Below are 53,916 nucleotides of genomic sequence, written 5' to 3'. Positions count from 1 at the left end.
CGGGCCGTCGTCGAGCGGCGCGCGCAGCAGCACCCCGGCGGCCCGGCGTCCCGTCGCGTCCACCACGTCCAGCCGCCAGCCCGCGATGTCGACGGTGTCGCCGACCGCGGGGATGCGGCCCAGCCGGGCCGCGACCAGCCCGGCGACCGTCTCGTACGGGCCCTCCGGCACCCGCAGGCCGAGGCGGGCGAGCCGGTCCACCCGGGCCGATCCGTCGGCCCGGTACAGCGCGCGGCCCCGCTCGTCGGTGCCGGCCGGATCCAGCTCGGGGATCTCGTGCGGATCGTGCTCGTCGCGCACCTCGCCGACGACCTCCTCGACGATGTCCTCCAGCGTGGCCACACCCGCCGTCCCGCCGTACTCGTCGATGACGACGGCCATCGTGCGACGCCCGGAGAGCCGGTCCAGGAGCCGGTCCACGGTCAGCGTCTCCGGGACGAGCAGCGGCTCGCGCATCAGCTCGGCGACCGGCACCCGCGGCCGGCGTTCGGCGGGCACCGCCAGCACGTCCTTCACGTGGGCCGTCCCCACCACCGTGTCGAGGCTGTCCCGGTAGACCGGGAACCGGGACAGGCCGGTCGCCCGCGTCGCGTTGGCCACGTCCTCGCAGGTCGCCCGCCAGTCCAGCGCGATGACCTGGACGCGCGGGGTCATCACGTTCTCCGCCGTCAGGTCGGCGAGGTTCAGGGTCCGCACGAACAGTTCGGCGGTGTCGGCCTCCAGGGCCCCCTCCTTGGCGGAGTGCCGGGCGAGCGCCGCCAGCTCCTGCGGTCCGCGCGCGGACGCCAGCTCCTCCGCGGGCTCCACGCCGAGGCGGCGCACGACGCGGTTGGCCGAGTTGTTCAGATGGGTGATGAAGGGCCGGAAGGCCGTGCTGAACCAGCGCTGCGGGCCGCCCACCCGCTTGGCCACGGCCAGCGGCGAGGAGATCGCCCAGTTCTTCGGCACCAGCTCGCCGACGATCATCAGGAAGACCGTGGACAGGGCCGTGCCCAGCACCAGCGCCACCGACGAGGCCGCCGAACGGGACATCCCGGCGTCCTCCAGCGGACCCGCGAGGAGCGCCGCGACCGACGGTTCGGCGAGCATGCCGACCACCAGGTTGGTGACCGTGATGCCGAGCTGCGCCCCGGACAGCTGGAACGTCAGGTTCCGTACGGCCTTCAACGCGCTCGCCGCGCCCCGCTCGCCGCGCGCGGCGGCCCGCTCCAGCTCACCGCGCTCGACGGTGGTCAGCGAGAACTCGGCCGCGACGAACGCGCCGCACGCGAGCGAGAGCAGGATCGCCACCAGCAGCAGGAGCAGTTCGGTCATCGGGTCACCTCGGCTCCATGATCGGACAGGACGTGGAGGTTCGCGCGATGTCGTGCGCCGGGACACTCGCTCATGCGCCGGTGCTCACTGCCTTTCAGTCGGTGAGGGGCTTGACCCAGCGTCGCCACTGCTCCTGGGGCGCGTACCCGGCCGCTCGCCACGCATGCTGCGCCCGCTCGTTGCGCACCAGCACCATCGCGTCGGCGCGCCGCCCGCCGAGCCGTACGAACCGCTCCTGAGCGGCGTCCAGCAGGGCCGAGCCGATCCCCTGGCGGCGGTGGCCGGGGTGCACCGCCAGCCGGTACAGATGGCAGCGCCAGCCGTCGAATCCGGCGATCACGGTGCCCACCAGTGCGCCGCCGCGCTCGGCCAGGATCAGCGCGTCGGGGTCGCGGGCGACCAGGCGCTCCACACCCTCCCGGTCGTCGCTGATACTCGTCCCCTCCGCGGCCGCCTTCCAGAAGGCCAGCACGGCGTCCAGGTCCTCGGGCCCGGCGGCCCGCATCCGAAGATCACTCATGCCGTGATCCCACCACGCGCGCCGGAGCGCCGGACGCGAATTCCGGCATGCGGACGGCACGCGGACCCTCAGGCGTCGCGCAGTGCCCGCATCACCGGGGCGAAGGCCTCCATGTACGGCTCCAGCACCGTCAGGTACGTGAACCCGTACCGCTCGCGCTGCGCCCGTACCTGCGCGGTGATCTCCTCCAGGGTGCCCAGCAGCACGATGGGCAGTTCCAGCGCCTGGCCGGCGGTCAGGTGCGGCACGTGCTCCAGCAGGGGGCGGAGGGCGGCCTCGCGGTCCTCGGTGACGACCACCATCTGGATGAGCAGGTTCCGTTCCGCCGGTTCCCGGCGGCCCGCCGCCAGCTCCCCGTAGCGGGCGACGCGCTCGTCCAGCTCCTCGGCCGTGAGGGGCGCGAGCTGCCCCGTCGCGCTCCCCGGCACGGAGCGGCCGCCCGTGAATGCGGCGATGTCGGCGTGCCGGGCGGTCAGCTCCAGCATCCGGTCGCCGTTGGCGCCGATGAGCAACGGCACCCCGGGCCGCTGCACCGGCCGCGGCAGGTGCTCCTCGTCGCCGAGCAGCCGTTCCAGTTCCTCCACGGTGCGCCGCAGGTGATCCACGCGTTCGCGCGGCGAGCCGAACGGCAGCCCCGCCGCGTCGTGCTCCGTCCGCACGTAGCCGGTGCCGAGCCCCAGCTCCAGGCGCCCGCCCGTGAGGGCGTCCGTGGTCGCCACCTCCCGGGCCAGCAGCGCCGGGTTCCAGAAGCCCGCGTTGAGCACGAACGTGCCCACCCGGGGCCGCCCGGTGGCCCGGGCTGCCGCGACCAGCGCCGGGAACGGGGCCGGCATCCCGAGGTGGTCCGGCACCAGGATGACGTCGTAGCCCAGCTCCTCGGCCCGCCGGCACTTCTCGCTCCACTCCGCGGCCGGGGCGGAGACCGTCAGGTTGACACCGAAGCGGAACGGACGTGACATGAACCCTCCTCGCGCACAGGTGACTTCGGTCCCGACGAGTCAATCACCCGAGCGCCGCGGCCGCCGGTGCGCCGGCTGCCGCCCCTGCCCCTGCCGGCGTTCCGGCGCCGGCTTCGCGGTACGGCGAAGACCCGGAGGGCCCGGCTGGACGTGCGGGTGGACCAGGACACCGCCCGGGAACGGGCCGCGGCCCGGGGGGTGGGCGTCGACCGCTCCCTCGAGGAACCGGCCCGGCAGGACACCGGCGGGGCGGGCCGCGCCTTCGTGGAGGCCGCCGCCGACTTCATGCGGCAGTACGGGAAGGTCTTCGCGAAGGAGGCCGGCGAGCGCCGCCGCTGAGCCGTTGAACGATCCCACCGTCGACCTCGCCGGCTGCCGACGCCCGCCGAACAGCGCACCCCGGGAGACCCCCGGGTCACCGACCGGGGTGCTCTCGTCGCCGCCGTCGCCCGCCGCCGCGCCGAGACATGCGACGTCCCCGTCCACGACGGTCCGTACGCCCGCGCCGCCGCGCTGCTCCAGCTCCCGGTCCACGTCCCCGCGCCGGAGCGCTCCAACGCCCTGTCCGTCTCCGCGGTCGCCTGCGCCCGCCTGGTCGCCGGCGGCGTCGAGGCCGCCACCACGGCCGAGCGGGTACGGGACCCGGCCCTGCTGGTCAAGAGCGGCGAGGCGTCGGTCGACGACATCGCGCGGGAACCGCGCCGACGGAGCGTGTGACGTCCCCTAGGGCCTGTCGTCACCCTCGGGCGGTCGCCAGGCCGTGCCGAGGACGCAGTAGGACATCGGCAGGGCCGGCCCGTTCTCCGGCATCAGCGTCCGCCGGTACGGCCCCAGGGCGAACCCGGCCTCCCGCAGCGCGGCGACCGGGTCCCGGGACACGTGACAGCCGCCGGCCAGCGACGGCCACACCGTCCGGTCCAGCGCCCGCTGGGTGAAGGTCATCACCCGTCCGCCGCCCCGCCCGTGCTCGAAGAACCGCAGCTCGCCGCCGGGCCGCAGCACCCGCCGCAACTCCCCGAGCGCCCGCGGCACGTCCCGGACGCTGCACAGCACCAGCGACACGACGGCCGCGTCGAAGGCCTCGCTCTTGACCGGCAGCGCCTCCGCCGTACCCGGCGCCACGTCGACCGGCACCGGGGCGCGCAGCGCCGCGTCCACGGCCAGCCGCCGCAGGGAGCGCTCCGGTTCGATGGCGACGACCTCCGAGACGGTGCCCGGATAGTGCGCGAAGTTCAGGCCGTTGCCCGCACCGACCTCGATCACCCGCCCGGACACTCCGGCGAGCAGCCGCTCGCGCACCCGCGCCATGCCCATCCGGGTCTCGGCGCTCGTGCTGAACCGGGCGTAGTAGCGGGCGAAGAGCGGATGGCGCACGGCGTCCGGGGGCACTGCCCGGGAACGGTCGGATCGCAGCGGCATGGGACCTCCCTCACGAGGTGGTGCCTCACCGCGATTGTCCCCCGCCCGAGCACCGCGCACTCACCCGTCGGCGCCCCGTTCGCGCGCGGTGGTCCGGCCGGCGGTCGTTCAGGGGGCCTCCCGGAGACGGAACGCGTCCGCGTCCCAGGTGCCCTCCAGGCGGGGGGCCAGCCAGTGCGGCGCCGCCGACCGGAAGGCGGCCGGTGCGAGGGCGCCCGCCCCGGCGGGCAGGGCGCCGAGCAGCGGTGCCCCGGACACGTCCGGCAGGTCCACGAGGTTGCAGCGCGAGGCGAGGTCCGGTTCCGTGGGCCAGCTGCCGATCACCACGCCCGGCAACTCCAGCCCCCGCGCCGCGAGTTCGCGCGCCGTCAGCTCGGTCGTGTTCAGCGTGCCGAGTCCCGCCGACGCCACCACGACCACCGGTGCGCCGAGCAGGGCCGCGACGTCCGCCAGCGTTCCGCCCGCCTCGTCGAACCGGACGAGCAGCCCGCCCGCCCCCTCGACCAGCACCAGATCGTGCTCGGTGGCCAGTTCGGCCGCGGCCTTCGCCACCTCCCCGGGACGCACCGGCGTCCGCCCGGCCCGCCGCGCGGCGGTGGCGGGCGCCAGCGGTTCGGGGTAGCGGGCGACCTCGGCCGCCGTCACGGCGCCCGCCAGACGTGCGACCTCCTGGACGTCCCCGGGCTCGTCGGGCCGTACGCCGGTCTGGGCGGCCTTGAGCACGGCCACCGACCGGCCGGCCGCCAGCGCCGCCGCGGCGACGGCGGCGGTCGCGACCGTCTTGCCGACCTCGGTGCCCGTCCCGGTGATCACCAGTACCGGCATGTGTCATCCCTCCTTCGCCGCCGCGCGGACCGCGCGGGTGATGCGGGCGACGTCCGTGTCGCCGGTGATGTAGGGCGGCATGGTGTAGACCAGGTCGCGGAACGGGCGCAGCCAGACGCCCTCGCGCACGGCCGCCGCCGTGGCGGCCCGCATGTCGACCGGATGGTCGAGCTGGACGACGCCGATCGCGCCGAGCACCCGCACGTCCCGCACGCCCGGCAGGGCGGCGGCGGGGGCGAGCCCCTCGGTGAGGCCGGCCTCGATGCGTTTGACCTCCGCGCGCCAGTCGTGGCCGAGCAGCAGGCCGAGGGAGGCGCAGGCGACGGCGGCGGCGAGCGGGTTGCCCATGAAGGTGGGCCCGTGGGCGAGGACCGGCACCTCGCCCCGACAGATGCCGTCGGCGACGCGCGCGGTGCACAGGGTGGCCGCCATGGTCAGGTAGCCGCCGGTCAGCGCCTTGCCCACGCACATCACGTCCGGTGTCACCGCGGCGTGTTCGGCGGCGAACAGGGCGCCGGTGCGTCCGAAGCCGGTGGCGATCTCGTCGAACACCAGCAGCACGTCGTGCGTGTCGCAGGCCTCGCGCAGCACCCGCAGGTAGGCGGGGGAGTGGAACCGCATCCCGCCCGCGCCCTGCACCACCGGCTCGACGATCACCGCGGCCAGCTCGTCGGCGTGCCGCTCGATCATCGACGACAGGTGTGCGGCATAGGTGTCGTCGTATTCCGCGGGCGGGGCGTCGGCGAACAGCTGGCGGGGCAGGACGCCGCTCCACAGGTCGTGCATGCCGCCGTCGGGGTCGCACACGGACATGGGCTGCCAGGTGTCGCCGTGGTAGCCGCCGCGCCAGGTCAGCAGCCGCCGCTTGGCGGGGCGGCCCAGCGAGCGCCAGTACTGCAGGCACATCTTGACCGCGACCTCGACCGACACCGAGCCGGAGTCGGCGAGGAACACGTGCTCCAGCCCCTCGGGCGACATGTCGACCAGGAGCTTCGCCAGCCGCACGGCGGGCTCGTGGGTGAGGCCGCCGAACATGACGTGGCTCATGCGTCCGAGCTGGTCGCGCACGGCCTCGTTGAGGACCGGGTGGTTGTAGCCGTGGATCGCCGACCACCAGGACGACATCCCGTCGACCAGCTCCTGCGAGGTGCCGGCCAGGCGCAGCCGCACCCCGCTCGCCGACTCCACCACCAGCGGGTCCTGCCGGCCGGGCATCGGTCCGTACGGGTGCCAGACGTGCTGCCGGTCCAGGGCCAGCAGCGCGTCCACGGTCGGCGTGGGCTCAGGCATTGGGCGCCAGGTCCGTTCCCGCGCCGCGCCGGCGCACCGCGACCAGATCGGTGCGCGCCTCGCCCGCGGGGGCCACCGGCTCCGCGGCCGTCGCGGAACCGCACCCGCCCCCGGCCGGGACGGACCCACAGACGCTCCCCCCCTCGTGGGACCCGCAGCCACCGCCCTCGTGGGATCCGCAGCCGCCCCGGCCCGCCGCGCGGTGTTCGGGCAGGGTCACCCGGTCGGTGCCCTCCACCTCGAAGCCGGCGTCCGCGATCATCTCCAGGTCGGCCCTGCCCGCCTGGCCCTCGCTGGTGAGGTAGTCGCCCAGGAAGATGGAGTTGGCCAGGTGCAGGGCGAGCGGCTGCATCGTGCGCAGGTGCACCTCGCGGCCGCCGGCGATGCGCACCTCGACGTCGGGGCACACGAACCGGACCATCGCCAGGATCCGCAGGCACCGCTGGGGGGTGAGGTTCCACTCCTTGGCCAGCGGGGTGCCCTCGAACGGGATCAGGAAGTTGACCGGCACCGAGTCGGGGTCCAGCTCGCGCAGCGAGAAGACCACGTCGACGAGGTCCTCGTCGCTCTCGCCCATGCCCGCGATCAGCCCCGAGCAGGCGGACAGCCCGGCCGCGTGCGCCTTGGTGACCGTGTCCACCCGGTCGGCGTAGGTGTGGGTGGTGGTGATGTCCCCGTACACCGACTCCGAGGTGTTGAGGTTGTGGTTGTAGGCGTCGGCGCCCGCCGCGCGCAGCCGCTCCGCCTGGCCGTCGGAGAGCAGGCCCAGGCAGGCGCACACCTCGACGCCCTCGTTCTGGTCCTTGATGGTCTTGATCGTCTCGGAGACGCGGTCCACGTCCCGGTCGGTCGGACCGCGTCCGCTGGCCACCAGGCACACCCGCTTGGCGCCGCCGGCCACGCCCGCGGCGGCGGCCTCGGAGGCCTGGCCGGGTTTGAGCCAGGTGTACTTGAGGATCTCGGCCTTCGAGCCGAGCCGCTGCGAGCAGTAGGAGCAGTCCTCGGGGCACAGGCCCGACTTGAGGTTGACGAGGTAGTTGAGTTTCACCCGTCGGCCGAACCAGTGACGGCGCACCCTGCCGGCCGCGGCCACCACGTCGAGCAGGTCGTCGTCGGACGTGGCCAGGACGGCCAGCGCCTCCTCGCGGGTCGGCGTCTCGCGCCGAAGCCCCTTGTCCACCAGCGTGTTCAGCAGATCCATGAGAGCCGATCCTGTCCTACGGGGCCACCCGGGGCCAAGGAGAGTTCGCACAACAGTGACAGATCGCCGTGTGGGTATCGCCACACCTCGGACGAGCCGTCGTGCCGCTAGTGTCTGTCCACTGCCTACAAAATCCCCGGAGGGTGACTCATGGCGTTCGGCTGGATCGACGAGCAGGCCGGGGCACGCCGCCGGGCCGGGCTCGTACGGACGCTGCGGCCCCGTCCGGCCGACTCGCCGCTGCTGGACCTGGCGAGCAACGACTACCTCGGTCTCGCCCGGCATCCGGAGGTCGCCGAGGGGGCGGCGCGGGCCGCGCGTGCCTGGGGCGGCGGCGCGACCGGTTCCCGGCTCGTCACCGGAACGACCGAACTGCACACCGAACTCGAGCGCGAACTGGCCGCCTTCTGCGGCTTCGAGGCCGCCCTCGTCCTCTCCTCCGGCTACGCGGCCAACCTCGCCGCGGTCACCGCGCTGGCCCCGCACGGTTCCCTCGTCGTCTCCGACGCCGCCAACCACGCCTCGCTGATCGACGGCTGCCGTCTGGCCCGGGGCACGACCCAGGTGGTGGCGCACGCCGACCCGGACGCGGTGCGCAAGGCGCTGGCGGCGCACGACGGGCCCGCCGTCGCCGTCTCCGACACGGTCTTCTCGGTGGACGGCGACGCCGCGCCGCTGGCCGCCCTCGCCGAGGCGTGCCGGGAGCACGGCGCCGGGCTGGTCGTCGACGACGCCCACGGTTTCGGGGTCCTCGGCGAGGGCGGACGGGGCGCCCCGTCCGCGGCGGGGCTCGCGGGCGCCGACGACGTCGTCGTGACGCTCACGCTGTCCAAGTCGCTCGGCAGCCAGGGCGGTGCCGTGCTCGGCCCCGCCCGGGTGATCGACCACCTCGTCAACACGGCACGGTCCTTCATCTTCGACACGGGGCTCGCCCCCGCGGCGACGGGGGCGGCCCTCGCCGCTCTGCGCCTGTTGCGCCGTGAGCCCGAACGGGCGGCCCGGGCACGCGCGGTGGCGGCCGAGCTGCACGCACGCCTGACCGCCGCGGGTCTGGAGGCGGTACGTCCGGACGCCGCGGTGGTCTCGGTGCGCGCCCCTTCCCCGGAGGGGGCCGTCCGGTGGGCGGCCGACTGCCGTGCGGCCGGCCTGTCCGTGGGCTGCTTCCGTCCTCCGTCCGTGCCCGACGGCATCTCACGGCTCAGGCTGACCGCTCGTGCGGACCTCTCCGGGGAGCAGATCGAACGCGCTGTACGGGTGATCGGCGAAACGCGGCCATGAGTCGGCGTGGCACGGCCGTGCGTCGCGCGGCGCGGTCGGATCAGTGCGGCCGGCCGCGGCGGACCGCGGCCGTGAACGACGCCCAGCTCCCCGGGGAGAAGAGCAGCGCGGGCCCGGCCGGGTCCTTGGAGTCGCGCACGGCGAGCAGTCCGGCCCAGGGGCCGGCCGACGGCCGTGCCGTCTCCACGCAGTTGTTGGCCCCGGTGCTGTAGCTGCTGCGCAGCCACCGCACACCGTGCAGATCGGTACTCGCGGGGGTGTTCCGAGGAAGTGCGGACATGGTGCCTCCTTACGCGCCGGCCGCTGTCGCGGCGATGTAGTCCAACGAGTCGTCGGGCGAAAGGGCATGGAGCAGGAGGGCGTTGAAGGCCTCGGTGTAGGCCTCCAGGTCTTCTTTCCGCTCGAGATGGAGACTACTCGTCAAGTGGTCGAGAACAACCACGTCGAGATCGGAAGTGCTCGGAAAGGAGAAGATGACGAAAGGACCGGTGACGCCGATGTGCGCCCCGGCGGTGAAGGGGAGCACCTGGAGCCGGACGTGGGGCAGCCGCGCGGCCTCCACCAGCCGGGTCAGCTGCCGGGCCATCACCCCCGGCCCGCCCACCTCCCGGCGCAGCACCGCTTCGTCGAGGACCGCGTTCAGCTCCAGCGGCGGATCGGCCCGCAGCACGTCCTGCCGGGCCAGCCGGACCTCCACCAGCGTGTCCAGCCGCTCCTCCGGCAGCCCGTCCACCGCGGCCCGCGTGACCGCACGGGCGTACTCCGGCGTCTGCAGCAGCCCGGGCACGACGGTGGTCTCCAGGGTGCGCATCGCGCTCGCCTGCGACTCCAGGCTGATGAAGTCCCGGTACGTCGGCGGCAGCACCCCGCGGTAGGCATGCCACCAGTGGTGCCGGCCACCCGTGTCCTCGGAGCCCGCCAGCACCACCAGCAGCTCCCGCAGTTCCCGGTCGTCCACGCCGTAGGCGTCCAGCAGCAACCGCACATCGGCCGGTTTCGCCCCGCTCGTCCCGGTCTCGATCCGGCTGACCTTCGACTGGTGCCAGCCCACCAGCCGGGCCGCCTCGCCGCTGGTGATCCCCGCCGACGTGCGCAGGGCGCGCAGTTCCGCGCCCAGCTTTCGGCGGCGCACCACCGGACCGTGCTGCATGGGCCACTCCTTTACTCCCATCGAGGCGCGCGCATACGGTCTGTCGTCGCAGAGTTCACCGCTTCGAGCGACAGATATATGCATATCTTGGTGGATCGCCGCTCTGCGCCGGGTGATGGTGGCAGTCTGGCGACGAAGCACCAGTCCGGGACCGTACTCGAACCATCCGCTCCGTGTCGGACCGCGGTCTCGTGGGAAAGGGACGGCGTCGCCATGGCAGACCATCTGGAAGCATCCGTCACTCTGCCGAGCGATCCCGCCTCGGTGGCCGCCGCGCGCGCTTATGTGGTGGGCACCCTGGCGGAGTGGGGTCTGCCCGCGGACGCGGAGGTGTCCGAGACCGTCCGGCTCATCGTCTCCGAGCTGGCCACCAACGCGGTCCAGCACACGCTCGGGCAGTCGCCGACCTTCACGGTGGACCTCGTGCTCGACCGCGACGAACGGCTGTGCGTCGGCGTCACGGACAGCCACCCGCGTCTCCCCAAGCGCCTGCCCGCCGCCGTGCAGCAGGACAACGGCCGGGGAATGGTGATCATCCGCTGGCTGACGGCGGAGTACGGCGGCAGGCTGAGGGTGCGGCCCACGCGCGAGGGCGGCAAGACCGTCTCCGTCGAACTGCCCTGGAGGACACCGGGCCCGTCGGCGCCCGCCGAACCGGTCACGGTCGTGGGCCGTCCCCGGGGCGAGGCCGTGGAGCAGCGGAGGCCCCAGCGGTGAGGCCTGGACGGCACCCGGCGCGCGACGGGCGGCGAGCGCCGTGCCGTGCGGCTCCGCACCGCCTTCTCCCGGCCCCCGGCGGCCGGTTCCGCCGCCGGGCGCCGCTCGGGGGGCACGGAGCCCACCGGAGACGCGGGTCCGCCGGGCCAGGCGGGGGAGCAGCCACCACGGGCCGAGGCGGACCAGCGAGGCCGCCGCGCCGGCGGCCGCTTCGCCGATCCGGCCGGTGGACACGTCGACCACGAGCGTCACCGAGCCGGTGAACGCGAGCACCGCCGCGCCCGTGCCGGGCGCGGCGAGCCGCGAGGACACCCGCACGGCGCGCTCCTCGGCGCCATGCCCGAAGAAGGAGGGGGACGGCGCGTCAGGACGCCGTCACCGCCCCGGGCGGATCACTTCACCCGGCCGTACCAGACGCTGTTCGTCCAGATCTTCTGCAGCCGCACCACGTCCCCGGTCTTCGGGGCGTGCCAGATCTTGCCCTTCCCGGCGTAGATGCCGACGTGGTACACGCTCCGGCCCGAGTGGAAGAACACGAGGTCTCCGGCCCTGCGGCTCTTGGCGGAGATGTGGCGGGTCTTGTTGTACTGCTGCGCGGCGGTCCGCGGCAGCTTCTTGCCGGCCTTCTTGAACGAGTACAGCGTCAGCCCGGAGCAGTCGAACCGGTACGGTCCGGTGGCGCCCCACGCGTAGGGCGAGCCCTTCTTGGAGGCCGCGATCTTGAGGGCCTTCGACGCGTGGCTCGCCGCGGCGGCCTCGGAGGAGGCGCCGGGAACCACGAGGGAGCCGCCCACGGCGGCGATGGTCAGGGCCGAGGCCGTACCGGCACGGGCCATCAGCGACGGGACACGATTGAGCGCAGTCATGCGCAACCCTTCGTCAGCCGCCTGTGAAGGATGACCTGTCGGATTCGGGCTGGCGAAGTTGCCCGGCCGCACGAGTGCGGCTTCACCCCAAGGGCTGCTCGGCCCGGCGCCTGTCGTGAGACGTCCGTTCCGGCGACCCGTCGTGCTTGGGTCCTCCACTCCTGCCGATCCACTCCTGTCGACCGGTCGTCCGGGCGGCGGCAGGACTCGGCGTCCGCCCGGACCGCCCCACCGCTGTGGCGGGGGCTTGTCGTCAGTCATGGATCTTGTCTCACCGAAGTCGGAAAATCCCAACGGAACCGGGATGTTGTGTGGTTACTCACCTCTGGGCCGTCCGGGTGGACATGTCGATGTCCGCCTCTCCGCCGACTGTCGCGACGACCCCGGGACCAGCGGCGGAATGACAAATTCCGCCGTTCGGGCGTGCGGATCGCGCAAGTGCGGGGGACCGGAAATCCGTGGTGTTCCTACGCCGAAAGGGGGTACGTCGTTTGGCTGGTTTCGGCTCCGGCGCGGCGGTGGGTGCGCCGGGCGCGGCCACCGGGCCGCCTCGCGGGCGACGGTGGTGTCCGGGGGTTCGCGGGCATGCGGAAGCGCGCCGGCCGGGACCGGTAATCGATCGGTCAAACCGGTAATCAGTCAGTCAAAACCGTGTGACGGGGCGGAAACACTCCAGCCCTACTCTGTACCCCGTTCCACCTGCGGTTTTCTGACCGACGACGGCGCGTTCGGGTCCCTTCCTGTGTGTTACATCTAGAGCCGCCGCGGTGGACGCGGCAGCCGGACCGTCCGGTCCTGGCGCGAAGTTCTGTGAGGTGGTACGTGCAACTGACCCCGCACGAGCAGGAGAGACTGCTCATCCACGTGGCCGCGGACGTGGCCGAGAAGCGTCGCGCGCGCGGTGTGAAGCTCAACCATCCCGAGGTCGTCGCGCTGATCACCTCGCACATCCTCGAAGGCGCCCGCGACGGCCGTACGGTCAGCGAACTCATGGCCTCGGGCCGCAAGCTGATCCAGCGTCACGAGGTCATGGAGGGCATTCCCGAGATGATCCACGACGTGCAGGTCGAGGCGACCTTCCCCGACGGGACCAAGCTCGTCACCGTCCACGAACCGATCATCTGACGGGAACGACAGCCATGATTCCCGGAGAGATCCTCTTCGCCGACGAGCCGGTCGTCTTCAACGAGGGGTGCGAGACCACCCGCCTCACCGTGCTCAACACCGCCGACCGGCCCGTCCAGGTCGGCTCCCACTACCACTTCGCCGAGGCCAACCCCGGTCTCGACTTCGACCGCGCCGCGGCGCACGGCAAGCGGCTGGACATCGCCGCCGGCACCGCCGTCCGGTTCGAGCCCGGCATCCCGGTCGACGTGGAGCTGATCCCCCTCGCGGGTGCCCGCGTCGTCGTGGGTCTGCGCGGCGCGACCGGAGGTGCCCTCGATGCCTGAACTGTCCCGAGCCGCCTACGCCGACCTGTTCGGCCCGACCACCGGCGACCGCATCCGCCTGGCCGACACCGACCTCTTCGTCGAGATCGAGGAGGACCGCTCCGGCGGCCCCGGCCGCTCCGGCGACGAGTCGGTCTTCGGCGGCGGCAAGGTGCTGCGCGAGTCCATGGGCCAGTCGCGCGCCACCCGCGCCGAGGGCGCCCCCGACACCGTGATCACCGGCGCCGTGATCATCGACCACTGGGGCATCGTCAAGGCCGACATCGGCATCCGCGACGGCCGCATCACCGGCATCGGCAAGTCCGGCAACCCGGACACCATGGACGGCGTCCACCCGGAGCTCGTCATCGGCCCCGAGACGGAGATCATCGCGGGCAACGGCAAGATCGTCACCGCCGGCGGCATCGACACGCACGTCCACTTCATCGCGCCGGGCATCGTCGACGAGGCCCTCGCCTCCGGCGTCACCACCCTCATCGGCGGCGGCACGGGCCCGGCCGAGGGCAGCAAGGCGACCACGGTCACCCCCGGTTCGTGGCACCTCGCGCGGATGTACGCGGCCCTGGAGTCGAGCCCCGTCAACATCGGCTTCCTCGGCAAGGGCAGCACCATGTCCAAGGAGTCGATGCGCGACCAGCTGCGCGCCGGCATCCTCGGCTTCAAGATCCACGAGGACTGGGGCGCCACCCCCGCCGTGATCTCCGCCTGTCTGGACGTGTGCGAGGAGTCCGGCGTCCAGCTCGCCGTCCACACGGACACCCTGAACGAGGCCGGATTCGTCGGCGACACCTTCGACGCGGTCGCGGGACGCACCCTGCACGCCTTCCACGTCGAGGGCGCCGGCGGAGGCCACGCACCTGACATGATCACGGCGGTATCGCTGCCGAACATGCTGCCGGCGTCCACCAACCCGACCCGGCCGCACACCGTCAACACCGTCGAGGAACACCTCGACATGCTGATGGTCTGCCACCACCTCAACCCCGCCGTCCCCGAGGACCTGGCCTTCGCCGAGTCGCGCATCCGGCCGAGCACCATCGCGGCCGAGGACATCCTGCACGACATGGGGGCCATCTCCATCATGTCGTCGGACTCCCAGGCCATGGGACGCATCGGCGAGGTGATCCTGCGGACCTGGCAGACCGCGCACGTGATGAAGCGACGGCGCGGCTTCCTGCCCGGCGACACCCGCGCCGACAACCGGCGCGCGCGTCGCTATGTCGCCAAGTACACCATCAACCCCGCCGTCGCCCAGGGCATCGAGCACGAGGTCGGCTCCGTCGAGTCCGGCAAGCTCGCCGACCTGGTGCTCTGGGAGCCCGCGTTCTTCGGCGTGAAGCCCCAGGCCGTGCTCAAGGGCGGACAGATCGTCCACGCGCAGGTGGGCGACGCCAACGCCTCCATCCCCACCCCGCAGCCCGTCCTGCCGCGTCCGATGTACGGCGCCCTCGGCAGGGCGCCGGCCATGAACTCGCTGAACTTCGTGGCCGAGGCGGCGATCGAGGACGGGCTGCCGGAACGGCTCGGACTCGGGAAGGAGTTCGTCCCCATCCGCTCGACCCGCGGCCGCACCAAGGCCGACATGCGCGAGAACGACGTCCTGCCACGGGTCGAGGTCGCCGCGGACTCCTTCGCGGTGACCATCGACGGAGAGCTCGTCGAACCCGCACCGGCCACCGAACTGCCGCTCGCGCAGCGGTACTTCCTGTTCTGAGCGCCGTGATGAGCCGCGCAGCACTGCTCGTCCTGTCGGACGGCCGTTTCCCCGCCGGAGGGCACGCCCACTCCGGCGGGGCCGAGGCCGCCGTCAAGGCCGGACGCATCACCGACGCCGCGAGCCTGGAGGAGTTCTGCCGGGGGCGGCTGCACACGAGCGGAGCCGTGACGGCGTCCCTCGCGGCGGCCGCGGCCCTCGGCGTCGACCCCGGGGAACTCGACCGGGCCGCGGACGCCCGCACGCCGTCACCCGCCCTGCGGACGGTGGCGCGCAGACTCGGCCGGCAGCTCATGCGGGCCGCCCGCGCCACCTGGCCGGACCCCGGACTCGACGCGCTGGCCGGACGCTTCCCCAAGGGCGCCCACCAGCCCGTCGTCCTCGGTCTCGCCGTCCGCGCGGCCGGGCTCGGACCTCTGGACGCGGCGTACTGCTCCGCCTACGAGGGGGTGAGCGGACCGGCGACCGCGGTCGTCCGGCTGCTCGGCCTCGACCCGTTCGACGCCACCGCCGTCCTCGCGCGGCTGGCGCCCGAGGTGGACCGCGTGGCCCAGGACGCCGTGGAGGCGGCACACCGGGCCGTCGACGAGGGGGCGGACGCGCTGCCGGCGCGGTCCGCGCCGCTGCTCGAGATCGAGGCCCAGGCGCATGCCGCCTGGGCGGTGCGGTTGTTCGCCTCGTAGCGGTCGCCCGCCCCCGCCGCCCCTTTCCTTCCCGACCCCGGGGGGGCACCGCCCCCTGGGCCCCCGTCGGCCTGAACGGCCCCGTCCTCGAACGCCGGACGGGCCGACAGCGCCGGACCAGCTTCACAGGAGTCGCACCATGCACCTCGACCATCACCACGACGGCCCCGCCGCCGTGTCCGCCGACGCCCGCCGGCCCGACGGGACCCGCCGCGCGCTGCGCATCGGACTCGGCGGCCCCGTCGGCTCCGGCAAGACCGCCACCGTCGCCGCCCTCTGCCGCGCCCTGCGCGACGAACTCTCCCTCGCCGTCGTCACCAACGACATCTACACGCGCGAGGACGCCGAGTTCCTGCTGCGCGAGGCGGTGCTGCCGCCGGAGCGGATCAGCGCCGTCGAGACGGGCGCCTGCCCGCACACCGCGATCCGGGACGACATCTCCGCCAACCTCGAGGCCGTCGAGGACCTGGAGGACGAGGTCGGGCCGCTCGACCTGGTGCTCGTGGAGTCCGGTGGCGACAACCTCACCGCCACCTTCTCCCGGGGACTCGTCGACGCCCAGGTCTTCGTGATCGACGTGGCGGGCGGCGACGACATCCCGCGCAAGGGCGGCCCCGGTGTCTCCACCGCCGACCTGCTCATCGTCAACAAGACCGACCTCGCCCCGTACGTCGGCTCCGACCTCGCGCGGATGGCCGCCGACGCCAAGGCGCAGCGCGGCGAACTGCCCGTCGTCCTCCAGTCGCTCAGGAGCGAGGCCGGCGTGGGGGAGGTCGCCGACTGGGTGCGCGCCCGGCTCGCCGCGTGGACGGCGTGAGGGCGCCGGGCGGCGTCCGGGCGCGGGCGCGGATCCTCGCCCGCGGCGACGGACGCGGCGGCACCGGCCTGCCCGTGATGGAGGGCGAAGGGCCCCTCGCGGTGCGGCGGACCCGGGGGAGCGGGGCCGAGGCCCGGGTGATGCTGGTCGGCGCGATGAGCGGACCGCTCGGCGGCGACCACTTCACGGTGAGTGCCGAGGCGGTGCAGGGCGCCCGGCTGCGGGTCGGCTCCGCCGCCGCCACCCTCGCCCTGCCGGGCCAGGACAAGGAGGGGGCCCGCTACGACGTCCGGCTCGTCGTCGCCGACGACGCCGAACTGCACTGGCTGCCCGAGCAGTTGATCTCCGCCGACGGCAGTGACCTGCACGTGACCACCCGCGCCGACCTCGCGCCCACGGCCCGGCTCGTGCTGCGCGAGGAACAGGTGCTCGGGCGCTTTGGAGAGGAACCGGGACGGCTCACCAGCCGTCTTGCCGTACGGATCGCGGGCCGCCCCGTCCTCGACCAGGAACTGTCCTGCGGCCCCGGCGCCCCGGGCGGCTGGGACGGTCCCGCCGGACTGGCCGGTCACCGTGCCGTCGGCCAAGTCGTCGTCGTCCGGCCGTCCTTCGCGACCGCGCCGCCGGCCGCCCGCACGGTCGGGGAGGGCGCGGCCGTCATGCCGCTCGCCGGACCGGCCGTGCTGGTGACGGCCGTGGCGCCGGACGCGCTGCGGCTGCGGCGGCTGCTGGACGAGGCGCTGGCCTCCCTGGACTGAGCATCTCCGCCCCTCGGACACACCTATCCGTTTATCGGATTGGCAAAGAAGTGGTGTCGGCCCTGTTCTCAGGGAGTGCACAGCCGCGAGGATCCCCGTACTTGTCGACCCATGTACGGGGAGGGCCACTTGAGGAAGACCAGGCTGCACCGGAGAGCCGCGGCGTTCGGCTCGGCCGGAGCACTCGTCACCGCCACGCTGATAGCCGGCGCCGTCACGGCACCCGCGGCCAGCGCCAGCCCGGCCGCCGGCCGGGACCACGGGCAGGGCCAGGACCGCGAAGCCCGCGGCGCCGCCATCGCCGCGGCCCGCGCCGCGAAGGCCGGCATCGACTGGCAGGACTGCCCCGCCGACTGGAACCTGCCCAAGCCCATCCAGTGCGGCTACGTCACCGTGCCGCTCGACTACGCCAAGCCGTACGGCAAGCAGATCAAGCTCGCCGTCGACCGCATCGGCAACACCGGCACCGCGTCCGAGCGCCAGGGCGCGCTCGTCTACAACCCGGGCGGCCCCGGTGGCTCCGGCCTGCGCTTCCCGGCCCGCGTCACCGGCAAGAACGCGGTGTGGGCCGACACGGCCAAGGCCTACGACTTCGTGGGCTTCGACCCGCGCGGCGTCGGCAGGTCCGCGCCCATCTCCTGCGTCGACCCGCAGGAGTTCGTCAAGGCGCCCAAGATGGACCCGGTGCCCCGCTCCGAGGCCGACAAGCGCGCCCAGCGCAAGCTCGCCGCCGAGTACGCCGAGGGCTGCTTCGAGCGCAGCGGCGAGATGCTCCCGCACATGACCACGCCGAACACCGCGCGCGACCTGGACGTCATCCGCGCCGCCCTCGGCGAGAAGAAGCTCAACTTCCTCGGCGTCTCCTACGGCACCTACCTCGGCGCCGTCTACGGCACCCTCTTCCCGGACCACGTGCGCCGGATGGTCGTCGACAGCGTCGTCAACCCGTCGCGCGAGAAGATCTGGTACCAGGCCAACCTGGACCAGGACGTCGCCTTCGAGGGCCGCTGGAAGGACTGGCAGGACTGGGTCGCCAAGAACGACGCGACCTACCACCTCGGCGACACCCGCGCCGAGGTCCAGGAGCAGTGGCTCAAGCTGCGCGCCACCGCCGAGAAGGCGCCTCTCGGGGGCGTCGTCGGCCCGGCCGAGCTGATCTCCTTCTTCCAGAGCGCCCCGTACTACGACTCCGCGTGGGCCCCCACGGCGGCGGTCTTCAGCAAGTACGTGGCCGGCGACACCCAGGCCCTCGTCGACGCCGCCGCCCCGGACCTGTCCGACACCGTGGGCAACGCGTCCTCGGAGAACGGCAACGCCGTCTACACGGCGGTCGAGTGCGCGGACGCCAAGTGGCCCACCAACTGGCGCACCTGGGACCGCGACAACACCCGGCTGCACCGCGACCACCCGTTCATGACCTGGGCCAACGCGTGGATGAACCTGCCGTGCGCCACCTGGCCGGTCAAGCAGCAGACCCCGCTGAACGTGAAGACCGGCAAGGGACTTCCGCCCGTGCTGATCGTCCAGTCCGAGCGTGACGCGGCCACCCCGTACGAGGGCGCCGTCGAACTGCACCAGCGGTTCAAGGGCTCCCGCCTGATCACCGAGCGGGACGCCGGCTCCCACGGCGTCACCGGTCTGGTCAACCCGTGCGTCAACGAGCGGGTGGACGCCTACCTGCTCACCGGCAAGCTGGACGCCCGGGACGTGACCTGCGCCCCGCACGCCACGCCCAAGCCGTAGTCACCGCGGGGAGAGCCCGAGGGGGCGGCCGGTCCGACCGGTCGCCCCCTTCCCGTCTCCTCAGCCGGGCCGCGCGGCCAGCCAGGCGTCCTCCGCCGCGTAGTCGAAGAGTTCGCCGTAGTTCTGCGCCGTCTTCGGGAACGCCTCCCGCCAGTCCCGTCCGGCGAGGCGCTCCTCGAGGAAGGCGACCGTGTCGGGCAGGGTCTCGGCGTACCGGGCCACCGGGCGGTACCCCAACTGCCGCCCGGCCGCCGTCATGTCGCACACCACCGGCGCCGGAACCGACCACGGGGTGTCACCGACCCCGGGCGCGGGCGGCGGCCCGTCCACCAGCACGTCCTCGGCCCGCACGCCCATGGCCGCGTCGATCGCCGCCGCGATCTCCGCCACCGTCGGCGCGTCCGGATCGACCGCGTTGAGCACGCGGGTCCCCGGCCGCGGGGCGGCCAGCCGGACCAACTCGGCGATGTTGTGCACGCTCGCCGGGTGGAAGCGGCTCGCACCGCCGTACGCGAGCACGCGCCGGCGCCTGCCGTCCAGGTTGCGCTTGACGAAGTACAGCTCCCGCGGGGTCCGGCAGTGCGGCCCGTGGACCGCCCCCGCGCGCAGCACCGTGACCGGCAGCCGGTCGCCCGCGGCCAGCAGTTCGCGCTCCAGCGCCGCCTTGCGGGTGCTGTACGAGGTGTCGCCCGGCCGGACGGTGCGCTGCTCCTCGGTGAGCGGTACCGGGTACTCCGGGAAGCCGCCGGGCTCGGACTGCGTGTCGAAGTTCCGGCCCTTCGCGTCCTCGTAGACCGAGACGCTGGAGATCACCACCGCCGAGCCGACCCGCCCGGCGAGGGAGACCAGCTGCCGGGCGTGCCCGGCGCCGAAGGCCACCATGTCCACCAGGACGTCGCAGCCGTCGCCGACCGCCGCGGACAGCGCCGCGTCGTCCTCCCGGTCGGCACGCACCACCCGTACCTCCCCGGGCCAGTCCGCGTCGCGGCCGCCGCCGCGCGAGACGGCCGTCACCTCCCAGCCGTCGCGGGCCAGCGCCCCCACGGCCACCCGTCCGATCTGCCCCGTCGCCCCGATCACCACAGCTCGTGTCATACGGGGACCGTAGGCGCTCCGGCGCCCGCCGGGCACGCCCTTCTGCCGACGGCAGAGGCACTCCCTACCGGTGCGGCAGCCGGGGGAACCTGCGGTCCTTCGCCGTCCGCTCCGCCTCCTCGGCCTTGACGTCCGCCGCGTACCGGTCGACGTACTCCTGCTCGGACAGCGCCAGGACGGCATACATGATCTCGTCGGTGACGGCGCGCAGCACGGCCTTCTCGCCTTCCATCCCGGCGTAGCGGGAGAAGTCCAGCGGCTCGCCGAAACGGATCACCACGGGGTGCGCCTTCGGGATCTTCCGGCCGGGCGGCTGGGCCTCGAAGGTGCCGATCATCGCGCACGGCACGACCGGCACCCCGGCCCTGAGCGCCATCACCGCGACGCCGACCTTGCCCTTGTAGAGCCGGCCGTCGTGCGAGCGCGTGCCCTCCGGGTAGATGCCGAGCAGCTCGCCCCTGCCCAGCACGCCGAGCCCTTCGCGGATCGCGGCCTGCCCCGCCTCCTTGCCGGAGCGGTCCACCGGGATCTGTCCCGCGCTGCGGAAGAAGAAGGCGGTCAGCCGGCCCTTGAGGCCGGGGCCGGTGAAGTACTCGGCCTTGGCGAGGAAGGTGATACGGCGCCGGAGCACGGCGGGCATCAGGAAGTGGTCGGAGAACGACAGGTGGTTCCCGGCGATGATGGCCGCACCCGAGTCCGGCACGTGGTCCAGCCCCTCGATCCGGGGGCGGAAGACCAGCCGCAGCAGCGGGCCGAGCAGTACGTACTTGAGCACGTAGTAGAACATGGTTCGCCCTCTCACCCGGATGGTCGCTCCCCCCATGCTGAGCCACCTGACGGCCCATCACCAGACGTTCCGGGCGTGGTGGTGCGGGGCGGTCCCGGGGCGTGTCCGGAAACGCCCGAAGTGTGTGGGGGATTCTCCTCGTTGATCTGTCGCCCTCGAGCAATCTTTCCCTGAGAAAGTTCGGTCTTTGTCCTTGACGTGTTGAAAGTGGGCGCTCTAGCGTCCAACCGACTCACTCCGCACGGGTTTTCACCTGTTTCACCTGCAGCGGCCGGCCGGGGAGCAAACCCCGGTGCCTCGCGGCCGTCGACCAGCTCAAAGGAGTTGTGAGTGCGCAACAGACGGATCGTCACCCTGATAGGGGCAGCGGCACTGGCCGGGACCGCCGGGCTCCTGACCGTCCCCACCGTCCAGGCCGCCCCGTCGGACCCGGCGCCGCCGGCCGCGTCGGCCTTCCAGAAGGTCACCCTCAACGACCGTCCGGGCGAGCCCATGGCACTCGCCGTCCTGCCCGACCGGCGGGTGCTGCACACCGCGCGCACGGGCGAGGTGCGCATCAACGACCCCGAGAGCGGTGTGAACTTCCTCGCCGCCGACATGAAGAAGAGCCCCGCCGGCCTCTACCAGCACGACGAGGAGGGCGTGCAGGGCATCGCGGTCGACCCCGACTTCAGCAAGAACAAGTGGGTCTACCTCTACTACTCGCCCCGCCTGGACACCCCCATGGACGACCCGGCCACCCCGGGCGTGAACGAAGGCGACGCGCCGGAGTACGGCACGGCCGCGGACTTCGCCGAGTACAAGGGCGTCACGCGACTGTCGCGGTTCAAACTCGAGGGCAACAAGCTGGACTTCGCCACCGAGCAGAAGATCCTCGACGTCCCGGCCGACCGCGGCATCTGCTGCCACGTCGGCGGCAAGATCGACTTCGACGGCAAGGGCAACCTGTTCCTGTCGACCGGCGACGACTCCAACCCGTTCGCCTCCGACGGCTACGCCCCGCTCGACGACCGCCCCGACCGCAACCCGGCCTACGACGCGCGGCGCACCGCGGGCAACACCGACGACCTGCGCGGCAAGGTCCTGCGCATCAAGGTCAAGAAGGACGGCCGGTACACGATCCCGGGCGGAAACCTCTTCAAGCCCGGCACGCCGAAGACCCGCCCCGAGATCTACGCCATGGGTCTGCGCAACCCGTTCCGTTTCGCCGTGGACGACAGAACCGGCGAGGTCTACGTCGGCGACTACTCACCCGACGCCAACAAGGCGAACCCCGACCGCGGCCCCGCCGGTCACGGCCGCTGGACGGTCATCGACCGCCCCGCCAACTACGGCTGGCCCTTCTGCGTGACCCGGGACATGCCGTACCAGGACTACGACTTCGCCACCAAGAAGTCGAGCGGGGCGTTCGACTGCGCCAAGCCGGTCAACGACTCGCGCCACAACACCGGCCTGAGCAAGCTGCCGCCGGTCACGGACGCGGCGATCGTCTACGGCTACGAGGCCTCCGCGCAGTTCCCCGAGCTCGGCACGGGCGGCATCGCCCCCATGGGCGGCCCGGCGTACCGCTACGACAAGCGGAACAAGGCCGAGAACCGCTGGCCCGCGTACTTCGACGGCAAGCCGCTCTTCTACGAGTGGACCCGTGACCAGATGCTCGCCCTCACCCTGGACCGGAAGAACCAGGTCACCAAGATCGAGAACGCGCTCCCCTCGATCACCACGGACGGCCCGATCGACGCCGAGTTCGGCCCGGACGGCGCGCTGTACGTCCTCGAGTACGGCACCGGGTACTTCGCGGAGCTGCCCGAGGCCCAGCTGGCCCGCATCGACTTCACGCGGGGCAACCGCACCCCGGAGCCCAAGGTCACCGCGGACGTGGTCAACGGGACCAACCCGCTGACCGTCCAGTTCTCCAGCGCCGGCACGAAGGACGCCGACGGTGACGCCCTCAGCTACGCCTGGGACTTCGACGCCGACGGCACCGTGGACTCCACGGAGGCGAACCCGAAGCACACGTTCACCGAGAACGCCGTCTTCGACGCCACGCTGAAGGTCACCGACAGCACCGGCCGCTCGGCCGCCGCCTCGGTCCCGGTCGTCGTCGGCAACAAGGCGCCGGTCGTCTCCCTCACGACCGACCCCGCGCCGCACGGCGGCACGCCGTTCCACTGGGGCGACACGGTCACCTGGAAGGTCACCGTCACCGACGATCAGCCGGTGGACTGCTCGAAGGTCAGCGTCTCGTTCATCCTGGGCCACGACACGCACGGCCACCCGCTCTCCTCGAGCACCGGCTGCTCCGGGTCGTTCAAGACGTTCGTGGACGGCGGTCACGCCGGCGCGGACAACCTGAAGGCGGTCTTCAACGCCACCTACAGGGACACTCCCCCGGAGGGCCTGCCGTCCCTCTCGGGCAGCGCCGAGGTCGCGCTGACGCCGGCCGGCTGACCGGCGGCGAGGACGCGTAGGCGCGGACACGGAGGCGGGGCGCCACCCCCAGGGGTGGCGCCCCGCCGAGTTCGCCGGTCGCTCAGAACCTCGGCGACGGCGCCTGCGCCTCCACGATCTCCGCGGCCTCCTCCTCGGTCTGCACCGAGGGCGGGGACCCGGCGAGCGGCTGCTGGGCCGTCTCCTTCATGCAGGCCACCGCCACCACACCGACCAGGGCCGCGGCCATCGAGTAGTAGGCGGGCATCATCTCGGAGCCGGTCACGCTGATCAGGGCGGTGATGACCAGCGGCGTGGTCCCGCCGAACAGCGACGTCGACAGGTTGTAGCCGACCGAGAGGGACCCGTACCGGACGTTGGTGGGGAACATCGCCGGGAGCGCCGCCGACATCGTGCCGAGCAGACAGACCAGGGACAGGCCGAGCATCAGCATGCCGCCCGAGACGGCGAGCAGACTGCCCTCCTGCACCAGCGCGAAGGACGGGGCGGACAGGACGAAGAAGCCGACCATGCCGGTCATCAGCACGGGCTTGCGGCCGAACCGGTCCGAGAGGCGGCCCACCTGGTTGATGACCAGCATCAGCAGCACCATCGTGGCCACCAGGATCAGCAGACCGTGGCTCTCGCTGTAGTCCAGTTCGTCCGACAGGTACGTCGGCATGTACGACAGCAGCATGTAGTCCGTGATGTTGTACGCGCCGACCAGCGCGATGCACAGCACCAGCGTGCGCCAGTGCGTGCGGAAGATCTTGGCGAGGTCGCCCCGGGCGGTGGTCTCCACCGCGTTCGCCGCCTCGGAGACGTGGACGCTGGAGTCCTCCAGCCTCAGGAACGCGGGCGTGTCGTCCAGCTTCAGCCGCAGGTAGATGCCGACGATGCCGAGGGGGGCGGCCAGCAGGAAGGGGATGCGCCAGCCCCAGGCGTCCATGGTGTCACCGCCGAGCCCCGCGGTGAGGGCGGTGACCAGACCAGCGGCGCCGGTGTAGCCGGCCAGTGTGCCCAGCTCCAGGAAGCTGCCGAAGAAGCCGCGCCGCTTGTCGGGCGCGTACTCGGCGATGAAGGTGGACGCACCGCCGTACTCGCCGCCGGTGGAGAAGCCCTGGAGCAGGCGGAAGAGGATCAGCAGGAGCGGCGACCAGAAGCCGATCGCGTCGTAGCTGGGGATGAGCCCGATGGCGGCGGTGCCGATCGCCATGAGGATCATCGTCAGCGCGAGCACCTTCTTGCGGCCGATCTTGTCGCCCATCGGGCCGAAGACCATGCCGCCGAGCGGACGCACCAGGAACGCCACGGCGAAGGTGGCGAACGAGGACAGCAGCTGCGCGGTGTCGCTCCCGGACGGGAAGAACACGCGGCCGATGGTGCCGGCCAGGTAGGCGTAGATGCCGAAGTCGAACCACTCCATGGCGTTGCCCAGCGAGGCCGCCTTCACGGCTCGCTTGACCGCCGCCTCGTCCGTGACGGTGATGTCCGACCGGCGGAGCCTGGGGTTCTGCCGACGCCTGATGGCCCGGAACAGCGCCGGGTGGCGGCGGATCGCCGCGGCGTCGGGCTCTGGGCCGTTCTCGTTGGGGGACGTGGCGGACTCCCTTTCCACGCGCAGACGCTCCGGCGGAGCGCTGCTCGGTCGTACGTTTCTCGGGTCGTACCGTTCCCCCGATGATGCTGGTTATGGCCGTGACGTCGGTCATGCGGCTGGGCCGATGAGGTGAGCGGCCGCGAGTGAGTACCCTTCGCACATGCGGATCGCCGTCTCCTCCGACATGGACGAACCCGTGGCCCGGCTCCTCGTCGAGGAACTGCGCGCACGGGGACACGAGGTACGGGCGCACGGCGCCCTGAGCCCCGGGGCCGACCCCCGGTGGGCGGTGTGCTCGGAGCGCGCGGCGCGCGACGTCGCCTCGGGCGGGGCCGACCAGGCGGTGGTGTGCTGCTGGACCGGCACGGGCGCGTCGATCGCCGCGAACAAGGTGCCGGGCGTGCGGGCGGCCCTGTGCACCGACGCGTACACGGCCGACGGGGCGCGCCGCTGGAACGACGCCAACGTGCTCGCCCTCAGCCTGCGGCTGACGTCGGCGCCGCTGCTGCGGGAGATCCTCGACGCCTGGTTCGCCGGCGAGGCGAGCGCGGACGCCGAGGACCTGGGGAACGTGGACCACGTGGAGCGGCTCGACCGGGGCCGGGCCGCTCCCTGAGGGCCGTCGTCAGGACGTCAGGACCTTCTCCAGCGTCGCGAGCGCGCCCTGGAGCTCCTCGCCGGTCACCGTCAGCGGCGGCGCCAGGCGGATCGTGGACCCGTGGGTGTCCTTGACCAGGATGCCCTCGCGCATCAGCCGCTCGCTGACCTCGCGGCCGGTGCCGAGCGCCGGGTCCACGTCGACGCCCGCCCACAGGCCCCGCGCGCGGAAACCGACGACGCCCCTGCCGACCAGCGCCTCGAGGCCCTTGCGCAGCACCACGCCCAGCTCGGCGGCCCGGCGCTGGAACGTGCCGGTCTCCAGCAGTTCCACCACCGCCGTGCCGACCGCGGCGGCCAGCGGGTTGCCGCCGAAGGTCGAACCGTGCTCGCCCGGGTGCAGCACGCCGAGCACCTCGCGGCGGCCGACCACCGCCGACACCGGCACGATGCCGCCGCCCAGCGCCTTGCCCAGCAGCACCACGTCCGGCACGACCGACTCGTGCTCGACCGCGAGGGTGTGCCCGGTACGGCCGAGACCCGACTGGATCTCGTCCGCGACGAACAGGCAGCCCGCCCGCCGGGTCAGCTCCCGCACCCCCGCCAGATAGCCCTCGTCCGGGATGTTGACCCCGGCCTCGCCCTGGATCGGCTCGATCAGCACGGCCGCCGTCGTCTCGTCGACGGCCGCCTCCATCGCCGCCAGGTCGTTGTACGGCACGATCCGGAAGCCGGGGGTGAAGGGACCGAAGCCGCCCCGGGCCGTCTCGTCCGTCGAGAAGCTCACGATCGTCGTCGTACGGCCGTGGAAGTTGTCCGCCGCGACCACGATCGTCGCCCGGTCCGCCGGGACGCCCTTCACGTCGTACGCCCACTTGCGGGCCACCTTGATGCCGCTCTCCACCGCCTCCGCGCCGGTGTTCATCGGCAGCACCATCTCCGTGTCGGTCAGCGCGGCCAGCCGCTCGGCGAACCCCGCGAGCCGGTCGTTGTGGAAGGCCCGCGAGGTCAGCGTCAGCCGGTCCAGCTGGCGGTGCGCGGCACCGATCAGCGCCGGGTGGCGGTGGCCGAAGTTGAGCGCCGAGTAGCCGGCCAGCATGTCCAGGTAGCGGCGGCCCTCCACGTCCTCGACCCAGGCGCCCTCCGCGCGGGCCACCACCACGGGCAGCGGATGGTAGTTGTGGGCGAGGACGGGCTCCTCCGCGCGGATGAGCTCCTCGGAACCGCGGGTACGGGCGGGTGCGGTCATGAACGGGCCTCCCGGATCTCCTGGGTGCAGCACTTGATGCCGCCACCGGCCTTGTGGAACTCGGACAGGTCGACGGGGACGGGGACGTGACCGAGGCCCGCGAGCCGGCCGGCGAGTTCCCCGGCCCCGGGCGAGATGAACACGTGCCGTCCGTCGGACACGGAGTTCAGCCCGAACGCCATGGCGTCCTCACGGGTGGCGAGCACCGCGTCCGGATAGAGCCGCTCCAGCACCTCACGGCTGCCGGGCGAGAAGGCCCCCGGGTAGTAGACGATGTTACCGTCGCCCCCCTCGTGGCCGTCGTCGAGGACGAACAGGGCCGTGTCCAGATGGTAGAAGTACGGGTCCACCAGCGTCAGCGACACCACGGGCCGCCCGAAGTACTCCTGGACCTCGCGGTGCGCCTCGGGGGTGGTGCGGAAACCGGTGCCGGCCAGGATCCAGCGGCCCACCGGCACGAGGTCGCCCTCGCCCTCGCAGACCGCCGCGGGCAGGTGGACGTCGAAGCCGGCACCCTTGAACCACGTCTCGTAGGGGACGGACTCGGGGCGGCGCTGCGGCGCGTGGAACAGCGAGCCGAAGACCCGGCCGTCCACCACGAGCGCCGCGTTGGCGGCGAAGACCATGTCGGGCAGCCCGGGGACCGGCGCCACGGTCTCCACGGTGTGCCCGTGGCGGCGGTAGGCGTCGATCAGCGTGCGCCACTGGGTGAGCGCACGGCCCACGTGGACGGGCGCCCCGGAACGCATCCACGGGTTGATCGCGTACTGCACGGCGAAGTGTCTGGGTTCGCAGACGAGGAAGCGCCGCCGGCGTGGCACACGGGAGTCGGACACAGAGGGGTTCCTCCGTTTCCTCACGGATGGTGACTGCGGGATGACTCCACGGTAGGAAGCGACCGGGACGGGCGACAAGCGACGAGAGCTGCGTGTCGACGCACGATCGCTGCGTACTCGGGCAGGTCAGCGCACGTCTGCTGCGCCCTGGGGCGCCGGATGGTTCGCCCCGGCCTCCGGGCTGTCCGGCAGCAGGTGCGACAGCACCATCACACTGATCGTCTTCCGGATGAACGGCTCCGCCCGGATCCGCTCCAGCACCTCCTCGAAGTGCTCCACGTCCCGCGCCCGCACGTGCAGCAGCGCGTCCGCCCCGCCGGTCACCGTCATCGCCGCCGTGACCTCCGGATAGCCCCGCACGACCTCGGCCAGCCGCCGCGGCGGGGCCGCCCCCTCGCAGTACACCTCCACGTACGCCTCGGTGCGCCAGCCCAGCGCGGACGGCCGCACCGTCGCCGTGAACCCGGTGATCACACCGGTCTCGCGCAGCCGGTCCACCCGGCGCTTGACCGCCGTCGCGGACAGCCCGATCCCCACGCCGATCTCCGCGAAGGACGTCCTGGCGTTCGCCATCAGGGCGGTGACGATCTTCCGGTCGAGCTCGTCGAAGGGCGAGGGCCTGCTGTTCATGCCCGCACTGTAGCCAGCCATGTCCAGGCGTCCCGATTCCACCTACACTCCACGTTCATGCTGCGCGCCCTCGCCATCGACGACGAACGCCCCTCGCTGGAGGAACTGCTCTACCTGCTGGGCGCCGATCCACGGATCGGCAGCGCGGAGGGCGCCGGCGACGCCACCGAGGCGCTGCGCCGCATCAACCGGGCCCTGGAGTCCGGGCCGCACGGCCCCGAGGCCATCGACGTCGTCTTCCTCGACATCCAGATGCCCGGCCTCGACGGACTGGACCTCGCCCGGCTGCTGACCGGCTTCGCCCGGCCGCCGCTGGTCGTGTTCGTCACCGCGCACGAGGACTTCGCCGTCCAGGCCTTCGACCTCGAGGCCGTCGACTACGTCCTCAAACCCGTCCGCACGGAACGGCTGGCCGAGGCGGTGCGCCGCGTCGTCGAACAGCGCGGCGCCGCCGCCACCGCCCCCCGCATACCCGTGCACGAACCGGACCCCGACCACATCCCCGTCGAACTCGGCGGCGTCACCCGCTTCGTGGCCGTCGACGACATCACCCACGTCGAGGCCCAGGGCGACTACGCCCGCCTGCACACCGACAGGGGCAGCCACCTCGTCCGCATCCCGCTGTCCACCCTGGAGGAGCGCTGGCGCGCCCGCGGCTTCGTCCGCATCCACCGCCGCCACCTGGTCGCCCTGCGCCACATCGGCGAGCTCCGCCTGGACGCCGGCACCGTGAGCGTCCTGGTCGGCGCCGAGGAACTCCAGGTCAGCCGGCGCCACGCCCGCGAACTGCGGGACCTGCTCATGCGGAGGCCGTGAGCCGTGCCCCAGGACCCCGCCGAACGCCGTGTCACCGTCACCGGCCCGCCCAGGCGCCCCCTCCGGGCCTCCGCCTACCACCGCCCGCGCACCGAGATCGACGAGCAGACCACCCTCGGCCACACCTACGTCCGCTCCCTGATGCGCAGCCAGCTGCGGGCCGGCCTCACCGCGTTCGCCGTGCTCGGGCTGCTCGTCGGCCCGCTGCCGCTGCTGTTCGCGGTGATGCCCGCCGCCCGCCGCCTGGAATGGGCCGTCCTCGGCTTCGGCCTGTACGCCCCGCTCGTCCTCCTCGCCCGCTGGTACGTGCGCCGCGCCGAACGCAACGAACGCGACTTCGTCCGCCTCGTCGAGGACCGGTGACGAGAAGAGCCGTGACACACCGATGAACCCGACCTACGCGATACCCGCCGTCGCCCTCGTCGCCGTCGCCACCGTCCTCGTCGGCGCGTTCGGCCTGCGCGTCTCCCGCACCACCTCCGACTTCTACGTCGCCTCCCGCACCGTCGGCCCCCGCCTCAACGCCGCCGCCATCAGCGGCGAGTACCTCTCCGCCGCGTCCTTCCTCGGCATCGCCGGCCTGGTCCTCGTCCAGGGCTCCGACATGCTCTGGTACCCGGTCGGCTACACCGCCGGATACCTGGTCCTGCTCCTGTTCGTCGCCGCCCCGCTGCGCCGCTCCGGCGCCTACACGCTGCCCGACTTCGCCGAGGCCCGGCTCGCCTCCCGGGCGGTGCGCCGGCTGGCGGGCGCCTTCGTCGTCGGCGTCGGCTGGCTGTACCTGCTGCCCCAGCTCCAGGGCGCCGGGCTGACGCTGGCCGTGCTGACCGGAGCGCCCGACCGGCTCGGCGGAGTGATCGTCGCCGTCGTCGTCATCGCCATCGTCGCCGCCGGCGGCATGCGCAGCATCACCTTCGTGCAGGCCTTCCAGTACTGGCTGAAGCTCACCGCCCTGCTCGTCCCGGCGCTCTTCCTGGTCCTGGCCTGGCAGGGCGACGGCGCGCCCGGCCGCGCCTTCGAGGAACCGGCCGCCTTCCGCGAGCAGCGGTCCGCCAGGGTCGGCGACACCCTCACCCTCGAGCTCGACCGGCCGCTCGCCGTCACCGTCGACGGCACCGTGGACGGCCGCGCCCTCGACGGGGCCCGGGTCCAGCTCCCCACCGGCACCCACCGCATCGAGGCCGGCACCCGCCTCACCTTCGCCGAGGGCACCCCGGTCCCGGCCGCCGGACGCGGCGCCGACGACGCCCTGTCGCCGTCGCGGGCCGAGAGCCGCACGGAACGCCCGCTGTACGCGACGTACGGGCTGATCCTCGCCACCTTCCTCGGCACCATGGGCCTGCCGCACGTCGTGGTCCGCTTCTACACCAGTCCGCACGGGGTCGCCGCCCGCCGCACCACCGTCGCCGTCCTGGGCCTGATCGGCGCCTTCTACCTGCTGCCGCCCGTCTACGGAGCCCTCGGCCGCCTCTACGCCCCCGAGCTGACCCTCACCGGCGACGCCGACGCCGCCGTCCTGCTGCTGCCGGACCGGATGATCGGGGGAGTGGGCGGCGACCTGCTCGGCGCCCTGGTCGCGGGGGGTGCCTTCGCCGCGTTCCTGTCCACGGCGTCCGGGCTGACCATGGCCGTCGCGGGCGTCCTCACCCAGGACGTGCTGCCGTCCCGGGGCGTACCGCACTTCCGCCTCGGCACCGTCCTCGCCATGGCCGTCCCCCTGGCGGCGAGCGCCCTGGTCGGCGGACTGCCGGTCGCCGACGCCGTCGGCCTCGCCTTCGCCGTGTCCGCCTCCTCGTTCTGCCCGCTGCTCGTCCTCGGCATCTGGTGGCGGCGGCTGACCCCGCCCGGCGCGGCGGCCGGGATGCTGGTGGGCGGCGGCTCCGCGCTGCTCGCCGTCGCCGCGACCATGGGCGGCTTCCCGGGCGGCGGCGCCCTGCACGCGCTGCTGGCCTGGCCCGCCCTGTGGTCGGTGCCGCTGGGCTTCCTCACCATGGTCCTGGTCTCCCTGGCCGCCCCGGGCCGGGTGCCCGCCGGGACGGCGGCGATCCTGGCCCGCTTCCACCTGCCCGAGGAGCTCGGCGCCGAGGAGCTGCGCACCGTGGAACGGCGCGCGGTCGAGCCGCGCGAGGAGGCGGCGTCATGAGCGGCTTCCTGGCCGGCCTGGTCGTCGCCGTACCGCCCCTGCTGGCCGCGGGCTTCTGGCTGGGGCGGCGCACCGCCCGGCCGCAGCACCTCGGCGGCCTCGGCACCCCGGTCGAGCACGCCACCTTCCAGACCCTGCACACCGCCTCCCTCGCCACCCCGCCGCTGCGCGCCGGCCTGACCGAGGAGACCGCCCGCAAGTCGGCCCGCAAGCTGCGCTCCCTGCTCGGCACCGACGCGCTGTGCCTGGCCGACCACAAGGAGGTCCTGGTCTGGGACGGCGTGGGCGCCCACCACCGCGCCGAGATCATGGAGCGCCTCGCCGGCCCGCTGGAGACCGGCCGGGGCGAGGCCTTCCCGCTCACCTGCGACACCCCCGACTGCGCGGTCCGCTGGGCGGTCGTGGCCCCGCTCACCGTCGACGACCGGGTGCACGGCGCCCTCGTCGCCTGCGCGCCCCGCGAGTCCGCCGTCCTGGCCCGGGCGGCGGGGGAGGTGGCCCGCTGGGTGTCGGTCCAGCTGGAGCTGGCCGACCTCGACCAGTCCCGCACCCGGCTCATCGAGGCCGAGATCAAGGCGCTGCGGGCCCAGATCTCCCCGCACTTCATCTTCAACTCGCTCGCGGTCATCGCGTCCTTCGTGCGCACCGACCCCGAACGCGCCCGCGAGCTGCTGCTGGAGTTCGCCGACTTCACCCGCTACTCGTTCCGCCGGCACGGCGACTTCACCACCCTCGCCGACGAGCTGCACGCCATCGACCACTACCTGGCGCTCGTGCGGGCCCGCTTCGGCGACCGCCTCTCCGTCACCCTCCAGGTCGCCCCCGAGGTGCTGCCGGTCGCCCTGCCCTTCCTCTGCCTCCAGCCGCTCGTCGAGAACGCCGTCAAGCACGGCCTGGAGGGCAAGGCCGTGTCCTCGGGCACGTGCCGCATCCAGATCACCGCGCGGGACGCGGGCGCCGAGGCCCTGGTCGTCATCGAGGACGACGGCGCGGGGATGGACCCCGCCCTGCTGCGCCGCATCCTCGCGCGCGAGGTCAGCCCGTCGGGCGGCATCGGCCTGTCCAACGTCGACGACCGGCTCCGCCAGGTCTACGGAGACGACCACGGCCTCGTCATCGAGACGGCCGTCGGCGCCGGCATGAAGATCACCGTCCGGCTGCCCAAGTACCAGCCGGGCGTCCACTCGGCCGGACGGCTCGGCCGCGAATGAGGGCGGCCGGCGCGGCTCAGGTGCTGCGCGTGGCGACCATCGCGACCGTGATCAGGCCCAGGACGACCCAGCCGAACCACAGCCAGCCGTTGCTGCCGAGCGCCACCGTGTAGGCCGTCACCGCGACCAGGCCGCCGATGGTGAGCGCCCCCATCGTCTTCGTGGAACTGTCCGTGGAACCGGGCATCGCGACACCCTCCTCATGGTCCGTTGCCCTCCATGGTGCCCCCGTTCCGCCGTCGTACGGTGCATACGGCGAGATGCGCACCGTTTTCCCAGGTGCCCGGGGAGGTCCGGGAGCCGGCCTCGTAGCGGGAGGGGTCGAATCCGTAGTCGCGCGGCGGCACGTCCCGCGCACACGCCGCGTCCGCCGCGGAGGGCGCCTCGGCGGGCGTGACGTCGGCGGCCAGCCGCGTGAAGCCGAGCACCTGCTCGTCGTACGGGCCCGCGCACGACACCAGCCGTGCCTCCCGGGCGGAGCGCACGTCCAGGCAGTCCCGCCGCTGCATGGTCGCCGTGTCGGCGAACACCGACCCCGGCGCGCGGTGCCGGCCCAGCGGTCCGTGCACCGGCCCGTACACGCCAAGCACCAGGCAGGCGGTGCGCCGCCCGGCGGCCTCGAAACCGTCCCCGGCCGGCACCACGGCGACGCTGCGCACGCTGGCCGGCCGCTCCCGGACCCCCTGCGTCCGCTGTTCGCACCGCACGGGTCCCAGCTCGCGGACCTCCTCGGCGGAGGAGGCGGGCACGAACGCCATCACCTGCCCGTCGGGAGCCCCGCCCCGGCAGGTCCCGTCGACGGTGAGGCGGGGCGTCCCGGCGAACCGGGCCCGGCCAGTCGGCGCGGACGCAGTCCCCGTCCTCCAGCGGCGCCACGAGCCCCACGGCGTCGCCGTACGGCGTCCCCGCCCCGTCGGCCGGGTGGCCGGCCAGGGCGTACCAGACGCCGCCGAGGGCCAGGACCACTCCGAGGGCTCCGGCGAGGGCGGCCCGCAGGGGCCGGGAGAGCGGACGCCGGCGCCTGTGAGCCGCGGGGGCGTGCCGGCCGTCGGACGTGACCGGGGGGACCGCGGCCCACGAGGGCTGCGATCCCGGGTCGGACCCGGGCCAAAGGTCCGTCTCGGTCTGCGGCGTGACGATCCACGCCGGTTCCGCCTCCGCCTCGGCGACGGTGACACGCCGCGCCGGATCGCGGGCGAGGAGCCCTTCGAGCAGGGGCCGCAGCGCTCCGGCCCGCACGGGCGGACGCGGTGCCCGGGGGGCCTGGCCGAAGGGATCGCGGCCCTCGACGCCGTGGTACAGCGTGCGGCCCAGCGAGAACAGGCCGTCGTCGTCCTCCGGGCCGGCGAGGCGGTGGCCCGCCGGCAGGACCCGCCCGTACGGCGCGCCGGCGCGGTCGGGCGCGAGCAGGACGTCCGCCGGTGTCACGTTCCGGTACGGCTCCCCCCGCCCGCGCCCGGCGGCGAGCGCGCCGAGCACGGCCAGCCCGACCCTGGCGCACTCGGCCGGAGCCAGCGGGCCGCGCCGGGCCACCAGCTCCCGCGGACCGACCGCGCCCGGGACGTACTCCACGACGGCCCAGCACCGGCCTTCGCGCTCCACCACGCCGTGCACGGTCACCGTGTGCGGACAGTGGTGCGGCCCCGGCGCGACCCGGGTACCGGCGCGGACGGCCTCGAGCACGACCTCACGGCTTTGCTCCCGGTCGTGGGCGAGCCACACCCGGCCCGGCCGGCCGTCACCGAGCGGACGCAGCAGCAGGTAACGGCCGACGACGACGCGGCCCGCTGCGGACGGTGGTGGTTCCGACGGCGCATGACGTGACATACCGCTCCCCCCGGGCGGTTCCCCCGACGGGCGTCATGCTGCTGAACCCGGCCGCCGTTCAGCTGCCGCGTGTGTTCAGTGAGGCCAGATAGGCGTTGTACGCCTCGAGTTCCTTGTCGCCGTCGCGGTCGGCGGCCCGGTCGGTGCGCCGGGCCTGCCGCTGGTCCGACGCGTACCACTGGGCCACCAGGGCGAGCAGCACCAGGACGGACGGGACCTCGCTGAACGCCCAGGCGATGCCGCCCGCCGCGTTCTGGTCGGAGAGCGCGTCGATGCCCAGCGACGCGGGCGGGTTCTCGAAGGTCTCGACCATGGGGGAGGAGGCCATCATCAGCGCGATGCCGAAGAACGCGTGGAACGGCATGCCCGCGAACAGCTCCAGCATCCGCATCAGGTAGCCCGGCCGGTGCGGGCCCGGGTCCACGCCCATGATCGGCCAGAAGAAGACCAGGCCGACGGCGAGGAAGTGCACCATCATCCCGACGTGCCCGACCTTGGAGCCCATCAGGAAGTCGAAGAGCGGGGTGAAGTACAGCGCGTACAGGCTGGCGATGAACAGCGGGATGGTGAACACGGGGTGCGTGATGATCCGCATGTAGCGGCTGTGCAGCAGCATCAGCAGCAGTTCGCGCGGTCCCTTGCGGCCCCGGCCCGCCGTGGGCAGCGCCCGCAGCGCCAGGGTGATGGGGGCGCCGAGCAGCAGCAGGATCGGCGAGACCATGCTGATCACCATGTGCTGCACCATGTGCACGCTGAACATGACCATGCCGTAGTCGTTCAGCCTGGTGCACATCATCAGCCCGATGCTCAGCACACCGGTGACGAAGCCGACGGTCCGTCCCACGGGCCACTTGTCGCCGCGCCGCGTCAGACGGACGACACCCCAGCCGTACAGCGCCAGACCCACCAGGCAGGCGATCAGGAAGAAGGGGTCCGCCGACCAGCCGAGACCCCGCCCCAGCGTGAACGGCGGCAGATCCATCGTCATGCCGTGCCCGCTGTGATCCATCCGCCGGCTCCTGTTTCGTGGGGGTTGAGCGCTGCTTGTCCGGACCAAGACTAGAACCGCCCCCGGCGACGAGTGTCACCGGGGGCGTCGGAGCGCCCCGTCAGGGGCGCGGGGCGGTGCCGGCGTGCGGCCCCGCCGCGTGGGCGCGAGCGGCCACGGACCGGCCGCGGCCGGCCGGCGCGACCTCAGAGAACGCACTCCGCTTCCGCGTACCGCGCGTCCGGCACGGTCTTCAGGCTCTCCACGGCCTCGGCCAGCGACACCATCGCGATGTCCGTCCCGCGCAGGGCCGTCATCATCCCGAACTCCCCGCGGTGCACCGCCTCCACCGCGTGCCACCCGAACCGCGTGGCCAGCACCCGGTCGTACGCCGTGGGCGTCCCGCCCCGCTGGACGTGCCCGAGGATCACCGGCCGGGCCTCCTTGCCGAGCCGCTCCTCCAGCTCGACCGAGAGCTGGCGGGCGATCCCGGCGAAGCGCTCGTGGCCGTAGACGTCCTTGCCGCCCTCGTCGAAGTCCATGGTGCCCGGCTTCGGCTTGGCGCCCTCCGCGGCCACCACTATGGCGAACCGCTTGCCCGCCGAGAACCGCTCGCCGACCTTGGCGGTCAGCTCGTCGATGTCGAAGGGCCGTTCCGGGACGACGACGGCGTGGGCGCCGGCGGCCATGCCCGAGTGCAGGGCGATCCAGCCGGTGTGCCGGCCCATGACCTCCACGATGAGCACCCGCTGGTGGGACTCGGCGGTGGTCTTGAGCCGGTCGAGGGCCTCGGTGGCGACGGTGACGGCCGTGTCGAAGCCGAAGGTGACGTCGGTGACCGCTATGTCGTTGTCGATGGTCTTCGGCACGCCCACGATCGGCAGGCCGTTGTCGGACAGCAGCCGGGCCGCCTTCAGCGTGCCCTCCCCGCCGATCGGGATGATCGCGTCGAGGCCGAGTTCCCCGACATGGCCGCGGGCCCGCTCCACACCGTCCCGCAGGTGCTCGGGACGGACCCGGGAGGAGCCGAGGATGGTGCCGCCGCGGGCCAGGATGCCGCCGACGGCGTCGAGGTCGAGCTTGAGGTAGTCACACTCCAGGAGGCCCTTCCAGCCGTCCCGGAAGCCGATGACCTCGTCGCCGTGGTCGACGACGGCGCGGTGCACGACGGACCGGATGACGGCGTTCAGGCCGGGGCAGTCACCGCCGGACGTGAGGACACCAATGCGCATAGCCCGAATTACCTTCTCAACGTGGCACGGGTCCGGACCGCGCTGTCCGGTTCGGTTCCCCGCCACCCTAGCGGTACACAGGGGCGGGGCCGAACCGTGCGTCCGCCTACTGGACGTACCCGCTCACCTGTGCGGACGCATCATCAGACGGGCTGGAGCGAGGGCGTCAGGCGGGCTGCTGCGCCGCCGCGATGCGCTCGTTGCGCAGCGCCTCGTACCACCGGTCGTCGGTCGGCGGCAGCGCGTTCACGTCGAGGGCCAGCTTCAGCAGCAGGTCCGCGATCTGCGGGTTGCGGGCGAGCACGGGCCCGTGCATGTACGTGCCGAAGACCGTGTCGTTGTACGCGCCCTCCGTCCCGTCGCCCGTGCCGTTGCCGTTGCCGAAGCGGACCTGGGCGAGCGGGCGGGCGGTGGGGCCGAGGTGGGTGACGCCCTGGTGGTTCTCGAAGCCGGTCAGCGGGGGCAGGCCGAGGCGCGGGTCGATGTCGCCGAGGACGTCGCCCACGCACCGCGCGCCCTCGCCGCGGGTCGAGACCACGTCGAGCAGGCCGAGGCCCGGCTCGCGCTGGCCGAGGTCGTTGATGAACTCGTGGCCGAGGATCTGGTACCCGGCGCAGACGGAGAAGACGATCGCGCCGTTCTCCACCGCCCGGTGCAGGCCCCCGTCGCGGCGCAGCCGCTCGGCCGCGAGCCGCTGCGGCCGGTCCTCGCCGCCGCCGATCAGATAGATGTCGCCGGAGGTCGGGATCGCCTGGTCGCTGCGCACGTCGAGCCGGGCCACGTCGAGGCCGCGCTGCCGGGCCCGGCGCTCCACGACCAGGGCGTTGCCCTGGTCGCCGTACGTGCTGAGCAGGTCCGGGTAGATCCAGACGATCCGCAGTTGGTTGTCGCTCACGAAAATCCCCTGAGGTTACGCGGTCAGTTGCCGACGCGGCGGCGCAGGTCCTGGAAGGCGGTGTAGTTCGCGATGACCTCGATCCGTCCGGGCGGGCACATCTGCACCGCCTGGTCGAGGTTCTCGCACACCTGGAACTGCTGGTCCGCGACCTCGAGGCGTACCGCGAGGTCCAGCTTGCGGTCGCCGATCACGCAGATCGGGTGGCCGGTCAGCCGGGTGTAGTCCACGTCCCACAGCCAGGAGGTGTCGGTGCCGTCGGCGCCGCGCGCGTTCACCGACAGGATGACCGGGGTCGGCGGCGGGTCGATCAGGGAGAAGGTCTCCAGCCAGCCCGCCGGGTTCTTGGCGAGCAGCAGTCGCAGGTCGCGGCCCTGGAACTGCACGACGTCGTAGCGCCCGGCGACCGCCTGCACCTGGTACATGCGCTCCAGGGCGACCTGCGGCGGCACCCCGAAGACGGCGGCGACGGCGGCCGAGGAGGCGGCGTTGGCCTTGTTGGCGCGGCCCGGCAGCTGGAGGTGGATCGGCCAGGCGGAACCGTGCGGGTCGAGGACGTGGTCGCCGGACAGGGCCCAGCTCGGCGTGGGGCGGCGGAAGCCGCACTCGCCGCAGAACCAGTCGTCGCCCGGGCGCTGCATCACGCCGCCGCAGGACGGGCAGGACCAGGCGTCGTCCTTCCACATCTGCCCGGCGGCGACCCAGATCACGTTGGGGGAGGAGGAGGCGGCCCACACCACCAGCGGGTCGTCGGCGTTGGCGACGACCACGGCCTTCGAACCGGCCAGGCCCTCGCGCCAGTTCTCGGCGAGCATCCGGGTCTCGGCGGCGCGGTCGAGCTGGTCGCGGGAGAGGTTGAGCAGCGCGATGCACTTCGGCTCGGTGGCCTGGGCGACGCCGACGAGGTACTTCTCGTCGACCTCGATCACGCCGTAGCGGGCGTCCGAGCCGTCCGCGAGGGCGGAGGTGATGCCGGCCGGCATGTTGGCGCCGAGCGCGTTGGACACGACCGGTCCGGCCGCCTTGAGCGCCTCGGCGATGAGCCGGGTGGTGGTGGTCTTGCCGTTGGTCGCCGAGACGAGGGTCACGTCCAGGTGCTGGGCGAGCCGGGCGAGGAGGGCGGGGTCGAGTTTCAGCGCGACCCGGCCGCCGATCACCGAACCGCTGCCGCGCCCCGCGGCGCGGGACGCCGCCGCGACCGCTTTGCCCGCGGTCACGGCCAGCTTGGCCCGCGGCGTGAGCGGGTCCGAGTTGCCTGCCATCAGTTCTCGATCCTCCTTGCCGTACGCGCCGCGCCTGAAGCCTGTGAAGCCTGACGGCCACGTGGTGTGGACCTCAGCCTATCGAGATCCATTCGCACTCCCGAATCGCGGCACCGGCCACGCGGCCCCGACGGTGGGCGCGCGCCGCCGGGGAACACAGGGACCTTACTCTGACCGTCATGCGACACGGTTCCATCCCGGGCGTCCACGGGCGCGTACGGCCCCTCACCCTCCTCGGCGACCCCGTCCTGCACACCCCCTGCGACGAGGTGACGGACTTCGGTCCGGAACTCGCGGCGCTGGTGGAGGACTTGTTCGCGACCATGTACGCCGCCCGCGGCGTCGGCCTGGCGGCGAACCAGATCGGCGAGCCGGTGCGCGTCTTCGTGTACGACTGCCCGGACGACGAGGACGTGCGCCACCTCGGCCACGTGGTGAACCCGCGGCTCGTCGAGACGGACGGGGTGGTGGTGCGCGGCCCGGAGGGCTGTCTGTCACTGCCCGGTCTGGAGGCGGGCACCGAGCGCCACGACCACGCGGTCGTCGAGGGCTTCACGGTGACCGGGGAGCCGGTCACCGTGCACGGGACGGGGTTCTTCGCCCGGTGCCTCCAGCACGAGTGCGACCACCTGGAGGGCCGGATCTACGCCGACCGGTTGTCGGGCCGGCGTCACCGGAAGCTGATGAGGCAGGTGGCGCGGGCGTCCTGGAACCGCTGACCGCGCCCCGGCGGCGCGGGGCCCGGGCGTCAGAACCCCGGGCCGCCCGCCCTGTCCCCGGCGACGGACAGCCGCCCCCACAGCAGATCGGCCAGACTGGTCACCAACTCCGCCCGGGAGCAGGGGCGTTCGCCCAGCCACCAGTCGCCGGCGGCGTGCATCATGCCGACGATGCCGTGTCCCCAGACCCGGGCCAGCCGCTCACTGCCGGGGCCCATGTCGAGGCGCTCCTCGATGACCTTGCCCAGCTCCTCGCCCATGCGGCGCAGCAGCGGGGCCGAGTGCTTGCCCACGTCGAAGCCCTGCTCGGTCTGGTCGCTCGCGGTGGCGCCGGCCTCCGCCGGATGCATCAGGAAGCGGTACACCTGCGGGCGTGCCTCGATGGCCGCCAGATAGGTGTCGAGCGTGGCCTCGACGCGCTCGCGCCGCTCCGCCGGGGCGTCCAGGGCGGCCCGCAGCGAGGCGAGGAGGGCGTCCGTGTGCCGCTGGGCGAGGGCGGCGTACAGGCCGCCCTTGTCGCCGAAGTGCCGGTAGAGGATCGGCTTGGTGATGCCCGCCTCGGCGGCGATGGCGTTCATCGAGGCCTGCGGACCGTCGCGCAGCACCACCCGGTCGGCGGCCTCCAGCAGCTCGCGCCGTCGGCGGTCGGCGGACCGCTGCTGCTCGGTCCGCTGCGTGGTGTCCATGTGCTCTCCCCACCCGTGCTGTTTCGGTGACGCCTGCGCAAACTAACACCAGGCAGGCGACCGGCACCGAACGGGAGGTCGGCGGCCGTCGGGAGTTGACTTTTCCTACCCACGGGTAACAGACTCCTGTTACCGCTAGTAACAAGCATGTGCGCCACTGGAGGGGACATGGCCGAGTTCACCATGGAGCTCAACGACGAACAGAAGGAGGTCCGGGACTGGCTGCACGGCTTCGCCGCCGACGTCATCCGTCCCGCGGCCGCCGAATGGGACGAGCGTGAGGAGACTCCCTGGCCGGTCATCCAGGAGGCCGCCAAGGTCGGCATCTACTCCCTCGACTTCTACGCCCAGCAGTACTTCGACCCCACCGGCCTCGGCATCCCCATGGCGATGGAGGAGCTGTTCTGGGGCGACGCCGGCATCGCCCTGTCGATCGTCGGCACCGGCCTCGCCGCCGTCGGCGTCCTCGCCAACGGCACCGAGGAGCAGATCGGCACCTGGATCCCCCAGATGTACGGCGACGCGAACGACGTGAAGGTGGCGGCCTTCTGCTCCTCCGAGCCCGACGCCGGCTCCGACGTGGCCTCCATGCGCACGCGCGCCGTGTACGACGAGGCCAAGGACGAGTGGGTGCTCGACGGCACCAAGACCTGGGCGACCAACGGCGGCATCGCCAACGTCCACGTCGTCGTCGCGGTCGTCGACCCGGAACTGGGGTCCAAGGGCCACGCCTCCTTCATCGTCCCGCCGAACACGCCGGGGCTGTCCCAGGGGCAGAAGTTCAAGAAGCACGGCATCCGCGCCTCCCACACCGCCGAGGTCGTCCTCGACCGGGTGCGCGTCCCCGGCTCCTGCCTGCTCGGCGGCAAGGAGAAGCTGGACGAGCGGCTGGCCCGCGCCCGGGAGAAGGCCAAGGCGGGCGGCGAGCGAGTGAAGAACGCGGCGATGGCCACCTTCGAGGCGTCCCGCCCGGCCGTCGGCGCGATGGCGGTGGGCACCGCCCGTGCCGCGTACGAGGTGGCGCTGGAGTACGCCCGGACCCGCGAGCAGTTCGGGCGGCCGATCATCGACAACCAGGGCGTCGCCTTCCAGCTCGCCGACATGCGCACGTCGATCGACGCGGCGCGGCTGCTGGTGTGGCGGGCGTCCTGGATGGCGGTCAACGGCAAGCCGTTCACGGCCGCCGAGGGCTCGATGTCCAAGCTGTTCGCGAGCGAGACGGCGAAGAAGGTGACCGCCCAGGCGGTCCAGATCCTGGGCGGCAACGGCTACACCCGGGAGTACCCGGTGGAGCGGATGCACCGCGACAGCGCCATCTACACGATCTTCGAGGGCACCAGCGAGATCCAGCGGCTGGTGATCGCGCGGACCCTGGCGGGGATGCCGATCCGCTAGAGCGGGGCGGGCGTCAGGTGGACCGGCCGCTGCTGTGGGCGATGCAGGCCACGTCGATGCGGTCGGCCAGCTTGGCGAGTTCGATGGTGAGGGCCGCCACGGTGTCCTCGTCCAGGTCCTCCTCGCCGGCCTCCACCAGCCTCAGCCACCGCCCGCCCACCGTGCGCAGCAGCTTGCTCACGTCGGCCGCGGACACCTGCAGGGTGCCGCGGTCGTCGACGATCAGAGGCAGGGTCACTTCGCGGGTCACAAAAAGGGATCGTAGCCCCGGAACCCTCACGCCCCGTGCCATACGGTGGTGATGTTGCAGAACTCGCGGATTCCGTGCCCGGACAGCTCACGCCCGTAGCCCGACCGCTTGACCCCGCCGAACGGGAAGGCCGGGTGGGACGCCGTCATCCCGTTGACGTAGACCCCGCCCGCCTCCAGGTCCCGGACGAAGCGGTCCACGTCGGCGTCGTCGCGCGTCCACACGTTGGAACTGAGCCCGAAGTCCGTGTCGTTGGCGATCAGCACGGCCTCGTCCAGGTCGGCCGCCCGGTAGACCGTGGCGACCGGGCCGAAGGCCTCCTCGCGGTGGATGCGCATCTCGCGGGTGATGCCGGCCAGCACCGTCGGCGGGTAGTACCAGCCGGGCCCGTCGGGGCGTTCGCCGCCGCACAGCACCCTCGCGCCGCCGCGCACCGCGTCCTCGACCAGCTCCACCAGGTCGGTCACGCCCTGTTCGCTGGAGAGCGGCCCGACCTCGGTCTCCTCGTCCATCGGGTCGCCGACCCTGAGCGCCTTCATGCCCTCGGTGAAGCGCTCGACGAAGGCGTCGTGGACGTCCGTGTGCACGATGAACCGCTTGGCGGCGATGCAGGACTGCCCGGCGTTCTGCGTGCGCGCGGTCACCGCGACCTCGGCGGCCCGGTCGATGTCGGCGGACGGCATGACGACGAACGGATCGCTGCCGCCCAGCTCCAGCACCGTCTTCTTGATCATCTCCCCGGCGGTGGAGGCAACGGCGCGGCCGGCGGGCTCGCTGCCGGTGAGGGTGGCCGCCCGCACGCGCTCGTCGCGCAGGATGTCGTCGACCGCGGCGGAGCCGATCAGCAGGGTCTGGAAGCAGCCCTCGGGGAAGCCCGCGCGGTGGAACAGGTCCTCCAGGTACAGCGCGGTCTGCGGGACGTTCGAAGCGTGCTTGAGCAGGCCGACGTTGCCCGCCATCAGCGCGGGCGCCGCGAAGCGGATCACCTGCCACAGCGGGAAGTTCCACGGCATCACCGCCAGCACCGGGCCGAGCGGCCGGTAGCGCACCAGGGCGCGGGAGGCGCCGGAGTCCTTCACGTCCGCCTCGGCGGGCTCCTCGTCGGCGAGCAGCTCCGCGGCGTGATCGGCGTACCAGCGCATCGCCTTGGCGCACTTGGCCGCCTCCGCGCGGGCCTGCTTGACCGGCTTGCCCATCTCGGTGGTGATGACCTTGCCGATCTCGTCCTGGTCCGCCTCCAGGAGATCGGCGGCCCGGTGCATGAGCCGGGCCCGCTCCTCGAAGGACGTCGTCCGGTACGTGCGGAACGTGGCCTCCGCGAGCTGGAGCCGGCGTTCGGTCTCCTCCTCGCCCATGGCCTCGTACGTCCTGAGCGTCTCGCCGTTCGCCGGGTTCACCGTCGCGATGGGCATGGCCGACCTCCCTGGGTGCGCGATCGTGCTTCGACCTTGGCGCGCGGCGGGGGGTGCCGCAACGCGGAGGGTCTCGTCAGTGCGAGTGCTCAGCCAGCCGGTCGAGAAACGCGGACTGGGCCTTCACGATCACCTCGCGCGCCCGGTCCACCGGGAACCACGCCACCCGGTCCAGCTCGGGGAACTCCTCGGTCCGGCCCGACCTGGGCGGCCACTCCATGCGGAAGGTGCCGGGGACGATCGTCGCCGGGTCGAGGTCGGCCTCGACGGCCCACGCCGTGACGACCTTCCCGCCGGCCTGGCGGACCTCGCCGAGCGGCACGGCCTCGCCGTCGGGCGGCGGCAGTCCGAGCTCCTCCTCGAACTCGCGCCGGGCCGCCTCCCAGGCGGGCTCCGCCGGGTCGTACTCGCCCTTGGGGATCGTCCACGCCCCGGCGTCGCGGCGGGCGTGGAAGGGGCCGCCCATGTGACCGAGCAGCACCTCGGTGCCCCCGTCGCCGGGGCGGTGCAGCAGCAGGCCCGCGCTGCGCCTCACGGGGCCACCCCGGGGTGGGCCGCGAGGAGGGTCTCGACGGTGTCCGCGTCCTCGGGCCGCTTGTCCTCGCGGTAGCGCACGACGCGGGCGAAGCGGAGGGTGACGCCGGCCGGGTAGCGGGGGGAGCGCTGGAGGCCGTCGTAGGCGATCTCGACGACGAGTTCGGGGCGCACGGTCACGCCCCACCCGTGCTCCTCGACGGCCAGCTCCCCGAGGCGCCCCGTCTGCCAGGTCAGCAGCGCGTCGGTCATGCCCTTGAAGGTCTTGCCGAGCATGACGAACGAGCCGTCCTCGGCGCGGGCGCCCAGGTGGAGGTTGGACAGCTTGCCGGTACGGCGGCCGTGTCCCCACTCGGCGGCCAGGACGACCAGGTCGAGGGTGTGCACGGGTTTGACCTTCAGCCAGGAGGCGCCGCGCCGGCCCGCGCTGTAGGCGGCGTCGAGCCCCTTGACCACGACGCCCTCGTGGCCGCGTTCCAGTGTCCGGGCGAGGAACTCCTCGGCCGCGGGCGTGTCGCCGGGCCCCGCCACCAGGGTGCGGCGCACCCGCATCGGCTCCGGGACCAGCCGGGCCAGTTCCGCGTGCCGTTCGGTCAGCGGCAGGTCGAGCAGGTCGCGGCCGTCGACGGACAGCGCGTCGAAGAACACGACGGAGACGGGGACGTCCCGCGCGGCCGTGGGCACGTCCGTGCGGGAGCCGACGCGTCCGGCGGTCTCCTGGAACGAGCGGGGGCGGCCGGCCCCGTCGAGGGAGATCACCTCGCCGTCCAGGACGAACCGCTCCCCGGGCAGCGCGAGGGCGGCCCGCGTGACCTCGGGCAGCCGGTCGGTGATGTCGTCCAGGGTGCGGGTGTGGATCCGTACGGTGCCGCCGTCGCGGTGCACCTGGACGCGGATGCCGTCCAGCTTCTCCTCGACGGCGCAGCCGCCCAGCCTGCCGACCGCCTCGGCGACCGAGGACGCGCTGTGCGCCAGCATCGGCAGCACCGGGCGGCCGACGGTGAGCCGGAACCGGGCCAGGGCGTCGGGCCCGTCGGCGAGCAGGGCCTCGGCCACGTCCTGCAGCGAGCCCGCGAGCATCACCGCACGCCGTACGTCCGCCGCCGGCGCCCCGGTGGCCAGGGCCAGTCCCTCCACGGCGGCCGCGTCCAGGGCGCCCTGCCGCACCTCGCCGGTGAGCAGCCCCAGCAGGAAGCGCTGCTCGTCCTCGGTGGCCGCGCCCATCAGCGCGCCGACCAGCCGCGACCGCTCGGCCCGCGAACCGGCCCCGGAGACCGCGCCGAGTTCCGTGAGCCGGGCGTCCACCTCGCGCACGGTCAGGCTCGGCCCGGCGGCCGGCGGGACCCGTTCGCCCAGCACCTTCCAGCCGACGCCGATCCGGCCCTGGGGGAGGCGTCCCGCCAGGTACGGGATGACGATCGGCACGTCCTCCGCCTCCGCCTCCCGGAACAGCTCCGCGAGCAGGGCGGTCTTCCGGGACCGCGCCGACGTGGCAGCGATCTCCCGGGACACCTGGGCCAGTCGGGCGAGCAGCATGCAGTCAGGGTGCACCGGGAGGGCCCGGCCCACACCCGCACGGACGCCCGGCCTTCCGGCCGGCGCTCCACCACGGCCCGCTCCGGCCTGCCCGGCTGCCGCCGAGCCCGCCGCCCGCGCCAGGCCCGCCCGGGCCCCGCGCCCCGGCGGAAGCCGCAGTCGCGCCCGCAGTCCGGCGCCGGTCGGCCGGGGCCCCGCCGGTCCGCGGCGCGGGGCCCGTCCGGGGGCGGCCGGTCCTGCCGCCGGTGTGACCCGCGCCGCGTCCTACGCGTCGACGCGTGCGTCCAGGTCCGACATGATCAGGTCGCCGACGACCGCGGAGGCGGCGCGGTAGCCGCCGCTCGCCGCGTGGACGACCTGCTCGGAGAAGCCCATCGCGTTGCCGGCGGTCCACACGCCCGGCACGGTGGTCCGGCCCGTCGGGTCGACCACGGGGTAGGCGCCGAACGGGGTCTCCCGGAGCTCGGCGCCCAGCCGCTCCATCAGGCCGGTCCGCGGCACGGGGCGCGGGGCGACGAAGAGCACCGAGCGGTCGTGGACGGAGCCGTCCGCCAGCCGGACGCCGGTGAGCCGGTCGTCCGCGACGCGCACTCCCGCGACCTCGCCGGGCACCACCTTCACCCCCGCCGCGGAGAGCCGGCGCAGGTCCTCGTCGGACAGCTCCTCCTCGGCGACGGTGTGCAGGAAGAGGGTCACGTCGTCCGACCACCCGGACACCATGAGCGCCTGGTGGACGCTGAGCGGACCGGCGGCGAGGACGCCGAACCGTTCGTCGCGGACCTCCCAGCCGTGGCAGAACGGGCAGTGCAGCACGTCCCGCCCGAAGCGCTCGGCGACCCCGGGGACGTCCGGCAGCTCGTCCTCCAGACCGGTGGTGACGATCAGCCGCCGGGCGCGCACGGTCCGTCCGCCCGCCAGCTCCACGGCGAAGTCCCCGTCCCGGGTCACGTCCACCGCGCGGTCCCGGACGAGCTCGACGCCGTAGCGCGCGACCTCCTCCCGGCCGAGGGCCAGGAACTCGGCGGGCGACATGCCGTCCCGGGTCAGGTACCCCTGCATGTGGTCCGAGGGGGCGTTGCGCGGCTCACCGGCGTCGACGACCAGGGCGCGCCGCCGCGCCCGGCCGAGGACGAGCGCGGCGGACAGCCCGGCCGCGCCGCCGCCGACGACGATCACGTCGTACTTCTCCGCGGGCTTCCCCGGTTCCTTCTCCGGCAGATCCTGCTTCTCGGTCATGGTGACCACCTCCACGTCAGAAGGTCGCCCCCACACCACCGGATCGACAAACGTATTTGCCGGTTCTGCAAGAATGGATCCATGACTGCAGACGACGTACTCGCGGGAGTCGGGCCGCGGCTGAGGCAGATCCGCAAGGAGCGCGAGGTCACCCTCGCCGCCCTGTCCGAGTCGACCGGCATCTCGGTCAGCACCCTGTCGCGGCTGGAGTCGGGGCTGCGCAAGCCGAGCCTCGAACTGCTGCTGCCGATCGCCCAGGCCCATCAGGTGGCGCTGGACGAGCTGGTCGGCGCCCCGCCGGTCGGCGACCCCCGGGTGCGCGCCCGGCCCATCGTGCGCCACGGCCGCACCCACTGGCCGCTCACCCGCCAGCCGGGCGGCCTCCAGGCGTTCAAGGTGCTGGAGCCGCAGCGGAAGGAGGAGCCGGACCCGCGGACCCACGAGGGGTACGAATGGCTCTACGTCCTCTCCGGCCGGCTCCGTCTGGTGCTCGGCGAGCACGACGTGGTGCTCGGCGCGGGGGAGGCGGCCGAGTTCGACACGCGGGTGCCGCACTGGTTCGGCTCGACGGGGGAGGGGCCGGTCGAGTTCCTCAGCCTGTTCGGCCCCCAGGGGGAGCGCATGCACGTGCGCGCACGCCCGGCCCGGCCGTGACGGACGACCTGCAGCCACCTGTTCCCTGATCGGCAAGCGACCGCTTAGTATGCGGAGGATCCGGACCGACAGTCGCGTGGAGGCCCCGCATGCAGGCATGGCAGGTGCACGAGAACGGCGAGCCGAGCGAGGTGATGCGTCCCGGTGACGTGCCGCCCCCGACGCCCGGCGACGGCCAGGTCCTGCTGAGGGTCCGGGCCGCGAACATCAACTTCCCGGACGCCCTGCTGTGCCGGGGCCAGTACCAGGTCAGGCCGCCCCTGCCGTTCACCCCCGGCGTGGAGGTCTGCGGCGAGACCGAGGACGGGCGCCGCGTGATCGCCAACCCGGTACTGCCGCACGGCGGCTTCGCCGAGTACGCCGTCGCGGACGCCCGCGCCCTGCTGCCCGCGCCGGACGCCCTCGACGACGCCGAGGCCGCCGCCCTGCACATCGGCTACCAGACGGGCTGGTTCGGCCTACACCGCCGGGCCCGCCTGGAGGCCGGCGAGACCCTGCTCGTCCACGCCGCCGCCGGAGGGGTCGGCAGCGCGGCCGTGCAGCTCGGCAAGGCCGCCGGGGCGCGGGTCATCGGTGTCGTCGGAGGCGCCGGGAAGGCCGCCGTCGCCCGCGAGCTGGGCTGCGACGTGGTGATCGACCGGCACGGCGAGGACGTCGTCGCCGCCGTGAAGGAGGCCACCGGCGGCCGGGGCGCCGACGTGATCTACGACCCCGTCGGCGGCGATGCCTACACCCAGTCCGCCAAGACCGTCGCCTTCGAGGGCCGGATCGTCGTCGTCGGCTTCGCGAGCGGCACCATCCCGAACCCGGCGCTCAACCACGCCCTGGTGAAGAACTACTCCGTCCTCGGCCTGCACTGGGGCCTGTACAACACCAAGAACCCCGAGCTGGTCCGGCACTGCCACGAGCGGCTCACCGAACTGGCCGCGCGGGGCGCCGTCAAGCCGCTGGTGAGCGAGCGGGTGCCCCTGGAGGGGGCCGCGGACGCCGTGCAGCGGGTGGCCGACGGGAAGACGACCGGCCGGGTGGCCGTCGTCCTGGAGAAGGGAGCCGGCGCATGACCGACGCCGACGAACTGCGCCGACGTACGCAGGAGCTGCTGGCCGCCCATCCACCGGCCGGCACCGGCCGCCTCGACTTCCTCCGGGCCCGCTTCGACGCCGGGCTCGCCTGGGTGCACTACCCCGAGGGCCTCGGCGGACTCGGTGCCCCGCGCTCCCTCCAGGCGGTCGTCGACGCCGAGCTGGCGGCCGCGGGCGCCCCCGACAACGACCCGCGGCGCATCGGCATCGGCCTCGGCATGGCCGCCCCGACGATCCTCCAGTACGGCACCGAGGAGCAGAAGCACCGGCTGCTGCGCCCGCTGTGGACGGGCGAGGAGGTCTGGTGCCAGCTGTTCAGCGAGCCGGGCGCCGGGTCCGACCTCGCAGCCCTCGGCACGCGGGCCGTCCGGGACGGGGAGGACTGGGTCGTCGACGGGCAGAAGGTGTGGACCTCCAGCGCCCATCTCGCCCGCTGGGCCATCCTCATCGCCCGCACCGACCCGGACGTGCCCAAGCACCGGGGCATCACCTACTTCCTCTGCGACATGACCGACCCCGGTGTGGAGGTCCGGCCGCTGCGCCAGATCACCGGCGAGGCCGAGTTCAACGAGGTCTTCCTCACCGGCGTCCGCATCCCCGACTCCATGCGCCTCGGCGAGGTCGGCGACGGCTGGCGGGTCGCGCAGACCACGCTGAACAACGAACGCGTCGCCATCGGAGGGACCCCGGTCCCCCGCGAGGGCGGCATGATCGGCAAGGTCGCCGGGACCTGGCGGGAACGCCCCGACCTGCGCACCCACGACCTGCACCAGCGGCTGCTCGGCCTGTGGGTCGAGGCCGAGGTGGCCCGGCTCACCGGCGTACGGCTGCGCCAGCAGCTGTCGGCCGGCCAGCCCGGCCCCGAGGGCGCCGGCATGAAGCTCAACTTCGCCCGCCTCAACCAGGAGATCAGCGGCCTCGAGGTCGAACTCCTCGGCGAGGAGGGGCTGCTGTACGACGACTGGACCATGCGCCGCCCCGAACTGGTGGACTTCACCGGCCGCGACGCCGGGTACCGCTACCTGCGCTCCAAGGGCAACAGCATCGAGGGCGGGACCAGCGAGGTCCTGCTGAACATCGTCGCCGAGCGCGTCCTCGGCCTGCCCGCCGAGCCGCGCACCGACAAGGACGTCGCCTGGAAGGACCTGGCCCGATGAGCGCACAGCCCGACCTGCTGTACTCGCAGGAGGAAGAGGCGCTGCGCGCCGCCGTCCGGGACCTGCTCACCGACCACTGCGACCCGGCGGACGTCATCGCGCGCACCGAGTCCGACGCGCCCCACGACCGCGCCCTGTGGAAGACGCTGGCCGAGGGCATGGGCCTCGCCGGACTCCTGGTGCCCGAGACGCACGGCGGTCAGGGCGCCACGCACCGGGAGGCCGCCGTCGTCCTGGAGGAGCTGGGCCGGTCCGTCGCGCCGGTGCCCTATCTGACCAGCGCGGTCGTCGCCACCGAGGCCCTGCTGGCCTGTGACGCCGGGGACCTGCTCGGCGAGCTGGCCTCCGGACGCCGGATCGGCGCCCTCGCCGTCGGCCTGCACACCGCGCCGGGCGCCGCCCACGCGACCGTACGGGCCGAGGGCGGGGCGCTGCACGGGGAGCTGACCGGCATCGCCGACGCCGTCGTGGCCGACGTCCTGCTCGTCCCGGCGGACGACGGCGCGCTGTACGCGGTGGACGCCGGCGCGGCGACCGTCACCCCGCGCACGTCCCTGGACCTGACCCGGCCCCTCGCCACGGTCACCCTCGACGGCGCGCCCGGACGCCGGCTCGGCGACGCCGGACCCGCCGTGCGGCGCGCCCTGCGGGCCGGGGCCGGACTGCTGGCCTCCGAGCAACTGGGCCTCGCCGACCGGCTGCTGGCCGACACGGTCCGCTACCTCAAGGAACGCAAGCAGTTCAACCGCCAGGTCGGCGGCTTCCAGGCGCTCAAGCACCGGCTCGCCCGGCTGTGGCTGGAGATCGCGGGGCTGCGCGCCGCCGCCCGCAACGCGGCCGACGCGCTGGCGACCGGTGCGGACGCCGACGTGGCCGTCGCCGTGGCCCAGGCGTACGCGGCCCAGGCCGCCGTCCACGTCGCCGAGGAGGCGCTGCAACTGCACGGCGGCATCGGGATGACCTGGGAGCACCCGGTCCACCTCTACCTGAAGCGGGCCAAGGCCGACTCGATCGCCCTCGGCACGGCGGGCGCCCACCGGGAGGCGCTGGCCGAGCCGGCCGACCTGCGCGCCCCCTGACGGGCCGTCCGGCAGGAGTGATGCCCGTCCCCCGGGGGCGGGCATTTCCCTGTGCGCCCCCGGGGGGACGCGCATCTCCCGCGCATCTCCGGCGAAGTGAACGAACGGCGTCCGTCCGGCCAACTCCCCGCACGCCTCTGCTCCTTGAGCGCCCGGGACCCCATACTCACAGGCGTCCCGTACGGCACCCCCAGGGAGGCAGAGCATGGCCCGCACCACCCGACGCAGAGCCCTCACCACCCTCGGCGCCGCCCTCGCGGGCGCGGTCGCCCCGCCCGCCGGCACCGCGCTGGCGGGCGAAGGCAGGCACGGGCCGCGTCCGTTGTGGCGTGCGCACGCCCACAACGACTACGAGCACCCCCGCCCCCTCCTCGACGCCCTCGACCACCGCTTCGGCAGCGTCGAGGCCGACGTCTACCTGGTCGGCGACCAGCTCCTCGTCGCCCACGACCCCAAGGACCTCGACCCGGCGCGCACCCTGGAGTCCCTCTACCTCGCCCCGCTCGCCGCCCGCGTCCGCGCCCACCACGGCCGGGTCCACCGGGGCGAGCGGCGCCCCCTGCAACTCCTCGTCGACATCAAGACCGAGGGAGCGTCGACGTACCTGGAACTCGACCGCCGCCTGCGCCGCCACAAGTACCTGTTCACCGCCTGCGCCCACGGCCGGGTCCGCCCCGGCGCGGTCACCGTGGTGGTCTCCGGCGACCGCGCCGCCCGCGCTCCCATGGCCGCCCAGAGCGCGCGCCTGGCCTTCTACGACGGCCGCCTCGCCGACCTCGGCACCTCCGCCCCGGCCTCCTTCGTGCCGCTGATCAGCGACAACTGGTCGCTCCACTTCACCTGGCAGGGCGTCGGCGCCTTCCCCGAGGCCGAGCGGAGCAAGCTGCGGGACATCGTCGGCGCGGCGCACGGACGCGGGCAGCGGGTGCGCTTCTGGGCCACCCCCGACCTGCCGGGCCCCGCCCGGGACGCGGTGTGGGGCGAACTGCTCGCCGCGGGCGTCGACCACCTCAACACCGACGACCTCGCGGGGCTCGAGGCCTTCCTCGACGCCCGCCGAGGCGCGTAGACACCGCCGGGACACCACACGTTCGGAGGACAGGTCAGCCGCCCGGAGGAACCCTCCGTTACGCCACACTTGCGGCCGAACGCCGCGAAGTGGACGTGGCGGAGGAGGTTGACGATGGCCATTTCCATCTCTGTGGTGTTGCTGCTGACGATCCTGGCGGTGCTCTTCCTGCGCAACGGAGGACTGAAGATCTCGCACGCGCTGGTCTGTCTGCTGCTCGGTTTCTACCTGGCCGGCACGAGCATCGCCCCGACCATCAACAGCGGTCTCATGGCCACGGCGGACATCGTCGGCAGCCTCAGACCGTGACGGAGGGCCGGGGCGGCGCCCGGGGGCGGGGAGGCCGCTAGACGTCGAGGACGCGGGAGCGGATGAGGAAGCGCACCCCCTCGGGCGCCTCCAGCGAGAAGCCGCTGCCCCGTCCCTCGACGACGTCGACGATCAGCCGGGTGTGGCTCCACGCCGCGAACTGGCTGCGGGACATCCAGAACGCCACCGGCTCCTCGACGCCCTCCACGGCCAGCTCCGCGAGCAGGACGTCCGCGGCGCCGGTGCGGAACTCGCCGGCCGGGTAGCACATGGGGGCGCTGCCGTCGCAGCACCCGCCGGACTGGTGGAACATCAGGGGCCCGTGCGCCGCGCGCAGGCGCCGCAGCAGGCCGGCCGCCGAGGCGGTGAGCTCGACGCGCGGGATCTCCTCGTATGTGTCGCCCATGCCGCGCATGTCAGCACGGGCGAGGTTGCGAGTGCGTTGCGGAGGCCCGGCGCCCGCGACCCGAAAACCTCTTTTGACATACCTATACAGTCATACTTACCCTGGCCGGGTGACCGACTCCAGCACCCCCCGCCGGGACATCGACCGCGTGGCCAGTGGCCTCGCGGCATGCCTTCCCGCGCTGCACCGGGCGCTGGACCGGCAGGTCGGCGCGCAGTACCCGCACCCCAAGCCCCCCGAGGGCCGGCTCGCCCTGCTGCGGTTCGTCGCGCAGCACGAGGGCGCGACGGTGCGTGAGGCCGCCGAGGCCCTGCTGATGAAGCCGAACAACGTGAGCGCCCTCGTCTCCCAGCTCACCGAGCGGGGCGACCTCGAGCGCCGGCAGGACGGCGCCGACAAGCGGATCGCCCACCTCCACCTGACGGCCACGGCCCGTGAGCGGGTCGCCGAGGTGCGGGACCTGGAGACCGCCTTCATCCGCCAGGCCCTGGCCTCCCTCACCGAGGGCGAGCAGGCTGCGCTCGGCTCGGCCCTGGGCGCCCTCGAAGCGCTGACCCGGCACCTCCACCCCGCCGCCCGCTGACCGGGCGGGGCCCGGGCGTTCCCGCCGGCCGCCGGCACACCGTCGTGTCCGCGGCCGGCCCGCCGTCGTCCCGCGGACCGCCCCGCCCCTCCTGCGCACCACCCCGAACCTGGAAGAGAAGGCTCACCCATGCCGTCCACGTCCGTGGATCACCCCACCACGCCCGCGGCCGAGACCGCCCCGCCGGCGGCCGGCCGCCGGCCGCGGTCCAACCCCTGGCTGACCCTGCTGGCGGTCGCGTTCGGACTGTTCATGGTCCAGCTCGACGGCTCCGTCGTCGCCATCGCCAACCCCGAGATCGGCAGGGACCTGCACGCGTCGACCGCCCAGTTGCAGTGGGTCACCAACGCCTACCTGCTCGCGCTCGCCGCCACCCTCATCCTGGGCGGCAAGCTCGGCGACCGCTTCGGCCGGCGCACCTACTACCTCGCCGGCGTCGCCGGCTTCACCCTCGCCTCGGTCGCCATCGGCCTGTCCGGATCGATCGAGGGCGTCGTCGCCTTCCGCGCCCTCCAGGGCGTCTTCGGCGGACTGCTGATGCCCAACACCCTCGGACTGCTCCGCAGCGCGTTCCCGCCGAAGAGGTTCGGCATGGCCGTGGGCATCTGGGCCATGGTCTCCGCCGTCGCGACGGCCCTCGGACCCATCGTCGGCGGCCTCCTCGTGGAGCACGTCGACTGGGAGTCCGTCTTCTACGTCAACGCCCCCATCGGCATCGGCGCCATCGCCTTCGGCCTCCTCGTCCTGCCGCAGAGCCGCAACACCGCCGGACGGGAACGCTTCGACATCCCCGGCCTCGTCCTGCTCGCCCTCGGCCTGCTGGCCGTGGTCTTCGGCGTCGTCAAGGGCGAGACCTGGGGCTGGACCTCCGCCGGCACGCTCGGTGCCGTCGCCGCCGGGCTCGTCCTGCTGATCGTGTTCGGCTGGTACGAGACCCGCACCGAGCACCCGTTGCTGCCGATGCGCCTGTTCCGCAGCCGCGCGCTGACGACGGGCGCGGTCATCACCGCGCTGAACTTCTTCGTCATGCTCGGCGTGATCTTCTTCGTCATGCTGTACCTGCAGAACGTGCGCGGGTTCACGCCGGTCGAGGCGGGCGTGCGGACGCTCCCGCTCAGCCTCGCCTCGCTGGTCGCCTCGCCCCTGGGCGCGGCCCTCACCCAGCGCTTCGGCGCCCGGCTGACCATGCCGCTGGGCATGCTGCTCCAGGCCGCGTCCTGCTTCGGCATGCTCACCTGGCGGACCGACTCCTCCTACGCCACGATGTGGCCGCCGTTCATCGCGCTCGGCCTCGGCGTCGGCATGGTGATGGCCGCCTCCTCCGACGCCATCGTCGGCAACGCTCCCGTCCAGGACGGCGGTGTGGCCGGCGGCCTGCAGGCCACGACCCTGCAGATCGGTGGCGCGCTCGGTACGTCCGTGCTGGTCTCCCTGATCAGCGGCAGGGTCGGCGCCACCCTCACCGGGGAGCTGACCGGCGCGGGCGTGCCCCCGGCCGTGGCCCAC

56 protein-coding genes and 1 pseudogene (2 of these 57 running past the window's edge) are annotated in these 53,916 nt (G+C 73.4%); 28 read left to right on the top strand and 29 right to left on the bottom strand.

Features of this window, described 5'->3' with window-relative positions:
• The 3 genes from ACZ4V6_RS11750 to ACZ4V6_RS11740 form a co-directional block, all read right to left on the bottom strand.
• Positions 1-1,314, bottom strand: partial view of a hemolysin family protein gene (locus ACZ4V6_RS11750; RefSeq protein ID WP_467825379.1) — the 5' portion only. Its footprint begins 36 nt before the window's first position; the window shows 1,314 of its 1,350 coding nt (coding positions 1-1,314); it begins with the start codon at positions 1,312-1,314; its stop codon lies beyond the left edge, outside the window.
• Between the two features lie 94 nt (positions 1,315-1,408).
• A complete protein-coding gene (locus ACZ4V6_RS11745; RefSeq protein ID WP_467825376.1) occupies positions 1,409-1,834 on the bottom strand; it encodes a GNAT family N-acetyltransferase in 426 nt (141 codons plus the stop codon).
• A 68-nt stretch (positions 1,835-1,902) separates the two neighbouring features.
• Positions 1,903-2,793 (bottom strand): LLM class F420-dependent oxidoreductase, encoded by an 891-nt coding sequence (locus ACZ4V6_RS11740; protein ID WP_467825374.1) that lies wholly within the window; start codon positions 2,791-2,793, stop codon positions 1,903-1,905.
• 156 nt (positions 2,794-2,949) lie between these two features.
• Here ACZ4V6_RS11740 and ACZ4V6_RS11735 point away from each other — a divergent pair, with 156 nt between their 5' ends.
• Complete coding sequence (locus ACZ4V6_RS11735; RefSeq protein WP_467825371.1) at positions 2,950-3,132, top strand: toxin-antitoxin system HicB family antitoxin; 183 nt, start codon at positions 2,950-2,952, stop codon at positions 3,130-3,132.
• A gap of 4 nt (positions 3,133-3,136) precedes the next feature.
• Positions 3,137-3,510: pseudogene (locus ACZ4V6_RS11730) on the top strand (fic family toxin-antitoxin system, toxin component).
• A 6-nt stretch (positions 3,511-3,516) separates the two neighbouring features.
• On the opposite strand, the gene ACZ4V6_RS11725 reads toward ACZ4V6_RS11730, so the two are convergent.
• From ACZ4V6_RS11725 to bioB, 4 genes are all read right to left on the bottom strand, one after another.
• On the bottom strand, positions 3,517-4,212 hold the full coding sequence (locus ACZ4V6_RS11725) for a class I SAM-dependent methyltransferase (RefSeq protein ID WP_467825369.1): 696 nt from the start codon (positions 4,210-4,212) through the stop codon (positions 3,517-3,519).
• 108 nt (positions 4,213-4,320) lie between these two features.
• On the bottom strand, positions 4,321-5,037 hold the full coding sequence (gene bioD / locus ACZ4V6_RS11720; RefSeq protein WP_467825366.1) for a dethiobiotin synthase: 717 nt from the start codon (positions 5,035-5,037) through the stop codon (positions 4,321-4,323).
• A gap of 3 nt (positions 5,038-5,040) precedes the next feature.
• The gene (locus tag ACZ4V6_RS11715; protein ID WP_467825364.1) at positions 5,041-6,327 is read right to left on the bottom strand and encodes an adenosylmethionine--8-amino-7-oxononanoate transaminase; all 1,287 of its coding nucleotides are present in this window, start codon (positions 6,325-6,327) and stop codon (positions 5,041-5,043) included.
• Entirely contained in the window at positions 6,320-7,528 is a 1,209-nt protein-coding gene (bioB, locus tag ACZ4V6_RS11710; protein ID WP_467825361.1) for a biotin synthase BioB, read from the bottom strand. The genes ACZ4V6_RS11715 and bioB overlap by 8 nt, the downstream gene beginning before the upstream one ends.
• A 150-nt stretch (positions 7,529-7,678) precedes the next feature.
• Here bioB and ACZ4V6_RS11705 point away from each other — a divergent pair, with 150 nt between their 5' ends.
• Positions 7,679-8,806, top strand: coding sequence for an 8-amino-7-oxononanoate synthase (locus tag ACZ4V6_RS11705; protein ID WP_467825359.1), 1,128 nt, complete (start codon positions 7,679-7,681; stop codon positions 8,804-8,806).
• A gap of 40 nt (positions 8,807-8,846) precedes the next feature.
• Here the strand turns inward: ACZ4V6_RS11705 and ACZ4V6_RS11700 are convergent, their stop codons facing one another.
• Together ACZ4V6_RS11700 and ACZ4V6_RS11695 are read right to left on the bottom strand one after the other, a co-directional pair.
• Positions 8,847-9,086 carry a DUF397 domain-containing protein gene (locus ACZ4V6_RS11700; protein WP_467825356.1) on the bottom strand — a complete coding sequence of 80 codons (240 nt, stop codon included), beginning with the start codon at positions 9,084-9,086 and terminating at the stop codon, positions 8,847-8,849.
• A gap of 9 nt (positions 9,087-9,095) precedes the next feature.
• Positions 9,096-9,956: a helix-turn-helix domain-containing protein gene (locus ACZ4V6_RS11695; protein ID WP_467825354.1), complete on the bottom strand. Its 861-nt coding sequence runs from the start codon at positions 9,954-9,956 to the stop codon at positions 9,096-9,098.
• A gap of 213 nt (positions 9,957-10,169) precedes the next feature.
• Here ACZ4V6_RS11695 and ACZ4V6_RS11690 point away from each other — a divergent pair, with 213 nt between their 5' ends.
• A complete protein-coding gene (locus ACZ4V6_RS11690; protein WP_467825351.1) occupies positions 10,170-10,673 on the top strand; it encodes an ATP-binding protein in 504 nt (167 codons plus the stop codon).
• A 392-nt stretch (positions 10,674-11,065) separates the two neighbouring features.
• Here the strand turns inward: ACZ4V6_RS11690 and ACZ4V6_RS11685 are convergent, their stop codons facing one another.
• The gene (locus tag ACZ4V6_RS11685; protein ID WP_467825348.1) at positions 11,066-11,539 is read right to left on the bottom strand and encodes a C40 family peptidase; all 474 of its coding nucleotides are present in this window, start codon (positions 11,537-11,539) and stop codon (positions 11,066-11,068) included.
• Positions 11,540-12,361: 822 nt separating this feature from the next.
• On the opposite strand from ACZ4V6_RS11685, the gene ACZ4V6_RS11680 reads away from it, so the two are divergent.
• From ACZ4V6_RS11680 to ACZ4V6_RS11650, 7 genes are all read left to right on the top strand, one after another.
• Entirely contained in the window at positions 12,362-12,664 is a 303-nt protein-coding gene (locus tag ACZ4V6_RS11680) for an urease subunit gamma (RefSeq protein WP_189231199.1), read from the top strand.
• A gap of 14 nt (positions 12,665-12,678) precedes the next feature.
• The gene (locus ACZ4V6_RS11675; RefSeq protein ID WP_467825346.1) at positions 12,679-12,990 is read left to right on the top strand and encodes an urease subunit beta; all 312 of its coding nucleotides are present in this window, start codon (positions 12,679-12,681) and stop codon (positions 12,988-12,990) included.
• Positions 12,983-14,704: an urease subunit alpha gene (locus tag ACZ4V6_RS11670; RefSeq protein WP_467825343.1), complete on the top strand. Its 1,722-nt coding sequence runs from the start codon at positions 12,983-12,985 to the stop codon at positions 14,702-14,704. Before ACZ4V6_RS11675 ends, ACZ4V6_RS11670 begins: the two co-directional genes overlap by 8 nt.
• 8 nt (positions 14,705-14,712) lie before the next feature.
• Complete coding sequence (locus ACZ4V6_RS11665) at positions 14,713-15,387, top strand: urease accessory protein UreF (protein ID WP_467825340.1); 675 nt, start codon at positions 14,713-14,715, stop codon at positions 15,385-15,387.
• 139 nt (positions 15,388-15,526) lie between these two features.
• Positions 15,527-16,204: an urease accessory protein UreG gene (gene ureG, locus ACZ4V6_RS11660; protein ID WP_467825338.1), complete on the top strand. Its 678-nt coding sequence runs from the start codon at positions 15,527-15,529 to the stop codon at positions 16,202-16,204.
• Positions 16,192-16,962 (top strand): urease accessory protein UreD, encoded by a 771-nt coding sequence (locus ACZ4V6_RS11655; protein ID WP_467825336.1) that lies wholly within the window; start codon positions 16,192-16,194, stop codon positions 16,960-16,962. Before ureG ends, ACZ4V6_RS11655 begins: the two co-directional genes overlap by 13 nt.
• 129 nt (positions 16,963-17,091) lie before the next feature.
• Positions 17,092-18,705 carry an alpha/beta hydrolase gene (locus ACZ4V6_RS11650; protein ID WP_467825334.1) on the top strand — a complete coding sequence of 538 codons (1,614 nt, stop codon included), beginning with the start codon at positions 17,092-17,094 and terminating at the stop codon, positions 18,703-18,705.
• Between the two features lie 60 nt (positions 18,706-18,765).
• Here the strand turns inward: ACZ4V6_RS11650 and ACZ4V6_RS11645 are convergent, their stop codons facing one another.
• The gene (locus ACZ4V6_RS11645; protein WP_467825332.1) at positions 18,766-19,800 is read right to left on the bottom strand and encodes an NAD-dependent epimerase/dehydratase family protein; all 1,035 of its coding nucleotides are present in this window, start codon (positions 19,798-19,800) and stop codon (positions 18,766-18,768) included.
• A 64-nt stretch (positions 19,801-19,864) separates the two neighbouring features.
• The gene (locus tag ACZ4V6_RS11640) at positions 19,865-20,587 is read right to left on the bottom strand and encodes a lysophospholipid acyltransferase family protein (RefSeq protein WP_467825640.1); all 723 of its coding nucleotides are present in this window, start codon (positions 20,585-20,587) and stop codon (positions 19,865-19,867) included.
• Between the two features lie 330 nt (positions 20,588-20,917).
• Between ACZ4V6_RS11640 and ACZ4V6_RS11635 the strand changes: the two genes are divergently transcribed.
• The gene (locus ACZ4V6_RS11635; RefSeq protein ID WP_467825329.1) at positions 20,918-23,038 is read left to right on the top strand and encodes a PQQ-dependent sugar dehydrogenase; all 2,121 of its coding nucleotides are present in this window, start codon (positions 20,918-20,920) and stop codon (positions 23,036-23,038) included.
• Positions 23,039-23,120: 82 nt separating this feature from the next.
• On the opposite strand, the gene proP is transcribed toward ACZ4V6_RS11635, so the two are convergent.
• Complete coding sequence (gene proP, locus ACZ4V6_RS11630) at positions 23,121-24,635, bottom strand: glycine betaine/L-proline transporter ProP (RefSeq protein WP_467825326.1); 1,515 nt, start codon at positions 24,633-24,635, stop codon at positions 23,121-23,123.
• Between the two features lie 142 nt (positions 24,636-24,777).
• Between proP and ACZ4V6_RS11625 the strand changes: the two genes are divergently transcribed.
• The gene (locus tag ACZ4V6_RS11625; RefSeq protein WP_467825324.1) at positions 24,778-25,233 is read left to right on the top strand and encodes an RpiB/LacA/LacB family sugar-phosphate isomerase; all 456 of its coding nucleotides are present in this window, start codon (positions 24,778-24,780) and stop codon (positions 25,231-25,233) included.
• Positions 25,234-25,242: 9 nt separating this feature from the next.
• Here ACZ4V6_RS11625 and rocD read toward each other — a convergent pair whose 3' ends face one another.
• From rocD to ACZ4V6_RS11610, 3 genes are all read right to left on the bottom strand, one after another.
• Positions 25,243-26,463 (bottom strand): ornithine--oxo-acid transaminase, encoded by a 1,221-nt coding sequence (gene rocD / locus ACZ4V6_RS11620; protein ID WP_467825322.1) that lies wholly within the window; start codon positions 26,461-26,463, stop codon positions 25,243-25,245.
• Positions 26,460-27,299, bottom strand: coding sequence for a dimethylargininase (gene ddaH / locus ACZ4V6_RS11615; RefSeq protein ID WP_467825321.1), 840 nt, complete (start codon positions 27,297-27,299; stop codon positions 26,460-26,462). Before ddaH ends, rocD begins: the two co-directional genes overlap by 4 nt.
• 126 nt (positions 27,300-27,425) lie before the next feature.
• Positions 27,426-27,929, bottom strand: coding sequence for an Lrp/AsnC family transcriptional regulator (locus ACZ4V6_RS11610; RefSeq protein WP_467825319.1), 504 nt, complete (start codon positions 27,927-27,929; stop codon positions 27,426-27,428).
• A gap of 57 nt (positions 27,930-27,986) precedes the next feature.
• On the opposite strand from ACZ4V6_RS11610, the gene ACZ4V6_RS11605 reads away from it, so the two are divergent.
• From ACZ4V6_RS11605 to ACZ4V6_RS11590, 4 genes are read left to right on the top strand one after another with little or no spacing between them, the layout of a single operon-like run.
• Positions 27,987-28,745, top strand: coding sequence for a LytR/AlgR family response regulator transcription factor (locus ACZ4V6_RS11605; RefSeq protein ID WP_467825316.1), 759 nt, complete (start codon positions 27,987-27,989; stop codon positions 28,743-28,745).
• Between the two features lie 3 nt (positions 28,746-28,748).
• On the top strand, positions 28,749-29,108 hold the full coding sequence (locus ACZ4V6_RS11600; protein ID WP_467825313.1) for a hypothetical protein: 360 nt from the start codon (positions 28,749-28,751) through the stop codon (positions 29,106-29,108).
• A gap of 22 nt (positions 29,109-29,130) precedes the next feature.
• Complete coding sequence (locus ACZ4V6_RS11595; protein WP_467825311.1) at positions 29,131-30,888, top strand: sodium/solute symporter; 1,758 nt, start codon at positions 29,131-29,133, stop codon at positions 30,886-30,888.
• On the top strand, positions 30,885-32,099 hold the full coding sequence (locus tag ACZ4V6_RS11590; protein ID WP_467825308.1) for a sensor histidine kinase: 1,215 nt from the start codon (positions 30,885-30,887) through the stop codon (positions 32,097-32,099). The genes ACZ4V6_RS11595 and ACZ4V6_RS11590 overlap by 4 nt, the downstream gene beginning before the upstream one ends.
• Positions 32,100-32,115: 16 nt before the next feature.
• Here the strand turns inward: ACZ4V6_RS11590 and ACZ4V6_RS11585 are convergent, their stop codons facing one another.
• Both ACZ4V6_RS11585 and ACZ4V6_RS11580 read right to left on the bottom strand, forming a co-directional pair.
• Positions 32,116-32,286 (bottom strand): hypothetical protein, encoded by a 171-nt coding sequence (locus tag ACZ4V6_RS11585; protein WP_171990989.1) that lies wholly within the window; start codon positions 32,284-32,286, stop codon positions 32,116-32,118.
• Positions 32,287-32,299: 13 nt separating this feature from the next.
• The gene (locus tag ACZ4V6_RS11580) at positions 32,300-32,857 is read right to left on the bottom strand and encodes a septum formation family protein (protein WP_467825304.1); all 558 of its coding nucleotides are present in this window, start codon (positions 32,855-32,857) and stop codon (positions 32,300-32,302) included.
• A 535-nt stretch (positions 32,858-33,392) separates the two neighbouring features.
• Between ACZ4V6_RS11580 and ACZ4V6_RS11575 the strand changes: the two genes are divergently transcribed.
• The gene (locus ACZ4V6_RS11575) at positions 33,393-33,923 is read left to right on the top strand and encodes a hypothetical protein (protein ID WP_467825302.1); all 531 of its coding nucleotides are present in this window, start codon (positions 33,393-33,395) and stop codon (positions 33,921-33,923) included.
• Between the two features lie 61 nt (positions 33,924-33,984).
• On the opposite strand, the gene ACZ4V6_RS11570 is transcribed toward ACZ4V6_RS11575, so the two are convergent.
• The 4 genes from ACZ4V6_RS11570 to ACZ4V6_RS11555 all read right to left on the bottom strand — a co-directional run bounded on the left by ACZ4V6_RS11570 (position 33,985) and on the right by ACZ4V6_RS11555 (position 38,303).
• Entirely contained in the window at positions 33,985-34,935 is a 951-nt protein-coding gene (locus ACZ4V6_RS11570) for a cytochrome c oxidase assembly protein (protein ID WP_467825299.1), read from the bottom strand.
• Positions 34,936-35,120: 185 nt separating this feature from the next.
• A complete protein-coding gene (locus ACZ4V6_RS11565) occupies positions 35,121-36,146 on the bottom strand; it encodes a 6-phosphofructokinase (protein WP_467825296.1) in 1,026 nt (341 codons plus the stop codon).
• A gap of 166 nt (positions 36,147-36,312) precedes the next feature.
• Entirely contained in the window at positions 36,313-37,041 is a 729-nt protein-coding gene (locus tag ACZ4V6_RS11560; RefSeq protein ID WP_077799604.1) for a type 1 glutamine amidotransferase, read from the bottom strand.
• Positions 37,042-37,064: 23 nt separating this feature from the next.
• Positions 37,065-38,303: a DUF1727 domain-containing protein gene (locus tag ACZ4V6_RS11555; RefSeq protein ID WP_467825293.1), complete on the bottom strand. Its 1,239-nt coding sequence runs from the start codon at positions 38,301-38,303 to the stop codon at positions 37,065-37,067.
• 179 nt (positions 38,304-38,482) lie between these two features.
• Between ACZ4V6_RS11555 and def the strand changes: the two genes are divergently transcribed.
• Entirely contained in the window at positions 38,483-39,022 is a 540-nt protein-coding gene (gene def, locus ACZ4V6_RS11550; protein WP_467825290.1) for a peptide deformylase, read from the top strand.
• Positions 39,023-39,051: 29 nt separating this feature from the next.
• On the opposite strand, the gene ACZ4V6_RS11545 is transcribed toward def, so the two are convergent.
• Entirely contained in the window at positions 39,052-39,708 is a 657-nt protein-coding gene (locus ACZ4V6_RS11545; protein ID WP_467825287.1) for a TetR/AcrR family transcriptional regulator, read from the bottom strand.
• A 168-nt stretch (positions 39,709-39,876) separates the two neighbouring features.
• Between ACZ4V6_RS11545 and ACZ4V6_RS11540 the strand changes: the two genes are divergently transcribed.
• The gene (locus ACZ4V6_RS11540) at positions 39,877-41,103 is read left to right on the top strand and encodes an acyl-CoA dehydrogenase family protein (protein ID WP_467825284.1); all 1,227 of its coding nucleotides are present in this window, start codon (positions 39,877-39,879) and stop codon (positions 41,101-41,103) included.
• 13 nt (positions 41,104-41,116) lie between these two features.
• Here ACZ4V6_RS11540 and ACZ4V6_RS11535 read toward each other — a convergent pair whose 3' ends face one another.
• The 5 genes from ACZ4V6_RS11535 to ACZ4V6_RS11515 form a co-directional block, all read right to left on the bottom strand.
• On the bottom strand, positions 41,117-41,353 hold the full coding sequence (locus ACZ4V6_RS11535; protein WP_467825282.1) for a DUF6213 family protein: 237 nt from the start codon (positions 41,351-41,353) through the stop codon (positions 41,117-41,119).
• A 26-nt stretch (positions 41,354-41,379) separates the two neighbouring features.
• Positions 41,380-42,765, bottom strand: a complete 1,386-nt coding sequence (locus tag ACZ4V6_RS11530; RefSeq protein ID WP_467825279.1) for an NADP-dependent succinic semialdehyde dehydrogenase — start codon at positions 42,763-42,765, stop codon at positions 41,380-41,382.
• A gap of 76 nt (positions 42,766-42,841) precedes the next feature.
• The gene (locus ACZ4V6_RS11525; protein WP_467825276.1) at positions 42,842-43,300 is read right to left on the bottom strand and encodes an NUDIX hydrolase; all 459 of its coding nucleotides are present in this window, start codon (positions 43,298-43,300) and stop codon (positions 42,842-42,844) included.
• The gene (locus ACZ4V6_RS11520; RefSeq protein ID WP_467825274.1) at positions 43,297-44,835 is read right to left on the bottom strand and encodes an ATP-dependent DNA ligase; all 1,539 of its coding nucleotides are present in this window, start codon (positions 44,833-44,835) and stop codon (positions 43,297-43,299) included. The genes ACZ4V6_RS11525 and ACZ4V6_RS11520 overlap by 4 nt, the downstream gene beginning before the upstream one ends.
• 264 nt (positions 44,836-45,099) lie before the next feature.
• Entirely contained in the window at positions 45,100-46,071 is a 972-nt protein-coding gene (locus tag ACZ4V6_RS11515; RefSeq protein WP_467825271.1) for an NAD(P)/FAD-dependent oxidoreductase, read from the bottom strand.
• 81 nt (positions 46,072-46,152) lie between these two features.
• Between ACZ4V6_RS11515 and ACZ4V6_RS11510 the strand changes: the two genes are divergently transcribed.
• From ACZ4V6_RS11510 to ACZ4V6_RS11485, 6 genes are all read left to right on the top strand, one after another.
• Positions 46,153-46,725 (top strand): helix-turn-helix domain-containing protein, encoded by a 573-nt coding sequence (locus ACZ4V6_RS11510; RefSeq protein WP_189231231.1) that lies wholly within the window; start codon positions 46,153-46,155, stop codon positions 46,723-46,725.
• A gap of 89 nt (positions 46,726-46,814) precedes the next feature.
• A complete protein-coding gene (locus ACZ4V6_RS11505; protein WP_467825268.1) occupies positions 46,815-47,786 on the top strand; it encodes an NADPH:quinone oxidoreductase family protein in 972 nt (323 codons plus the stop codon).
• The gene (locus tag ACZ4V6_RS11500) at positions 47,783-48,964 is read left to right on the top strand and encodes an acyl-CoA dehydrogenase family protein (RefSeq protein WP_467825266.1); all 1,182 of its coding nucleotides are present in this window, start codon (positions 47,783-47,785) and stop codon (positions 48,962-48,964) included. The genes ACZ4V6_RS11505 and ACZ4V6_RS11500 overlap by 4 nt, the downstream gene beginning before the upstream one ends.
• Positions 48,961-50,043, top strand: a complete 1,083-nt coding sequence (locus ACZ4V6_RS11495; RefSeq protein ID WP_467825264.1) for an acyl-CoA dehydrogenase family protein — start codon at positions 48,961-48,963, stop codon at positions 50,041-50,043. Before ACZ4V6_RS11500 ends, ACZ4V6_RS11495 begins: the two co-directional genes overlap by 4 nt.
• 205 nt (positions 50,044-50,248) lie before the next feature.
• A complete protein-coding gene (locus ACZ4V6_RS11490) occupies positions 50,249-51,112 on the top strand; it encodes a phosphatidylinositol-specific phospholipase C/glycerophosphodiester phosphodiesterase family protein (protein WP_467825261.1) in 864 nt (287 codons plus the stop codon).
• 114 nt (positions 51,113-51,226) lie between these two features.
• Positions 51,227-51,421: a hypothetical protein gene (locus ACZ4V6_RS11485; RefSeq protein WP_077799818.1), complete on the top strand. Its 195-nt coding sequence runs from the start codon at positions 51,227-51,229 to the stop codon at positions 51,419-51,421.
• A gap of 37 nt (positions 51,422-51,458) precedes the next feature.
• Here ACZ4V6_RS11485 and ACZ4V6_RS11480 read toward each other — a convergent pair whose 3' ends face one another.
• Entirely contained in the window at positions 51,459-51,827 is a 369-nt protein-coding gene (locus ACZ4V6_RS11480) for a DUF779 domain-containing protein (RefSeq protein ID WP_467825258.1), read from the bottom strand.
• Positions 51,828-51,936: 109 nt separating this feature from the next.
• On the opposite strand from ACZ4V6_RS11480, the gene ACZ4V6_RS11475 reads away from it, so the two are divergent.
• Positions 51,937-52,410 (top strand): MarR family winged helix-turn-helix transcriptional regulator, encoded by a 474-nt coding sequence (locus ACZ4V6_RS11475; protein ID WP_467825255.1) that lies wholly within the window; start codon positions 51,937-51,939, stop codon positions 52,408-52,410.
• Between the two features lie 129 nt (positions 52,411-52,539).
• Positions 52,540-53,916, top strand: the 5' portion of a protein-coding gene (locus ACZ4V6_RS11470; RefSeq protein WP_467825253.1) for an MFS transporter. The gene runs 219 nt beyond the window's last position; the window shows 1,377 of its 1,596 coding nt (coding positions 1-1,377); the start codon lies at positions 52,540-52,542; its stop codon lies off the right edge, out of view.

This window comes from Streptomyces sp. NPDC029152, assembly GCF_055564355.1.
The sequence above is the reverse complement of the archived record's forward strand: the minus strand, read 5'-3'. Positions and strand labels throughout refer to the sequence as shown.

Excerpts from the sequence above, each read along its gene's own strand:
- ACZ4V6_RS11700 (WP_467825356.1), bottom strand. The coding sequence starts at position 9,086 with ATGTCCGCACTTCCTCGGAACACCCCCGCGAGTACCGATCTGCACGGT.
- ACZ4V6_RS11510 (WP_189231231.1), top strand. The coding sequence starts at position 46,153 with ATGACTGCAGACGACGTACTCGCGGGAGTCGGGCCGCGGCTGAGGCAG.
- ACZ4V6_RS11705 (WP_467825359.1), top strand. The coding sequence starts at position 7,679 with ATGGCGTTCGGCTGGATCGACGAGCAGGCCGGGGCACGCCGCCGGGCC.
- ACZ4V6_RS11565 (WP_467825296.1), bottom strand. The coding sequence starts at position 36,146 with ATGCGCATTGGTGTCCTCACGTCCGGCGGTGACTGCCCCGGCCTGAAC.
- ACZ4V6_RS11610 (WP_467825319.1), bottom strand. The coding sequence starts at position 27,929 with ATGAACAGCAGGCCCTCGCCCTTCGACGAGCTCGACCGGAAGATCGTC.
- ACZ4V6_RS11645 (WP_467825332.1), bottom strand. The coding sequence starts at position 19,800 with ATGACACGAGCTGTGGTGATCGGGGCGACGGGGCAGATCGGACGGGTG.
- ACZ4V6_RS11740 (WP_467825374.1), bottom strand. The coding sequence starts at position 2,793 with ATGTCACGTCCGTTCCGCTTCGGTGTCAACCTGACGGTCTCCGCCCCG.
- ACZ4V6_RS11665 (WP_467825340.1), top strand. The coding sequence starts at position 14,713 with ATGAGCCGCGCAGCACTGCTCGTCCTGTCGGACGGCCGTTTCCCCGCC.
- ACZ4V6_RS11480 (WP_467825258.1), bottom strand. The coding sequence starts at position 51,827 with ATGGGCGACACATACGAGGAGATCCCGCGCGTCGAGCTCACCGCCTCG.
- ACZ4V6_RS11590 (WP_467825308.1), top strand. The coding sequence starts at position 30,885 with ATGAGCGGCTTCCTGGCCGGCCTGGTCGTCGCCGTACCGCCCCTGCTG.
- ACZ4V6_RS11545 (WP_467825287.1), bottom strand. The coding sequence starts at position 39,708 with ATGGACACCACGCAGCGGACCGAGCAGCAGCGGTCCGCCGACCGCCGA.
- ACZ4V6_RS11500 (WP_467825266.1), top strand. The coding sequence starts at position 47,783 with ATGACCGACGCCGACGAACTGCGCCGACGTACGCAGGAGCTGCTGGCC.
- ACZ4V6_RS11605 (WP_467825316.1), top strand. The coding sequence starts at position 27,987 with ATGCTGCGCGCCCTCGCCATCGACGACGAACGCCCCTCGCTGGAGGAA.
- ACZ4V6_RS11495 (WP_467825264.1), top strand. The coding sequence starts at position 48,961 with ATGAGCGCACAGCCCGACCTGCTGTACTCGCAGGAGGAAGAGGCGCTG.
- ACZ4V6_RS11640 (WP_467825640.1), bottom strand. The coding sequence starts at position 20,587 with ATGTTCTACTACGTGCTCAAGTACGTACTGCTCGGCCCGCTGCTGCGG.
- ACZ4V6_RS11585 (WP_171990989.1), bottom strand. The coding sequence starts at position 32,286 with ATGCCCGGTTCCACGGACAGTTCCACGAAGACGATGGGGGCGCTCACC.
- ACZ4V6_RS11675 (WP_467825346.1), top strand. The coding sequence starts at position 12,679 with ATGATTCCCGGAGAGATCCTCTTCGCCGACGAGCCGGTCGTCTTCAAC.
- ACZ4V6_RS11690 (WP_467825351.1), top strand. The coding sequence starts at position 10,170 with ATGGCAGACCATCTGGAAGCATCCGTCACTCTGCCGAGCGATCCCGCC.
- ACZ4V6_RS11685 (WP_467825348.1), bottom strand. The coding sequence starts at position 11,539 with ATGACTGCGCTCAATCGTGTCCCGTCGCTGATGGCCCGTGCCGGTACG.
- ACZ4V6_RS11515 (WP_467825271.1), bottom strand. The coding sequence starts at position 46,071 with ATGACCGAGAAGCAGGATCTGCCGGAGAAGGAACCGGGGAAGCCCGCG.
- ACZ4V6_RS11520 (WP_467825274.1), bottom strand. The coding sequence starts at position 44,835 with ATGCTGCTCGCCCGACTGGCCCAGGTGTCCCGGGAGATCGCTGCCACG.
- ACZ4V6_RS11490 (WP_467825261.1), top strand. The coding sequence starts at position 50,249 with ATGGCCCGCACCACCCGACGCAGAGCCCTCACCACCCTCGGCGCCGCC.
- ACZ4V6_RS11555 (WP_467825293.1), bottom strand. The coding sequence starts at position 38,303 with ATGGCAGGCAACTCGGACCCGCTCACGCCGCGGGCCAAGCTGGCCGTG.
- ACZ4V6_RS11485 (WP_077799818.1), top strand. The coding sequence starts at position 51,227 with ATGGCCATTTCCATCTCTGTGGTGTTGCTGCTGACGATCCTGGCGGTG.
- def (WP_467825290.1), top strand. The coding sequence starts at position 38,483 with ATGCGACACGGTTCCATCCCGGGCGTCCACGGGCGCGTACGGCCCCTC.
- ACZ4V6_RS11530 (WP_467825279.1), bottom strand. The coding sequence starts at position 42,765 with ATGCCCATCGCGACGGTGAACCCGGCGAACGGCGAGACGCTCAGGACG.
- rocD (WP_467825322.1), bottom strand. The coding sequence starts at position 26,463 with ATGACCGCACCCGCCCGTACCCGCGGTTCCGAGGAGCTCATCCGCGCG.
- ACZ4V6_RS11670 (WP_467825343.1), top strand. The coding sequence starts at position 12,983 with ATGCCTGAACTGTCCCGAGCCGCCTACGCCGACCTGTTCGGCCCGACC.
- ACZ4V6_RS11595 (WP_467825311.1), top strand. The coding sequence starts at position 29,131 with ATGAACCCGACCTACGCGATACCCGCCGTCGCCCTCGTCGCCGTCGCC.
- bioD (WP_467825366.1), bottom strand. The coding sequence starts at position 5,037 with ATGCCGGTACTGGTGATCACCGGGACGGGCACCGAGGTCGGCAAGACG.
- ACZ4V6_RS11540 (WP_467825284.1), top strand. The coding sequence starts at position 39,877 with ATGGCCGAGTTCACCATGGAGCTCAACGACGAACAGAAGGAGGTCCGG.
- ACZ4V6_RS11725 (WP_467825369.1), bottom strand. The coding sequence starts at position 4,212 with ATGCCGCTGCGATCCGACCGTTCCCGGGCAGTGCCCCCGGACGCCGTG.
- ACZ4V6_RS11745 (WP_467825376.1), bottom strand. The coding sequence starts at position 1,834 with ATGAGTGATCTTCGGATGCGGGCCGCCGGGCCCGAGGACCTGGACGCC.
- ACZ4V6_RS11505 (WP_467825268.1), top strand. The coding sequence starts at position 46,815 with ATGCAGGCATGGCAGGTGCACGAGAACGGCGAGCCGAGCGAGGTGATG.
- ACZ4V6_RS11625 (WP_467825324.1), top strand. The coding sequence starts at position 24,778 with ATGCGGATCGCCGTCTCCTCCGACATGGACGAACCCGTGGCCCGGCTC.
- ACZ4V6_RS11695 (WP_467825354.1), bottom strand. The coding sequence starts at position 9,956 with ATGCAGCACGGTCCGGTGGTGCGCCGCCGAAAGCTGGGCGCGGAACTG.
- ureG (WP_467825338.1), top strand. The coding sequence starts at position 15,527 with ATGCACCTCGACCATCACCACGACGGCCCCGCCGCCGTGTCCGCCGAC.
- ACZ4V6_RS11580 (WP_467825304.1), bottom strand. The coding sequence starts at position 32,857 with ATGGCGTTCGTGCCCGCCTCCTCCGCCGAGGAGGTCCGCGAGCTGGGA.
- ACZ4V6_RS11715 (WP_467825364.1), bottom strand. The coding sequence starts at position 6,327 with ATGCCTGAGCCCACGCCGACCGTGGACGCGCTGCTGGCCCTGGACCGG.
- bioB (WP_467825361.1), bottom strand. The coding sequence starts at position 7,528 with ATGGATCTGCTGAACACGCTGGTGGACAAGGGGCTTCGGCGCGAGACG.
- ACZ4V6_RS11570 (WP_467825299.1), bottom strand. The coding sequence starts at position 34,935 with ATGGATCACAGCGGGCACGGCATGACGATGGATCTGCCGCCGTTCACG.